The organism is Caulobacter sp. BE254, assembly GCF_031457295.1.
GTDB lineage: Bacteria > Pseudomonadota > Alphaproteobacteria > Caulobacterales > Caulobacteraceae > Caulobacter.
The window spans coordinates 215,840-272,123 of sequence record NZ_JAVDWJ010000007.1 but is presented as its reverse complement, the minus strand read 5'-3'; the positions used below and the strand labels follow the sequence as shown (position 1 = coordinate 272,123).

Sequence of the window (56,284 nt, the reverse complement as noted above, 5' to 3'; positions counted from 1 at the left end):
TAGGCCGCGTGGCGGTCGCGCGGGATCACCTGGGTCGAGACCGGCTCGACCACCAGGCCCATCTTGTCGGCCACGTGCTGCTCGACGCGCGGATCGACATTGGCGAAGGTGCCCACCGCGCCCGAGATCGCGCAGGTGGCGATCTCGAACTTCGCCATCGCCAGGCGCTCCTTGGCGCGCTGGAACTCGGCATAATAGCCGGCCATTTTCAGGCCGAAGGTGATCGGTTCGGCGTGGATGCCGTGGCTGCGGCCCACGCACACCGTCATCTTGTGTTCCAGGGCCCGGCGCTTCAGGGCCGCCAGCAGCAGGTCGACGTCTTCGATCAGCAGGTCGGTGGCCTTGCTAAGCTGCACGGCGAAGCAGGTGTCCAGCACGTCGCTGCTGGTCATGCCCTGGTGCAGGAAGCGGGCTTCGGGGCCGACGATCTCCGACACGTGGGTCAGGAAGGCGATGACGTCGTGCTTGGTGACGCGCTCGATCTCGTCGATCCGGTCGCTGTCCCAGACCGCGTCGCGGCCCTTTTCCCAGATCGTCTGCGCGGCGAGCTTGGGGATCACCCCCAACTCGGCCATGGCGTCGGCGGCGTGGGCCTCGATCTCGAACCAGATCTTGTACTTGGTCTGGCTGGACCAGATGGCGGCGGCTTCGGGGCGGGAATAGCGGCTGATCATGAGGCGGGCGTTTGGTCCCGTCCGCCGGGGGAGTCAAGGGAAGGGGATTATTACTTGGGGTGAAGGCCCGAGCGTTTCCGCAAACGATCTTCCCTCCCCCTTGCGGGGAGGGTGGCCCGCGAAGCGGGTCGGGTGGGGAGCGGTGCAGGGTGTTGAGTGGGTTTGCTGGCTGACTCAGCAGGCCCCACCCGACCCTGGCGCTGCCAGGGCCACCCTCCCCACGAGGGGGAGGGAAGGAACTTGTGCTCGGCGTTCAGGAAGCAAAACTCCACGATTTCAACGCCCTGAACTTTCTCGACCCGATTTGATCCCCACCCTTCCAGACCGGCCGTATCCTGATCTCACCTGAAGGCACGGGAAGGGCGTCCGGCCGGCGACCGATGCGGCTTTCGGGGGTGGTCGAGCGGGAAGCGTTTGTCGGTGGTCTTCAGTGACAACCTTTCGCGACGGTCCTGGGCAGGTTCCCTGAAACATCGGGACGAAACCCAGGCGGCGAGGGATCGGCAAGCGCAACAGGCATGGGCTGAAATCGCCCATGCGATCCAGGGAACGCCAATTCCCTGCCCGTCGGGGGCCTCCATCGGAGCGGGTTAAAAATCCGCGACCCGAAGGCTTCCGGATAACGGTTCCACGCGAAGCGCCTGAACTTCGTCGAAACGGTACAAAACATCAAAGCTACTCCGGGCGAGGCCCGGGCGCTTCGCACCCTTCCCATCAGCTCAGCGGGCTTTCCGCGTGAGATCACACCCACTTGCCCCCACCTGACCGCTTCGCGGTCTGTCCGCCCCCATAGGGGGCGGAGCCGCACGGCGTCGACCTCAGGGCTCTTCCCCCTTTGGGGGAAGACGGTCGCGAAGCGACCCGTAGGGGGCAAGTGGACGTCTCAGGCCTGCGCCGCCGCTCGCTCCCGCATGTGCTTGACCATGCCGATCGCCGCCAGGGCGTAGTGCAGGGCGGCCCAGGCGTAGAAGCACAGCGAGACGATGATGCCCTGTTGGGTCGCCCGGGCCATGGCGCCGTGGCAGGCCTTGGCCAGGTCGGCGGGCGAGCCCTTGGGGGCCAGGCCGCCGGGGCACTGGGCGGTGAAGCTGGCCGCGCCGGGATCGGTGAACGAGCCGCCCAGGGCGTGGAAGATCGAGGAGGCTTCCGGATGGTTGAAATGGAACCGCGCCAGGTGGTCGATCAGCCAGCCGGTGAACACCGGCCCGCCGCCCAGGGCGATCAAATTGAGGAAGAAGAACAGCAGGGCCGTGGCCGTGGCCCGGCGGCGCGGCTCGACCGAGTTCTGGACCACGCCGAAGGTCGGGGCCAGGTAGGTATAGTGGAAGATGCCCGGGACCAGCAGGATCAGGGCGGTGGTCTGCCAGTGGGTCTGCAGATAGGCGGTGATGTAGATCGGGGTGCAGATCAGCAGGCCGATGGCCGGCACCAGGGCGTACCACTTGGCGCTGCGCTTGCCCGACCAGTCGGTCAGGAAGCCGCCGACCAGGGTGCCGACCCCGGCCGAGAAGCCGCCGATCAGGCCGACGATCAGGCCCACCTGGGCCAAGCCCAGCCCGTAGGTGCGGACGAAGTAGGGCGGTACGAACGCTCCGGAGCCGTACGAGCCGAACGAGGCGATGGTCACGCCCAGCATCATGTGCAGCACCGGCCACTTGCCGAACAGCACGGCCATGACGGCGCCCAGTTCCTTGAACTCGTTGACCAGCGAGAAGGGCGGCTTGGCCGGCTCGATGACCACATCCTCGGCCTCCAGCGGCCGTTCCTTGACCTCCGAATGGCCGCGCGGCGGCTCCTTGACGATCAGCTTGACCAGCACCGCCAGCAGGATGCCGGGCAGGCCGACGATCACGAATGCCACGCGCCAGCTGAACTCCTGGGCCAGCCAGCCGCCGGCCACCGCCCCGAACATCGTGCCCAGGGGAATGCCAAACGAATAGATCGACAGGGCCGAGGCGCGCTGCTTGGGCGCGTAATAGTCGCTGATCAGCGAGTGGCTGGGCGGCGAGCAGCCGGCCTCGCCGACCCCGACGCCGAAGCGGTAGAGGGCCAGCTGGGCGAAGCTGGCGGCGCTGCCGCACAGGGCCGTGAAGCCCGACCAGATGACCAGCGAGATCGAGATGATCGTCACCCGGTTCCAGCGCTCGGCCATCCGGGCGATGGGGATGCCCAGCAGCGTGTAGAGCAGGGCGAAGTACAGGCCGCCCAGCAGGCCCAGCTGGGTGTCGGTCAGCTTGAGGTCGACCTTGATGGCCTGGCCGATGGTGGCGATGATTGTGCGGTCGATGAAGTTGAAGGTGTAGGTGGCCAGCAGCAGCCCCAGCACCGCGGCCTTGTAGCCCTTCGAATACAGCGGCTGTGCGCCGGCTTGCGACAATGGCGGCTTCGCGCCGGCTTGCGAAACTGGCGGCATCGCGCCGCCCGGCGTCTTCGCCTGCGCCATCCTGGGCCTCTCCCTTCAAACATTTGTTCTAATCGTTGGGCCGACTGTAGACGTAACGGAAGCGCCAAGGCCAGAGGGGAAATCGCGGCGGTTTGGCGGCGCGTTGATGAACGCTGGACAACGAGGGCGCCCAGGTCCGTTCAGGCGCGAAGGTCTTCAATGGACCCATGGCCGCGACAGACGGTCTTGCAGGAGGTCCGCCATGCACGCCTTGCCCCGCCCACGTCCCGCGCCGGTCGCCCGGTCCGCCGAGATCGTTCCGTTCGAGGAGCTGAACCGCGCCCGAACGCTCCGCGCCCTGGGCCGCGACCCCGGCCCGCCCGCCGAACCGCACCCTTGGGCCTATGTCTTTCCGCGACCGCCGGTCGGCTAAAGCGACCCCGCGGCGATCCCTGGCGTTGTCGCGGGCGAGCGGTCGGGCTAAGCCCTGGCCAACGCTCGCTCGCCCAATGGCCGCTCGCCAAGGAGATTCGCCATGGAACTCGTCGTCGGCACCAAGAAGTGGTCCACCTGGTCGCTGCGTCCCTGGCTGGCGCTGAAGCGCACCGGGCAGCCGTTCAAGGAGACCGTGGTCGAGTTGCGCCAGGCCGGGACCTCCGAGACCGAGATCGCCAGGCATTCGCCCAGCCATTTGGTGCCGGTGCTCAAGGACGGCGACCTGGCGATCTGGGATTCCCTGGCGATCTGCGAATACCTGGCCGAGACGTTCCCGGCCGCCAAGCTGTGGCCCGACGACGCCGCCTTGCGGGCCCTGGGCCGGTCGGCGGCGGCCGAGATGCATTCGGGCTTCACCTCGCTGCGCGGCGAATGCCCGATGGCGCTGGAGGAAACGCCGCGGGTCGTGGCGATCTCCGAGGCCACCCAGAAGGACGTGCGCAAGATCGTCGAGCGCTGGAATCAGCTGCTCAAGCGCTCCGGCGGACCGTTCCTGCTGGGCGACTGGTCGATCGCCGACGCCTTCTACACCCCGGTGGCGACCCGGTTCCGCACCTATGGCGTCCACCTGTCGGACTACGGCGACACCGGTCCGGCCGGCGCCTATGCCGAGCGCCTGCTGGAAACGCCGGAGTTCCTGGCCTGGGAAGCCGACAGTCTAGCCTGAACTCAGTCCTGCGCCGGGAACATCGCGAAATAGGGCTCGGCCTCCTGCAGCACCCGCGCGAACGACGGGCGGGCCAGCAGGCGGTCGAGATAGGCCGAGACGACGGGATGGGCCTCGCCCAGCGGCGCCACCTTGTTGGCGTAGAACAGGGCCGGGGCCGCCGCGCAGTCGGCCAGGCTGAACGCCTCGCCCGTCGCCCAGGTCCGCCCCGCCAGCTGGGTCTCCAGCAGGTCGTAGGCCATGGCCAGCTGCGAGCGGGCGTGGGCGACACCGTGCGGGTCCTTGGCGTCGGCCGGCCGGATCCGGTCGCCGACGATCTTCTGCATCGACTCCTGGACATAGTTGTCGAACAGGCGGTCCAGCAGCCGCACCCGCAGGGCGGCCTCCGGTTCGTCCGGGATGAACCGAACCGGACCGGGATAGGCCGCCTGCAGATATTCGATGATGATCGAGGTTTCCGGAACCGCGCGGTCGCGAGCCTTGTCGACCAGCAGCGGCATCTTGGCCGTCGGCCAAAGCGCCTTGAACGCGGCGACCACCGCGGGGTCGCTCAGGTCGACCAGATGGGCCTCGAACGGCGTGTCGTTCTCGTAGAGGGCGATCAGCACCTTCCAGCAGTACGAGGCCAGCGGGTGCATGTGCAGCGTCAGGGACATGGGATCTCCGGGGATCGGGTCGGGGACACGCCCTTGGACGTGCCCCCGGTCATTGGCGCGGGTGGGGCGTCAGGCGTCTTCGCCCTGGCGCTCCAGCTCGGCCGCCAGCTTTTCGTACAGGTCGCGGCACCCGGCCTCGCGCTGGGCGGGGATGTCGTAGCCGTCCAGGAACGCGCCCTGTTCGGTGTAGGTCAGGCGCGTGCCCTTGCCCTCGGGCTTCAGCTCGATCGTGGCGACCGACACCGAGATGCGGTTTCCGTCGATGTCCATGGCGTAGGCGCTGATGATCCGCTGGTCCGGGACGATGTCCCAGTAGGTGGTCTCGTTGAGGATGGTCATCTTGCCGTCGGGGCTGAAGCGACCGTGCTCCTGGCCGCCGACCCGGAAGTCGTAGGTATATTCGGCCACCGGCCAGCCCTCGGACTTCACGAACCAGCGGTCGCGCGCCTCGGAATTGGAGAACGCCTTGAACACCCGGGCCGGCGAGGCGTCATAGACTCGGTTGATGACGAAGGTGGCGTGGACGACGGAGCGTTCGGTCATGGTCGTATCCTCTTGCGTGTGTTGAAGGTCAGTCTTCTTCGTCGCCGGTCGTGGCGCGCAGATACTCCCCCAGGCGGTCGAGCTTGCGTTCCATGAGCACGCGGCGTTCGTTGATCCAGGTCTCGGCGGCGCTGAGCGCCTCCGGTTCCAGGCGGCAGGTCCGCACCCGTCCGACCTTCTCCGAGCGGATCAGGCCGCTGCCCTCCAGCAGCTGCAGGTGCTGCATCACCGAGGGCAGGGACATGGCCAGGGGCTGGGCCAGTTCGCTGACCGAGGCCGGGCCGGCGCAGAGCCGCTCGACGATGCTGCGTCGGCTGGGATCGGCCAGCGCCTGGAACATCAGGTCGAGCGAGGGTTGTTGGTTAGTCATGTGCCTAAGTATCGTCAGGCCGTGCCCGCGTCAACGGATAGTTTGGCATTTGCCTAAGTATTCTGGTCCACCCGACGAAAAACGCCCCGGACGCAAGGTCCGGGGCGTTCGACGCGAGCCTAGCCCGCCAACCGACAGGGGAGGGATCGGGACGGCGGGCCGCTCGACCCTAGAACCGCGTGGACAGGGTGACGAACCCTTGGCGCGGCGGGATCGGGAAGGTCGAGTAGCTGCCGGCCGGCTGCGAGACGGTGACGTTCAGGTCGCCCTTCTTCTGGCCGAGATTGGTGATGTTGGCGCTGAGCTTCAGGTTGTCGATCGGCCAGTTGGCCGGCGTCTGGAAGTCGTAGCTGACCTGCAGGCTCAGCAACATGTAGCTGTCGACCTTCAGGTCGTTGGTGTAGGTCGCGAAGCGCTCGCCGACATAGTCGCCGATCAGCTGGGCCTCGAACGCGCCGAAATTGGCGCTGGCCACGAACTTGTTCATCCATTCGGGGCTGCCGGGAACCTTCTTGCCGGCGATGTGTACGACCGTCGGGGTCACCACGCCGCCGACCGTGGTCGAGCCGCTGGTATAGTCGTCCTGATAGACCGAGCGGTTGTAGGAGACCGCGTCGTAGAACGAGAAGTGGTCGCCCAGCTGCAGGGTCAGGGCCAGGTCGACGCCATCGGTCTTCACCGCGCCGACGTTCTGGACGATGGCCGCGCCGCCGATGATCGAGATCGCCGCCGCCGATGGGGCCACGCCCAGCAGGCGGTTGCTGAAGTCGGTGTGATAGACGCTCAGCTGGCCGTCGATCCCGGTGATCGGGCCCAGGGCGATCTCGCGCTTGCCCCGCACCCCGGCCTCGTAGGTCCAGGCGGTTTCAGGTTCGGCGGTCCGCTTGAACTGATCGAAGGCCGCCTGGCTGCCCAGGCTGAACGGCGACAGGCCGCCGCCGCCATAGGTCTGGAAGTGGCGCAGGTTCTTCTGGACGTTGACGAAGGCTTCCACGCCGCCGTCCAGGGTCCAGACCGCGCCCAGCTGCGGCAGGAACCAATCCTTGGTCTTGATATTGCCCACCGGCAGGCCGGTGGAGTTGACCAGAGAGCCGACGATCGGCTGCACCGGCACCGCGCCCGTGGCGTCCTGCACGCTGCTCTTGAAGCCGCCCTGCAGCACCAGGTTCTCGCGGATGCGCCACTGGTCCTGGACGTAGAACTGGTAGACCTTGTTGTCGATCTCGCTGCCGTACTGGGTGATCAGCCAGCCGGTCGGCACGTCGTAGGGCGTGGTCGGGTGGTTGATGTCGAACGGGTACCAGCGGCGATAGGCCGACGACTTGTTGTGCTCGTACCAGAAGCCGGCCTCGATCTGGTGGTCGCCGACCGTGGCGTTCAGGGTCGAGATCCCGCCCAGGCGGTCGATCTGGTACTCGGTGGTGCGGGTGGCGTAGCCCGAATTGCCGAACACCTTCTTCAGGTCCTGGCCCGGGAAGTAGAAGTTGAACAAGGCCGGAAGGCCGGCGACCCGGATCGGGCCGGCGACGATGCCGCGGCCATGGTCGTCGTGATAATAGACCTGGTTGGACCAGGTGACGTTGTCGGACAGCTTGGCGTCGTACTTCAGGTAACTCAGATAGTCGGTGCGCTGGGCGGCGCTGAAATAGTTGCGGTAGTTCTCGCCTTCCGAGGCGGGGTAGTTGCCGGCGGCGTCCAGATAGTCCAGCGCCGCGTGGAAATCGGGATAGAAGAACGGCCGAGTGTAGGGCTGGTAGCTGTCATAGGGTTTGCCGGCGCGGCCCGGGATATAGCGGGTGGTGCCGTCCTCGTTCGGCTCGATCTTGTCGGAATAGGACAGGTAGAAGGTCAGCTTGCCGGCCTCGCCGTCGCGCACATATTTCAGGTTGGCCTGGTCGCCGCCCTGGTGGCCGCGGAAGTCCCAGGCCCGGGCGTCCTGGTGGGCGTAGGCGAAGTAGGCGGTATTGTTGCCGCCGAACGTGCCGGTGTCGACGCGTAGGAAGGTGCGGGTGGTGGCGTAGCTGCCGACCGTCTCGTTCAGTTGGCCGCCGAACTGGGCGCGCGGGTCGCTGGTGAAGGTCTCGACGGCGCCGCCGAGATTGCTGGTCGAGGCGGTGCCCAGCGAGCCGGCGCCGGACGACAGGATGACCTTGCCGACCGCTTCGCTGATCACCGCGCGCTGTGGCGACAGGCCGTTGTAGTTGCCGTAGCTCTGGTCGCCCAGCGGCACGCCGTCCAGGGTGTAGCCCAGCTGCTGGCCGTTGAAGCCGTGGATGAACAGCGAAGTGTTCTGCTCGTTGTTGCCCCACGGATCGGCGGTGACGTACAGCACGCCCGGCAGGGTCTGGATGGCTTTCAGCGGCGACAGGCCGGGCAGGATCTTCTGCATTTCCGAACCGCTGAGCTGCACGGCCGAGCGGGTGGTCGACAGGCTGGTGACCAGCAGCTGGTCGACGGCGTCGGCGGGTTCGGCGGCCGGCTCGACCGCGGCTGGGGGCGGGGCGTCCGCCGCCTGGGCGACCGAAGCGATCGCCAGCACGCCGAGCGCGCTCGCCGCCAGCAGGACGTGGCGAGCAGATTTGATGAGCATGGAACCCTCCGACCTCCGCCCTTGGCGGGCGTTTCAAGGTCCGGGGTGTTAGGGCAAGCCTGCGACGCTTCGGCGAGGGTTTGGCGACGGGTTCGTGACGGCGCCTCAGCGCGCCGCCGGATGGGCCTTTTTCCAGACGGCGTAGGCGTCCAGCGCCTTTTTTGGGCTGGTGTTGAACCAGGCGTAGCCATTTCGGCGCTCCAGGCTCAGCTCGTTGACGTCGTCATGGAGGGTCTTGTCGCGGTCGCCGAACACCGGGGTGTTGGTGGCCCGGGCGTAGTAGCGGGCCCAGAGCGGGCCGGCTCCGGGCTTCGGCGTCAGGCGGCGGCCGCCCTCGGTGTCGCGGCCGCCGGTCCAGGCCTGGTTGTAGAGGGCGTGGGCGGCCAGGTAGTCGGCGCCGGCGCGCACCGCCGCCACCAGGTCCGGCGACGGGTTCGGCAGGCTCATCAGATAGAGCAGCAGGTCGGCGCTTTCCTCGGTCGAGAGTTCGGCCGGTTCGAAGTTGCGGCCCGCGACCGGCTTCAGGGTCAGGGCGTCGTGCTGCTGGGCCCAGATCGTGCGCTTGCCGTCGACGACGACCTGGGTGGCCAGGACGCAGGCCACCGCGCGGTCGGCCGCCGAGGCGGCCTGCCTGCGCAGGTCGGCCGGGGCGAAGGCGTAGTCGCCCTGGCCGTTGGCCACGTCGGTCAGCAGCTCGGCGGCTTCGGTGACGGCGTCGTCGTTATAGGTGATGGCGTCGTGATAGCCGCCCTCCAACGGCCAGACCTGAGGCCAGCCGCCGTTCGGAAACTGGGCCGCCAGCAGGTAGCGCACGCCGCGCAGGAAGCTGGCTCGCCAAGCCTCGCCCGCCGGACCCGGCGTCTGTCCGGCGACCCGGGCCAGGAAGCGCAGCTCGGTGATGGTGGCGTCGTTGTCCAGCGTGCCGACATAGTTCCAGCGCGGGTCGCGCGGCGTGTCGAAGTCGCCTTCGCCCAGGTGCTTGGAGACGTTGTCGGCGGCGTAGGGCTGCCCCGGCTGGCGCAGGGCGCCGGTGCGCGGCTGGTTCTTGCTCCAGCCGCCGGCCGGGGTCTGGAAGCTGACGATGACGTCGGCGATGTGGCGGGCCTCCGGCGTGGCGTACCAGGCCGCGTCGCGGTCAAGCGGCATGGCCTTGCGACCGCCGGGACCTTCCGCGGGCGGCGGCGGCGCGGGCTGGCCCGGCTTCAGCTCGGCGGCCAGGGCGGCGCGGTCGGCCAGGTTCTGCCTTTCGGAGCGCGTCAGATAGGCTTTCCAGACGGCGCGTTCCTGCACGGGCAGGGCGTCGATCCGCGCGGCGGTGATCGCCTGGGCGGGCGTGTTGGTCCCGATCACGGCGGCGTGGCTGGCGCCGCACAGCAGGACGACGCCGAGGACGAGGGTGGCGGGAAAGGGGCGGAAGGTCATGCGCGGCGTCCGATATTCGGCCGAGCTCGACCGTATGCGGAACGTCCGTCCAAAGGCGCCGGAACGCACCCCATTTTTCGGTCCAGCGACAGTCGAGTTTACGGATGGCCCCGAACCGGCTTTCATCGGACCGCATGGGAGGGACGCAATGGCTGCGCCAGACGCGACGACGCTCTTGGCCGATGATTTCGCCGATCCGCTGGTCGCTCGGATCGCCGCGTTTTTGCGTTCGATCGGGATCCCGGTCGAGGGCGCCACGCTGGAGGACGGGACCTTCCTGCCAGGCATAGCGGTGGTGGACGGCGGCTTGCGGGTCGACGCCTCCCGCCTGGACTGGCCCGGCGACCTGCTGCATGAGGCCGGGCATGTCGCCTGCGGTGATCCCGCGCGCCGGGAGGGCGTGTCCGACGATCCCGGCGAGGAGATGGCGGCCCTGGCCTGGTCCTTCGCCGCCGCGACCCACCTGGGTTTGGACCCGTCAGTGCCGTTCCACGAGGGCGGCTATCGCGGCGAAGGCGCGTCGCTGGCCGAGACTTTCAGCCGAGGCGGCTATGTCGGGGTCCCGATGCTGGCGATGTGGGGCCTGACCCATGAACCGCATCGGGCCAAGGCGGCAGGCGCGCCGCCCTATCCGCATATGCTGGCCTGGCGACGAACCTAGGGTAGGTGCGGGGTGACCCGGGCCTTGAGCAGGATCACCAACGCCGGATCCATGAAGGCGTAGTCATCGGGGATGTTCAGGCAGATCACCCGGCCCTTGATGTGCCGCTTGAAGCGCTTGGACAGCTTGTTGCGATGGGCGCGCTCCATCACGAAGATCAGGTCCGCCCATTCGACGAGTTCCCCGGTCAGGGGCTCTTCCGCGTCGTGGTTGGTTCCGGCCGAGGTCGCCTCGATCCCGGGCCAGGTCGAAAAGACCTGTTCGGCGGTGGGGCTGCGCAGCTTGTTCTGGCTGCAGACGAACAGCACCTTCTTCACGCGAAGGTCAGGCCGCCGCGAAGTCGCGCAGGGAGGTCAGGCCGCTCTGGTTGATCGGCAGGACGAAGCTGACCGTGGTGCCTTCGCCCGGGGAGGAGGTCATCTCCAGCGCGCCGTCATGCATCTCGACCAGCGACTTGGTCAGGGCCAGGCCCAGGCCCGTGCCTTGGGTGGTCTTGGCGTGCTGGCTCTCGACCTGCTCGAACGGCTTGGCCAGGCGGGCCAGATCCTCGGCGGCGATGCCGATGCCGGTGTCGGTGACCGAGACCCGCACGCGCTCGCCCAGCGGATCGCGGCGCACCTCGGCGCGGACGGTCACCCGGCCGGCGCGCGGGGTGAACTTGATGGCGTTGGACAGCAGGTTCAGCAGCACCTGCTTGACGGCGCGATAGTCGGCCTCGACCTCGGGCAGGACGGGGAAGTCGATCTCCAGCTTCAGGCCGGCGGCCTCGGCGCGGTTGCGCACCAGGCGCACGGCGTCCTCGGTGACATCTTCCAGATTCAGCGGCTCGAACTTCAGGTTCATCTTGCCGGCCTCGATCTTGGACATGTCGAGGATGTCGTTGATCAGGGCCAGCAGGTGCTGGCCGGAATTGTGGATGTCGAGGCTGTAGCCCTTGTAGCGCTGGTCGCCGAGCGGCCCGAACATCTCGTTCATCATGATCTCGGAGAAGCCGTTGATGGCGTTCAGCGGCGTGCGCAGCTCGTGCGACATATTGGCCAGGAACTCGCTCTTCGCCTTGTTGGCGCCCTCGGCCTTGACCTTCTCCATCTCGTACTTGCGGGCCAGCTCGGCCAGCTGCTCCTGCGAGCGCTCCAGGCCGGCGACGGCGTATTGCAGCTGCTCCTCGTTGAGGCGGCGGGCCTCTTCCTGGTTCTTGATGGCGGTGATGTCGGCGGCGGTCATCACCAGGCCGCCCTCGGCCGTGCGCCGCTCGCTGATCTGGATCCAGCGGCCGTCGTTCAACTCGGCCTCGCGCACGCCCTTGGCGCCGTCGGGGGCGGGTTGGTCCTGCTTGATCGCCAGGGCCGCGAACCGATTGACCTCGTTGCGCGGCGCGCCGGGCTTGAGCAGCTTGGGCTCGAGGTTGAAGACGTTGCGGTAGTTGCGGTTGCACATCAACAACCGGCCCTGGCGGTCCCAGAGCACGAAGGCCTCGGACACGCTTTCGATGGCGTCGCGCAGGCGGTTCTCGGCGGCCTGGGCGCGGGCCTGGGCCAGGCGTTCCTCGGTGACGTCCAGCGCCACGCCGATGATCCGCGAATAGCCGTCCTCGCCGGGCTTGCCGAAGCCCTGGCCGCGGGCGTCGATCCAGATGGCGCGCCCGCCGTCGCGGGCCGGCACCCGGAACGAAACGTCGAAGGCCCCGTAGGTCGCGGCGTTGGCCAGGGCTTGGCGGACCTTGTCGCGATGGTCGACCGAGACGCGGTCCAGCAGTTCCTGGCCGGGCACCACGCCGCCCCCGCCCCAGCCGAACATCGCGCCGGTGACATCGGACATGAATACCTGGTCGGCGCCCAGCTCCCATTCCCAGATGCCGCAGCGGGCGGCCTCGACGGCGAGGCGGAAGCGCTGCTCGCTGTCGACGAACTCCTTCTGGGCGGTCTCGACCCGGCGGCTCTGCAGCATCAGCATCAGGGCCAGGGCGATGCCGACGGCCAAGGGGGCCAGCAGCGAGAACGTGCCTTCCATGATCTGGCGATCGATATTGGCCACGGTGCGCGGCCGGGCGCCGGCGGCGGCCAGCAGGTCGCCCTGGGCCAGCGGCTGGATCGCCACGTCGAGGGTCTGGCCGTCGACCGACTGGCCGCGCAGGGCCGATGGGCCCGGCCCCAGATCGTCGAGGGACAGCGAGAAGGCTTCGCGCAGATTGGTCGCGCCCTGGATCGACCGACCGCTGGAGGCCAGGATCCGGCCGTCAGCCAGCATCAGCGCGCTGACCGCGCCCTTGGCCGGTTCGGCGACCAGGCGAACAGGATCGCTGGAGGCGATGACGAAGCCGCGGCCGCCGGCCACCGGCGTGGCCATGACGACGTAGAGGCGGCCGGTGGTCCCGCCGCCGATCCACAGGCTGCGGCCCGAGGCGCCGGCCGCTCGGGCTGCGGCCTTCCAGTCGGCGGAAGGGTCGCGGCCGGCGACCGCCAGCACGTCCGTGGGGCTGACCACCGCCACGGCCATGGCCTCGCCGCCGGCGGCGCGCAGGGCGGTCTCGGCCGCGTCGATGGGCGCGCTGGCGTCGCGCTGCAGCAGGTCGGAAGCGGCCGAAAGACCGGCCCGCTGGGCCGCCAGGTTGGTTTCGGCGGCGGCGGCGACCAGCTTGGCCTGGGCGGACAGACCCGCGCCGCCAGGTGGCGCATTGGCCTCGTCCTTGAGCCGGCTGATCCCGAAGGCGGTGTAGACGGCCAGCAGCAGCAGGGCGGCCAGGATCGCCAGGCGCACATAGGCCTGGGATGGCGACCGCGCGGCGCGCGAGCGGGCCGCGCCCGCCGCCGAAAGACCGGCCCCCGCCAGCCTCCCGGTTCTCGCCCCGCCACGCTCCAACGCCCAATACTCCCGAGAAACGCTCGGCGAGTCACTTCGCCGACATGGTGAATCTACCGCACGCCAAAGGGCCGCGTCACCGCCGAACCGTGGTTTTGGCCGGAGATGAGCCCTTTAGTCGCAACTGTGGCGCCGAAGAATCATCCCAAGCTCGGCGCCAGCGGGAGCCGGATCATCAATCCAAGGCGCGGGAAACCAGCTCCAAGACGTTCTTCGACAGACCGGCATGGCCGCGGATGCGCTCCAGTTGCTCTTGCATCAGGGCGCCCAGGTCGGGCACGTAGCGCCGCCAGGCGCCCAGCGGTTCGACGAGCCGAGCGGCGGTCATCGGGTTGAAGCCGTCGACCGCCAGGATCTGGTCGGCCAGGAAGCGATAGCCGGCCCCGGTCTCGTCGTGGAAGCGGGCAGGATTGCCGCTGGAGAAGCCCTGGACCAGGGCCCGCAGGCGGTTGGGGTTGCCGGCGTCGAAGTCGGGATGGGCGGTCAGGGCCAGGATCCGACCGATCGCGCCCTCGCCCGGGTCGCGGGCCTGGACGGCGAACCACTTGTCCAGCACCAGCGGCTCGTGCCGCCACTGGGCGTGGAAGGCGGCCAGGGCCTTCTCAGCCGGCGCGCCGCCGATCGCCACCAGGGCCGACAGGCCGCCCATGGCGTCGGTCATGTTAGCCGCGCTCTCGAAGTGGCCGACGACCCGCTCGACATTGACCGCGTGCGGGTCGGCCGCCAGCAGGTCGCAGCAGGCGTTGCGCAGGGCGCGCTTGCCCGCGGCTCGGGCGTCGGCCGAGAACTCGCCGCCGCTCTGCAGGTCGCCGTGCAGCCGCCGCAGCAGGTCGCCCAGGTGGACGGCGATGACGGTCTTCAGGTGGCCGCGGGCCGCGTGGATCGCGGCGGGGTCGACCGGATCCACGGCCAGGCTGAGGTCGCCCTCGGTGGGCAGGGCCAGCAACAGCGCCTTGAAGGCTGGATCCGAGGCCTCGTCGACCAGGGCCTTGCCCAGGGCGTCGGCATAGCGCTCCTCGCCCACCTCGTTGGGCGCGTCGGCGGCCCGGCCCAGAATCAGCTCCCGGGCCAGGGTCTGGCCGGCCTCCCAGCGGTTGAACAGATCCGGGTCGGCGGCGAACTGCACGTAGCGGTCGACGGGGCGGGTGTCGGTGGTCAGGTTGACCGGCGCCGAGAAGCCGCGCAGGGCCGAGATCACGGGCGCGCGTTCCACGCCCTCCCAGCGAACGGTCGTGGCGGGCGTGTCCAGAAGGACCACCTCGCTGTCACGCAGCACCTCGCCCTCGCCGTCGAGCAGGCCGATGGTCACGGGCACGGGCAGGGCGCGCTTTGTCGGCTGGCCGTTGGTCGGCGCGGTCGATTGCGTCAGGGTGATCTCCAGCGCCTTGGCCGTCTCGTCATAGGCGTGGGTCAGCGACACCGCCGGAGTGCCGGCCTGTTCGTACCAGGCGAAGAAGTCGCTCATGTCGCGGCCCGAGGCGTCGGCGAAGCAGGCGATGAAGGCCTCGACCGTGGTCGCCTCGCCGTCGTGGCGCTCGAAATAGAGATCCAGGCTCTTGCGGAAGGTCTCGGCGCCCAGGATCGTCTTGAGCATCCGGATCAGTTCGGCGCCCTTCTCGTAGATCGTCGCGGTGTAGAAGTTGTCGATCTTCAGGTAGCTCGACGGCCGCACGGGGTGGGCCAGGGGACCGGCGTCCTCGGCGAACTGGCGGGCGCGCAGGGCCTTGACGTCCTTGATCCGCTGGACGGCCTCGCCGCGCATGTCGGCGGAAAAGCTCTGGTCGCGGAAGACCGTCAGGCCTTCCTTCAGGCACAGCTGGAACCAGTCGCGGCAGGTGATGCGATTGCCGGTCCAGTTGTGAAAATATTCGTGGGCCACGACGCTTTCGATGCGTTCGTAGTCCATGTCGGTGGCGGTTTCGGGCGCGGCCAGCAGCAGGGAGCTGTTGAAGATGTTCAGCCCCTTGTTCTCCATGGCCCCGAAGTTGAAGTCGCGCACGGCGACGATCATGAACAGGTCCAGGTCGTACTCGCGGCCGAACGCCTCCTCGTCCCACTTCATCGAGCGTTTGAGAGCGTCCAGGGCGTAGGCGGCGCGCGGGGCCTGGCCGGGATCCACGAACACCCTCAGCGCCACGGTGCGGCCGCTCATGGTGACAAAGCTGTCCTCCAGCACGTCCAGCTCGCCGGCCACCAGGGCGAACAGATAGGCGGGCTTGGGGAAGGGGTCGTTCCAGACGGCGTAGTGGCGACCGTCCGGCTGGCTGGAGTCCACCTCGCCGCCTTCCCACAGGTTGCCGTTGCTCAGCAGGTAGGGGAACGCCGCATCGGCTTCGATCCGCACGGTGAAGCGGCTCAGCACGTCGGGGCGGTCCGGGAAGAAGGTGATGGTCCGGAAGCCCTCGGCTTCGCACTGGGTGCAGAACCGGCCGCCGGACATGTAGAGGCCCATCAGGGCCTTGTTGGCCGACGGATCGATCTCGACTTCGGTGGTCAGGTCGAAGGCGTCGGGAACCTGGTGGATCGTCAGGCCTTCGGTGTCGAGGCTGTATTGGTTGGCGCTCAACGCCTGGCCGTCGATGGCCACCGAGATCAGCTTCAGACGCTCGCCGTTCAGGAACAGCGGCTCGTCGGTCCCGCCGTTTCGTTTGACGCCCAGGGTCGCCTTGACCCGCGTCGCGGCGGGCTCCAGCTGGAACTCCAGGCTGGTCGTCTCGATCAGGAACGGAAACGGGCGGTAGTCCGAGAGCCGGACCGGCTGGGGCGTGTCTGTGCGCATGGTCGCAATGTAGGCAAGGACGGGGAGCGGGGCGAGGGCGCACTTGACCCGATCGTCGATTTGTCCGGACGGGCGGGCGGTCACCTAAACTGTTCGTCACTTGAACCCCGGCGCGAACCCGCCAAAGGTCGGCCTGCGTTCTGGGATCCGGTTCATGTCGCGTACGGAAGTTTCACCAACGGCGGTCGGCCTGGACATCGGCTCGCGCCGTTTCCTGCATCCGGGTCCGTTGCGCTGGCTGCGGGCGCTGGGCTGGGGCGGGCTGCTGTTCGTGGTCTTCATGGTTTTCTACGCCGTGGCCAGCCGTGCCGGGGAGCCGGCCCAAGGCGAAAGCGCCACGCCGCTCAGCTTCGTCCTGGTCGCGGTGCTCAGCGCCGTGGGGCTGGGGCTGTACGCCGTGGCGGTGAAGCTGGCCGAGGGGCGGTGGCCTGGCGAACTGGACCTGAAGCGGGCCACGCCCGAATTGGTGATCGGCGTCGTGATCGGCGCGGCGATGCTCAGCGCCGTGGTCGCGGCCTTGCTGCTGCTCGGCCTCTACGACATCTCGGGACCGGGGGCGTCCTCGCCGCTGGCGATGATCAATGTCGGCCTCGCCTCGGGGATCTTTGAGGAGCTGATCTTCCGGGCGATCATCCTGCGGCTGCTGATGCGGGCTTTTGGGGCCTGGCCGGCGCTGGCTCTGTCGGCGGCCCTGTTCGGCGCCCTGCACCTGGCCAATCCCAACGCCACGCCCGTGGCCGCGATCGCCATCGCGGTGGAGGCGGGCCTGATGCTGGCCTCGTTCTACCTGCTGACCGGCCGCCTGTGGGTGTCGATTGGCGCGCACGCGGCCTGGAACTTCACCCAGGGCTGGATCTGGGGCGCGCGAGTCTCGGGCATCCCGGTGCAGGAGAGTCTTTATCTGAGCACGCCCAAGGCCGGCGCGCCCAATTGGCTCAGCGGCGGGACCTTCGGCCCGGAGGCGTCAGTCCCGGCCATGGTGATCGGCACGAGCGTGGCGGTGGCGGTGCTCTATCGCGCCTGGAAGAAGGGGAATTTCAAGACGCGTTCGGAGTCAGGCCCGCTGGTCGCCGACGTCTTCGACTAAGGGGTCAGCCGGCCTCGACCAAGCCGGGCGCGGCGTCGGCGGCCGGCACTTCGTGCAGGCTTCGCTCGATCGCCGAGGCGCGCTGGGCCAGGGCGACCAGGGCCGGCGGCGCGTCCTCGGGATGGTCGGCGGCCAGCTCGACCAACTGGCGGGCCAGGGCGTGAAATTGCGGCGCGGCGGCGATCAGCCGGGCCTGGAACTCGATCTTGCGCGGATCGCGGTCGTATTCGGCCCCCGGAGTCCGCCAGCCGCCCCAGTCGTTGGGATCGGTGACCACGACCGGATAGGTGCCGGGATAGGGGTGGTGCAGGCAGTCGCTCTCCTGCTGCCACTTGTTGCGGGCCCGCAGGATGCGCCAGTTCGCCGTCGCCGTATCGGTGTCGCCGTCGACGCGGTCTTCCGCCCTAAGCTCGTGGGCCTGGAACTCGCGCCCCAGCCCGACGTCATAGGTGACGCGCACCGGCTCGTCGAAGCCCTTGGCCCAGATCGGCACGATCTTCTCGATCGTCGCCCAGGCGCCGACGCTCTCGACCCACACCTTCTGGTTCCGCTGGAAGACGGTCTTGGCCACGCACGCGTTCTCACTGAGTTCGGGACGGCCATAAGAACCTGAAATCCTTGACGCGAGGTCAATCTTTCCCTCGGGCGAACGATCGTTCATCGTGCCTGCGACGTCGCCACCAGAGCGGCCAGGGAGGAAGCCCAGGTGGATTTCGACTATTCCGACGACCAGAAGTTCCTGAAGGACGAGGCGCGCAAGTTCCTCGCCGCCCGCTGCCCGTCCTCCGTGGTGCGCGGCGTGCTCGACGACCCGGCCCGCAGCTACGACGCCGGGCTGTGGCGCGCCGTGGCCGAGCAGGGCTGGCTGGGCGCGGCGATCCCTGAAGAGCACGGCGGGCTTGGCCTGGGTCGCGTGGAGCTGTGCGCCATCGCCGAGGAGCTGGGCCGGGCCGTCGCGCCGATCCCATTCGCCTCCACGGTCTATGTCCTGGCCGAGGCGGTGATGGCCCACGGAACCGACACCCAGAAGGCCGCCATCCTGCCGCGCGTCGCGGCGGGCGAGCTGATCGGCTGTTTGGCGGTGTCAGAAGGGCCGGGGACGATCACGCCGTCGGCGCTTTCGGCCAAGGTCGAGGGCGGCAAGCTGACGGGCGTCAAGATCCCGGTCACCGACGGCGACGCGGCCGGCCTGGCCGTCGTGCTGGCCGGCGAGGGCGGGCGGCCCGGCCTGTTCCTGGTCGACCTCACGGCCAGCGGCGTCCATGTGGAGACGCTGGAGAGTTTGGACCCCACCCGCGGCGTGGCGCGCCTGACCTTCGACGGCGCGGCGGCCGAACGGCTGGGCGAGGCGGGCCGGGGCTTCGAGCTGGTGCAGGCGATCCTCGACCGCGCCGCGGTGCTGCTGGCCTTCGAGCAACTGGGCGGCGCCGACCGCTGCCTGGAGATGGCCCGCGAATACGCCCTGGGCCGCTACGCCTTCGGCCGCGTGATCGCCGGCTACCAGGCCATGAAGCACAAGATGGCCGACATGTACGTCAAGAACGAGGTCGCCCGTTCCAACGCCTATTATGGAGCCTGGGCCTTGAACGTCGACGCGCCGGAACTGCCGACCGCCGCGGCCGCCGCCCGCATCGCCGCCTCCGACGCCTTCTGGTTCGCCAGCAAGGAGAGCGTCCAGGTTCACGGCGGCATGGGCTTCACCTGGGACGTCGACTGCCATCTCTATTACCGCCGCTCGCGGCAGCTGAGCCTGGTGGCCGGATCGCCCAAGCTCTGGAAGGAGCGGCTGGTGAGCGAGCTCGAGAAAAAGAACGCGGCCTAGGCGGTGCGCGAAATCCTCGTCCTTCGACAGGCTCAGGATGAGGATTTCGAATGCGATCGCCGAGCCTGCCGCAGCCCTCATCCTGAGCTTGTCGAAGGACGAGGGCGGTCCCACGGAAGAAGACGCAAGATGGACTTCAACGACTCCCCCGAGGAAGCCGCCTATCGCGAGAACGCCCGCGCCTGGCTCGCCGAGAACGCCGCCGCTCATCGCGCCGAGCATGGCGAGCCCAAGCAGACCACGCCCGAGCACATGGCCGCGGCCAAGGCCTGGCAGGCGCGCAAGGCTGCGGCCGCCTATGCCTGCATCACCTGGCCCGCGGCCGTCGGCGGGGGCGGGGGCACGCCGATCCAGTCGGTGATCTTCGGCCAGGAGGAGGCCAAGGCCGGGGTCTCGTACGGCTATTTCACCATCGGCCTGGGCATGTGCGTGCCTACGGTGATGGCCTTCGCCGACGAGGCCACCAAGCAGCGCTTCGTCTCGCCCGCCGTGAAGGGCGAGGAAATCTGGTGCCAGCTGTTCTCCGAGCCGGCCGGCGGCTCCGACGTGGCGGCCCTGCGCACCCGGGCCGTCAGGGACGGCGACGACTGGGTGATCAACGGCCAGAAGGTCTGGACCACCGGCGCCCACTATTGCGACTACGGCATCGTCCTGGTCCGCACCGATCCCGACGCGCCCAAACACAAGGGCCTGACCATGTTCTGGATCGACATGCGCGACCCGGCGGTCGAGTGCCGGCCGATCCACCAGATGTCGGGCGGCCGCGAGTTCAACGAGGTCTATTTCACCGACCTGCGGGTCAAGGACAGCCAGCGGCTGGGCGCGGTGGGCGAGGGCTGGAAGGTGGCCCTGGTCACCCTGATGAACGAGCGCCTGGCGGTCGGCGGCTCGGCCGGCCCGGACTATCGCCAGGTGATGGAGCTGGCCCGCGGCCTGTCGGGCGCCAACGGCCCGGCCCTGAAGGACGCCGCCTTCCGCGAGAAGCTGGCCGACTGGTACGTCAACTCCCAGGGGCTGAAGTTCACCCGCTTCCGGACGATGACCGCCCTGTCGCGCGGCCAGACGCCGGGGCCGGAAAGCTCGATCGGCAAGATCATCGCCGCCAACCAGCTGCAGGACCTGGCCAACACCGCCGTCGAGGCCCAGGGCGAGTACGGCATCCTGACCGACCCGTCCCTGGCCCCGATGGAGGCGGCGTTCCAGCAGAGCCTGATGTGGGCCCCGGGCCTGCGGATCGCCGGCGGCACCGACGAGATTCTCAAGAACATCATCGCCGAACGCGTTCTGGGCCTGCCTGGGGACGTACGGGTCGACAAGGACGTGGCGTTCAAGGACATGCCGACCGGGCGGTGAGCAGGCGGGGTGGAGTTGGGGACAGGCCCATGGGCCTGTCCCCGTCCGGCGCACGGCGCGACGGGGCAAGCCTCAGCTCCCCTTCACGTCCTTGGTCGCCCGGGTCAGTTGCACGAACTCGGCCCGCAGGCCGTAGGGGTCCTCGCCGCGCGCGCCCTGGGCCAGGTCGGTGACCGCGCTCCAGTCGAAGCCGGCGTCGATCCAGGGATCGCCGCGCAGCTTCTGGCCGTAGGCGGCCACGGCCACGGCGAAGCGGGTGGATTCCGGCGCGGCGGCCAGGCTGGCGCGCAGGTCGCCCGCCCCGATCGGGCGCTCGATCAGCTTGGAGGTCGCGCCGCCTGGCAGCTTGTAGCGGATCTTCAGGAAGGCCAGCTCGCGCCCGCCCGTCGCCGGCGCGGGCTTGGCGCCGTAGCGGAGCGGGTCGGACGACGGCCTGGCCCCGACCGGGGTGATCTCGTAGATCGCCGTCACCGCCGCGCCCGAACCGACCTCGCCGGCGTCCACCTGGTCGTTGTTGAAGTCCTCGCGATTGAGCAGCCGGGTCTCGTAGCCGATCAGCCGGTATTCGCTGACCTGGGCCGGGTTGAACTCGACCTGGATCTTCACGTCGTCGGCGATCGGGAAGAGGGCGCTGTCGAAGTCGTCGCGCAGCAGCTTGCGGGCCTCCTGGAGGCTGTCGACATAGGCCGCCGTCCCGTTGCCGTTCTGGGCCAGGGCCTGCATCATCGTGTCGTTGTAGTTGCCGCGGCCGAAGCCGTAGACCGACAGATAGACGCCGCTCTTGCGCTGGTCGGACACGAAATCCTTCAGCCGCGCCGGCTCGGCGATGCCGACATTGAAGTCGCCGTCGGTCATCAGGATCACCCGGTTGACGGCCTTGGGGTCGAAGTTCTGCCGGGCCAGGTCGTAGGCCAGCTTCAGCCCCTGACCGCCGGCGGTCGAGCCGCCCGAGTGCAGGGCGGTCAGGGCGCAGCGCATCTTCAGCTTCGAGCGTCCGTCGGTGGGCGACAGCACCGCCCCGGCCGAACCGGCATAGGCCACGATCGCCACCCGGTCCTGTGCCCGTAGCTGGTCGATCAGCACGTTCAGCGCCTTCTGGGCCAGGGGCAGGCGGTCGGGTCCGGACATCGAGCCGGAGGTGTCGACCAGGAAGACCAGGTTCAGCGGCGGCTGGCCGGCGCGCGGCGCGGCGTAGCCCTGGACGCCGATGTGCAGCAGCTGGCGGTCCTTGGACCAGGGGGAGGGCACGACCGCCACGGTCGGCTTGAACGGCGGCTCCTGGGCGGTCGGGCGGGCGTAGCCGTAGTCGAAATAGTTGACCAGCTCCTCAACCCGCACGGCGTCGCGCGGCGGGGCGGCGCCCTCGTTGAGGAAGCGGCGGACATTGGCGTAGGCGGCGGTGTCGACATCGATCGAGAAGGTCGACACCGGCTCGTCCGCGACGCGCTTGACGGGATTGGCGACGGCGTTCGGATAGCGCTCGGTATCCCGGTCGCCGGGGATCGGAGGCAGGCCGGAGATCACCGGCGACGCCATTTGGTAGGCCACGCTAGGCGGTGGCGGTGGCGGTGGCGGTGGCGGCGGTGGGGGCGGGCTTTCGAAGCGTTCGCGGACTGGCGGGATCGGCAGGGGCGGCGGCGCCGTCATGTTGGCCGGCGGCATGAAGGCCGGACGGGGCTGGACGCTGGCGGTCGGGGTGCGTCGCTTGGCCGAGACCGTCAGCTGCTCCTGGGTCGGGGCGCTGAAGCCGAGGGCCGCGCAGGCTTCGGGGGTGACCGGCCCGTCCTGCGGCGCGGCGGCCAGGCCCGGGGTGGCGGCGGGGGCGGCGACGGCCAGGGCCAGCAGGCTGACCCCGGCGGCGCGAAGGAGGCGTGTGACCATGATCTTGTTCCTCTCCCGATGACGAGGAATGATTACACGTGTAAAACAATCGCACCAGTGATCGCCGAAGCCCAATCGTCGTTTCGCAGGCCCCGTGTCTATGGCGCCACCGTCGGCAGGAACTTCGGCTCGACTCGCCGATGGGTGGCCTGCTCGTAGGCGTAGCCCAGGTTCAGCAGTCGCGCCTCGCTCCAGGCCGGGCCGATGAAGCTCAGGCCCACCGGCAGGCCGCCGACCTGGCCCATCGGCACGGTCAGGTGCGGATAACCGGCCACGGCGGGCAGGGTGGTGGACGAGCCGCCGTAGTGGTCGCCGTTCAGCGGGTCGATGGTCCAGGCCGGGCCGGTGGTCGGGGCGACGATGGCCACCGCGCCCGTCTCCTTCAGGATCCTGTCGATCCCCTCGGGCCCGGCCAGGCGTTTGCCGTCGGCCACGGCCTTGATGTATTCCGGATCGTCATAGCCTTTGGTGGCTTCCGCCTTCTCGAAGCTCTCCTGGCCGAACCATTCCAGTTCCTTAGGGGTGGCCTTGTTGAAGGCGATCAGGTCCGCCAGGGTGCGGGTCTTGACCTTGGCGGGGTCGGTCGAGGCCAGATAGGCGTTCAGGTCGACCTTCAGCTCGGTATAGAGCACCACGCCCTCGGCCTTGCCGATCGGGCCCTCGTCGAAGGTCTTGACCTCGACCAGGGTCGCGCCCTGGGCCTTCAGGTCGGTCAGCGCCTGTTCGAACACCGCGTCCGTGCCGGGCGAATAGCCGGTGTAGAAGCGGGCGACGGCCAGGGTCACGCCCTTCAGGGCGTCCTTGGACAGGCCCTTGGCGTAGTCGGTCTTGCGGGCGTCGGCCTCGCGGGTGGCTGGGTCGGCGGGGTCGGAGCCGGCGATGGCGGTCAGGATCAGGGCCGCGTCGGTGACCGTGCGAGTCATCGGCCCGGCGGTGTCCTGGCTGTGGCTGATCGGCACGATGTGGGTGCGCGACACCAGGCCGACCGTGGGCTTGAGGCCGACCAGGCCGTTGATCGCCGCCGGGCAGGTGATCGAGCCGTCGGTCTCGGTACCGATCGCCGCCGGGGCCAGGCCCGCCGCCACCGCCGCGCCCGAACCACTGGACGAGCCGCAGGCGCTGCGGTCCAGCACATAGGGGTTGCGCACAGTGCCGCCCACGGCGCTCCAGCCGCTGATCGAGTGGCTGGAACGGATGTTGGCCCATTCCGACAGGTTGGTCTTGCCCAGGATCACCATGCCGGCGTCGGTCAGGCGCTTGACCAGCGGGGCGTCGCGGCCGGTGACATTGTCCTTCAGCGCCAGGGAGCCGGCGGTGGTGGCCGTGTCGTCGGCGCTCTCGATATTGTCCTTCAGCAGGATCGGCACGCCATGCAGCGGACCCCGGACCTTGCCGGCCTTGCGCTCGGCGTCCAGGGCCCGGGCGTCGGCCAGGGCGTGGGGGTTCAGGGCGATGACGGCGTGGAGCTGGGGGTTGACGCGTTCGATGAACTTCAACCGCACGCCGGTCTCGAACGCCGACGACATGGTCTTCGGATCACCCCAGAGCTGGCTGGGCGGCGGTGGCCCGCCGGTCATGCCGGTGACGACGATACTCTCCACTCGCGGTTCCGAGTTCGTCTTGGGCTTGGCCTTCTGGGCCAGCGTCGGCTGGGCGCCCGCCAGCGTGAAGCACACCGCCGCGCCGCCGAGCAGCAAGGTCTTCCGGATCACGCGTCTTCCCCCAACTTGACCAGTCCTCAGATGAACACCGCCACGTTCTGGCGCGCAACGATCAACGGCGTTCCGGCCCGGTCCCAGATCGCCATGTCCTGGGCGGAGTAGCCTTCGCGCACGGTGTCGGCCCGGCTTTTCATCAGGCGCCAGCCGTCGTCGCTGGGAACTGGCTCGGCCAGCACGTCCAGCGACCAGGTCATGGTCGAGATCGGGGCGCGTTCGGGGAACAGGGTCATGGCCGGCGGCGGCAGGGCGTCGGCCAGGGCGACCAGGGCGGCCAGGGAGCGGGCGGCCGGGTCCCTGTGGCGGATCCAGACCAGGAAATCGGGCGGGCCGGGGCGGCCGATGGGCGTGCCGCCGGCGGTCTTGAACTCGAACTGCTGGGTGAAGTTGGGACCCCGTCCCTCCGGGAAGAAGTCGGGCGCGGCGTCCGGGGCGATCGTGGCCGGCATGGGCAGGTCCAGGTGATCCAGCCGCGACTCGCGCGCCGCGCCGAAGGTCAGGATCGCCCGGGTGGCCAGGCCCTGCTCGCCGACCAGGTCGACGCCCATGAACAGGGTCGACTTGCCGCGCCGCAGGATCTCGGCGCGGATCGCCAGTTCGCCGGCCGCCGGGCCGATGAAGGCGAACTGACCCGAGCGCAGCGGCGGGGCGTCGGGAACCGCCCGCAGCGCCGCCTCCAGGCACAGGGCCGCCGACAGGCCGCCATAGGTGGTGCGGCCCTGGCGCCAGTCGTCGGGAACGTGGGCGGTGAAGCCGGCCTCGGTCCGGTCCATGGCGGCGATCAGGTCGGTGTAGGAGGTCACGCTGGGGCTTTCGGTTGTTTCGTGCGCGGAGGTTCGTCTTCTTTCGCTACGGAAGTCAAACGCCGCTTGCCCCCTCCGGCCCTCCGGGCCACCTCCCCCACAGGGGGAGGATCTAGTCGCGCCAGTTGCTCCCCCTCTGGGGGAGCTGTCGCGGAGCGACTGAGGGGGTCTTTGGCACGCTCTCTCGTCCTCACGCGATCTCTCGCTGAGCATATGGAAAGGGGCGCGGAGCGCCGGACATCGTCCGGAGTGTTTGAGTAGTAACCGTTTTCGACGAAGCCCGATCGCTCCGCGCGGTCGTTGTCCGGAAGCCCGCGGCGCTGAGCCCTGTTGGGGCCTCGCCGCCTTGAAGCCTCCGACGGGCGGGCCAGGTCAACGAACCCCGGTCCCGGACCGCGAGCGCGTCACCGCCCGCCTGTTGCTCAATCAGCCCTCGCGCCACGTCGTTTTTGTGTTCCAGGCCCGACCGGCTCCAGAGACGCGAGGTTTGGTCCCAAGGGACCGCCGACGGAGCTTCCCGCTCGATCGCCCCCCGCCGCCGCATCGGTCGCTGGCCATGCGCCCTTTCCCTGCGACGAGGTGAGACCAGGATAAGGGCGGTCTGGAAGGGTGAGGATCAAAACGGGTCGAGAAAGTTCAGGGCGTTGGAATCGTGGGGCTTTGCTGGCTGAACGCCGAGCATAAGCCGGGGACGTGCACTCACGGCAAGGCCTCGCGGATCGATCCACCGCCTCAGGGTGAGTGCATGTCCCCAACGCCACCCACGGCGCCATGCGACTTCGACACCAAACTCGGCGGATCCGTTGGGGACACGCACTCACAGCCAACGCCCTGCGAACCGGCGGGCGTCTTGCCGTGAGTGCGCGTCCCCGTAATGTCCCTCCGCAATTCGAGGCTTTCGAACTTGGACCGTTTCGTCGTGATCTCCGGCTGCTCCGGCGGCGGCAAGTCCACTCTGCTGGCCGAACTGGCGCCGCGCGGCTGGACCGTGGTTGAAGAGCCCGGCCGGCGGATCGTGCGGGAGGAACAGGCGGGTGAGGGCGCGGCCTTGCCGTGGATCGACGCGGCGGCCTTCGCCCGGCGGGCCATCGCCATGGCGCTGGCCGACCGCGAGGCGGCCGGACGCGGGGAGGGCTGGGTGCTCTTCGACCGGGGGCTGGTCGACGCGGCCGCGGCGCTCGAGCACGCCACGGGCGAGGCGGCGCTGGCGACGCTCGGTCGGGTCCACCGCTACCATCGGCGGGTGTTCCTGGCCCCGCCGTGGCCGGAGATCTTCGTCAACGACCCCGAGCGGCCGCATGGCTTCGAGGCGGCGCGGGCCGAGTACGAACGGCTGGTCGAGGCCTATGCGGCGCTGGACTACGCGGTGACGATCCTGCCGAAGGTGGGCGTCGCCGCGCGGGCCGACTTCGTGCTGGACGCGCTGGGTCCCCTCCCAGTGGAACGATAGCCAAAACGATTGTCATCCCGGACGAGCGCGTAGCGCGAAGATCCGGGACCGACGCGTGAACGCAAGCGCTTCCGGCGGTCCCGGATCGGCGGCCCTCCGGGCCTTGTCCGGGATGACAGCCTTGTTCAGGTTCAGAGCGACGGACGACGCCGCCGATCACCGACCCTTCAACTGCCGGTCGAAGAACTCCAGGTGGGTCTTCAGCACGTGCAGGCCCTTGGTCTTGCTGCCGGGCGCGCTGTGGCGCTCGCCGGGGTAGAGCATCATCTCGAACGGGATGGCGTCCTTCTGCAGCGCCGCGATCAGGCGGGTGCTGTTCTCGAAGATGACGTTGTCGTCGGCCATGCCGTGCAGCAGCAGGAGGCTGTTGGGCTTGAGGTTTTTCAGGCGGTCGAGCACGTCGGACTGGGCGTAGCCGTCCTTGTTCTCGTCCGGCTTGCCCATGAACTGCTCGGTATAGTGGGTGTCGTAGAGGCCCCATTCGGTGGGCGGCGCGCCGGCCGCCCCGGCCTTGAACGGGGTGTCCGGGGTGGTCATCAGCATCAGGGTCATGAAGCCGCCGTACGACCAGCCCATGACGCCCAGCTTGTCGGCGTCGACATAGGGCAGGCCGGCCAGGAACCTGGCGCCGGCCAGTTGGTCCTCGACCTCGACCGTGCCCATGCGGCGGTCCAAGGCCCGCTTGAACTTGGCCGAGCGGTTGGTGCTGCCGCGATTGTCCAGCTTGAAGATGACGTAGCCGTCCTCGAGATAGGGCCGCTCGCCGACCTTCTGCCAGGACCGGCTGACGGTCTGGGCGTGCGGGCCGCCATAGACCGAGACGATGGCCGGGTATTTCTTGGCCGGGTCAAAGCCGACCGGCTTGAGGATCTCGTAGTGCAGCACCTCGCCGTCGGCCGCCGTCAGCGTCCCGAACTCGGGAACGGGCAGGGTGGCGGCGTAGGGCCAGTAGGGATGGCCGGCGTCGAGCTTGTTCTCCTCGATCCAGCGCACCCGCTTGCCGGTCGCGTCGTAGAGCGCCATCTGCGGCGGGGTCTTGGGATCGCTGTAGCCGGCGGTGAAGGCGCCGCCGGTCTCGGCGACCTTGGCGGTCCACCAGCCACCCGCCGGGGTCAGGGCCTTGGGCCTGCCCGGTTTTGTGTAGGAGACCTCGTAGATCCGCCGCTCCAGCGGGGTGTCGATCGAGGCCGAGAAGATGGCGACCTTGCGGGCCTCGTCGACGCCTTCCAGGTCGGCGACGGGCCACTCGCCCTGGGTGACCTGGGCGATCAGCTTGCCGTCGGCGGCGTAGCGGTAGAGGTGCTTGTAGCCGGACTTCTCCGATGACCACAGGAACGTGCCGTCCTTCAGCGGATGGAAATCGTCGCTGAGCTCGATCCAGTGGGCGTCGGTGTCGGTGACGATCGTCTTGCCCTGTCCCGTGGCCGGGTCGTAGGCGATCAGCTCGAGCGTCTTCTGGTCGCGGGTCTGGCGCTGGACGTACAGGGTCTTGCCGTCGGCCGACCAGTCGACGCGGGCGACATAGATGTCCTTGTTCGGACCCAGGTCGATCTGGACGATCTTGCCCGTCGCCAGGTTCTGGACGAACAGGTCGACCACGGCGTTGGGGCGGCCGGCCCGCGGGTAGCGCTGCTCGACCACGGTCGCGCCGCCCGGGCCGATGTCGGCGCGGGGGATCACGTCGACGCCGCTCTCGTCCACGCGGGTGTAGGCGATGCTGGTCTCGCCGGGGTTCCACCAGTAGCCGGTGAAGCGGTCCATCTCTTCCTGGGCCACGAACTCGGCCGTGCCGAACGACAGGGCGTCCTTGCCTTGCGTCGTCAGGGCCTTCTCGGCTCCGCCGGCCACCGGCTTGATGTAGAGGTTCTGGTCGCGGACATAGGAGACGAAGGCGCCCTTGGGCGAGACCTTGGCGTCGACCTCGTCGCCGGGGGTCTCGGTCAGGCGCGTGACCTTGCCATCGGCGACGCTGTCCAGATAGAGGTCGCCGTCCAGCGGCACCAGGATGAACCGACCTTCCTCGTCCCAGCTGTATTCGACGATGCCGCGGGCCGAGACGCGGGCCCGTTCGCGGCGGGCCTTCTCGGCTTCGGACAGCTCCTTGCCGCTCGACGACAGCGCCGCCGAGTCGATCAGGCGGTAGGGCTCGCCGCCCTTGACGTCGGCCGCCCACAGGTCCTGGACGTTGGCCGCCTCGGGCTTGCCCTTCAGGTAGGTGACGCGCTTGCCGTCCGGCGACAGGGCCACGCCCTTGGCCGTGGGGCCGCCCAGGGCCGGGTCGGCGAAGATCCGTTCGGGGGTGAGTTTTTCCGCCAGGACCGGCGACGCCATCAAGGGAGAGGAAAGCGCGAGGCAGGCCGTGATGGCCAGGAGCGAGGGTCTGATCATGGCGCGGGACGCTAGAGGCGAGCGTCGCCGTTGTCAGCAGGGAAGTTCCGGCCCGCTCCGATGTGCGCGAGGTGCGTCAGCTCGCCGCGCTGGGCAGGAAACGCTTGCCATGACGCATCTGTTAGCGCTAACAGGATCCCGTGAGGCGCCGAGCGCCTCTGCCCTTCCTGGGCGTTTCCTCCCTAATAACTTTCAGCCCGGTCTTTTGGCCGGGCTTTCTTTTTGCGCGCGACGCCGAAGCGTCACGGGGGGAGCGCCCCCGCGCCCGGCGGAAAAACAAAAGGGCCGGAGGTTGCCCTCCGACCCTTTCGTCCTGGTGGCGATGTCGCCGTCCTAGAACTGCTTCTTGACGGTCACGAACGCCTGGCGAGGCGCGCCGGCCAGCAGCGTCTGGTTGTCGCCCGAATTGCCGAACCCGTTCGAACCGATGGTCGAGACATAGTCCTCGTCCGTCAGGTTGGTGATGTTGGCCTGAACCTCCAGGCCCTTGGTCCAGCCCTCGCCCTGGAAGCGATAGCCGGCCGTCAGGTCGACCAGGGTGTAGGACGGCACGCTCTGGTCGTTGGTGTAGGTGAAGAACCGCTTGTCGGTGTAGTTGGCCGAGACCTTGGCGAAGAAGCCGGCGTGCTCGTACGACAGCTCGGTCTTCAGCAGGGTCTTGGGCGTGTCGACCGTGTTCTTGCCGGCGGTGCGGGCCACCAGGGCGCCGGCGCCGTTGAACACGTCGTCGCTGTAGGTCGAGTCGTTATAGGCGTAGGAGACGAACAGCGACCAGTCGGGCAGGAAGCGCCACGTGCCGGCGACCTCGAAGCCCTGGCTCTCGACGCTGCCGACATTGGCCAGGACCGACGGGTTGCCGACGATGCCCGCGCCGGCCTGGGTGGCCAGCAGACGGTTCTCGAAGTCGACATGGTAGACGTCGACCACGGCCTGCAGCGTCTCGTTGTGGAAGCGCCAGCCCAGTTCGACGGTCTTGGACGATTCCGGCTTCAGGGTGCCTCGGATGGCGTTGAACCCGGCCTGGGTGGTCGAGAACGGTCCGCTGGTGGCCGCGGCGACGAAGGCGCGGATGTTCTCGGAATAGGAGCCGAAGAACTCGTGGTTGTCGTTCATCCGCCAGGTCGCGCCCACCTGCGGCAGGAAGCTGTCCTTGGAGACGATGGAGCCTGTGATCGCCCCGCTGGCGGGGGCGACGCTGGTGGTGGCCGCGTTCTTGACCCGCAGCGACTTGAAGCCGGCGTTGATCGTGAAGGCGTCGGTCACCGACCAGGTGTCCTGCAGGTGGAACTGGCTGGTCAGGGTCTGGAACCGGTAGGCCCATTGGGTGGCGAACGGGTTGGACTGGAACTCCAGGCTGTCGCGTTGCGGGGCGGCGCGGTCCAGGCCGTAGAAGCGGCGGGCCTGGTTGAAGTCGTTGTCCTCGTACCACCAGCCGCCTTCGACCTTGTGGCCGCCCAGGGTCAGGGTCGCCGCGCCGATCAGGCCCGCGCGGTTGATGTCGTACTCGGTGGTGCGGACCGAGATCGGCGCGTTGTTGGTGGTGGCGCCGGGCGTGTAGGCGTTGGGCGAGGGGACGTAGGGCGTGTACCACAGGCCCTGGCCGTTGTTGCTGTGGCCGTAGGCCGTGCCCGACAGGCTCAGGTGTTCGTTGACGTCGGCGTCGACGGTCACCGCGCCGATCACGTCGTCCCGCAGGCCGGCGGCGTCAAAATAGGCGTCGTCCAGGGTGGCGATCGGCGACGGATAGGCCGTACCGGCCGCCGGGTTGGTCGGCGGAGCGCCGGAGTCGCCGCGGTTGTTGCCGACGTCGGCGACCCGCACCGCCTTGGCCCAGTCTCCCGAGATGTTGTCCCAGCCGTAGCCGAGCCGCTTGATCATGCCCAGCGACAGGTCCTGGTAGTCGTTCTCGCGACGCTTGGAGCCGTTGGCCCAGGCGGTGATCGTCAGCGGGCCGGCCGGCTGGACGATCTTGAAATTGACCTGCTCTTGGTTCTGCTGGCCCTCGCCTTTCCACTTGTCGCCTTCCTGCTTGGAATAGCTGAGATAGGCGGTGGCTCCGCTGGGCAGGACGCCGGTGTCCAGGCGCACGAAGCCGCGCCAGGTGTTGTCGGACCCGCCGGTGGCCGCGGCCAGGACGCCGAACGTCTCCGACGGCTTGCGCGAGGTGAACTTCAGCGCCCCGCCAAGGTTCGAGGTCGAGGCGGTGTCGAGCGCGCCCGACCCCTGGGCCAGTTCGACCGTGCCGATGTTCTCCGACCCGATGGCGCGGCTGATGTGCAGGCCGTTGTAGTTGCCGTAGCTCATGTCGCCCAGCGGCACGCCGTCCAGGGTGAAGCCCAGCTGGTTCTGGTTGAAGCTGCGGATCGAGATGCGGGTCGACCACTCGTAGGCGCCGAAGGCGTCGGCCGACTGGAAGTTGACGCCGGGCAGCTTGGCGACGGCCTTGATCGGGCTGGTCCCGGCCGCTTCCAGCGACAGGGCCTGCGAGCTCAGCATCTGGACCGAGCGGCTCTGGCCCTGGCCCAGCACGACGACGGCGTCGACTTCGGTGGCGTCGGCGCCAGCGGCGTCGGCGGTAGCCGCGACGGCGGCGGGTTCGGCGGCCAGGGCCAGGTGCGGCGCGGCCAGCAGCAAGGCGCAGAAGGCCCCGCCCAGCATCAGGTGTCGTTTCATGCTTGTATCCCCATGCCGACGCTCAAGGGGAGCGGCGCCGGCTTGGGGAGGTGCGGTAACAGCGCTCGACGACAGCGCGCCGACAGTTCCGTGTCGGGTTTCCGACGGAACGGCGACGGTGTGGTGACGGCGGCCGTGCGTCCTTCGAGGCCCGCTTTCGCAGGCGCCTCAGGATGAGGAGCCTTGCTGCTTCTGACTTCCTCATCCTGAGGTGCGAGGCGGAGCCGAGCCTCGAAGGACGTAAGGCGCTCGCCGAAACCCGCCGGGAACATTGCGGAATCCCGCCCCGGACGCTATCTGAGCGCCCGACCCCCCGATCCCGGATACCGAAGAGGCCGACGCCCCCCATGGCTCAGCAATATATTTTCCAGATGCAAGGCCTGACCAAGGCCTATCCCGGCGGCAAGAAGGTCTTCGAGAACATCTGGCTGTCGTTCTATTCCGACGCCAAGATCGGCGTCGTGGGCGTCAACGGCTCGGGCAAGTCGACCCTGCTGAAGGTGATGGCCGGGATCGATAAGGAGTTCTCGGGCGAGGCCAAGGCCGCCGAGGGCATCCGCCGCGGCTACCTCCCGCAGGAGCCGGTGCTGGACCCGACGCTGGACGTCTGGGGCAACGTCATCGCCGATTGCGAGGACAAGCAGATCTTCGACCGCTACAACGCGGCCGCCAACAAGCTCGGCGAGGAATATTCCGACGAGCTGATGGAGGAAATGACCAAGCTCCAGGAGATCATCGACGCCCGCGACCTGTGGGACATCGACTCCAAGGTCGAGATGGCCATCGACGCCCTGCGCTGCCCGCCCAACGACGCCAATATCGAAAACCTGTCGGGCGGCGAGAAGCGCCGCATCGCCCTGGCCCGCCTGCTGCTCAGCAAGCCCGACATCATGCTGCTGGACGAACCGACCAACCACCTGGACGCCGAGTCGGTGGCCTGGCTGCAGCATCACCTGGAAAACTTCCCGGGCTGCGTGATCCTGGTCACCCACGATCGCTACTTCCTGGACCAGGTCACCAAGTGGACGCTGGAGCTCGATCGCGGCAAGGGCATCCCCTACGAGGGCAACTACTCTGGCTGGCTGGAGCAGAAGACCAAGCGCGTCGTGCAGGAGCAGTCGGAGTCCGACAGCCGCCAACGCGCGCTGACCCGCGAACTGGAATGGGTGCGCAGCTCGCCCAAGGCCCGCCAGTCCAAGTCTAAGGCCCGCCTGGCGAGCTACGAGGAAATGGTCTCGGCGCAGGAGAACGCCCGCGCCGCCCAGACCCAGGCGCACATCCAGATCCCGCCCGGCCCGCGCCTGGGCAACCTGGTGCTGGAAGTCACCGGCCTGGAGAAGGAATACGGCGACAAGGTGCTGTTCAAGGACCTGTCGTTCAAGCTGCCGCCCAACGGCATCGTCGGCGTTATCGGTCCGAACGGCGCCGGCAAGTCGACGCTGTTCAAGCTGATCACCGGCCGCGAACAGCCCGACCAGGGCACGGTCAAGGTCGGCGAGACGGTCAAGCTGTCCTACGTCGACCAGAGCCGCGACGCCCTGGATCCGAACAAGACCATCTGGCAGGAAGTTTCGGGCGGCACCGACGTGATGGTTGTCGGCAAGCGCGAGATCAATTCCAGAGCCTATGTCGGCAGCTTCAACTTCAAGGGCGCCGACCAGCAGAAGAAGGTCGGCCTGCTGTCGGGCGGTGAGCGCAACCGCGTCCACCTGGCCAAGACCCTGGCCACCGGCGGCAACCTGCTGCTGCTCGACGAACCGACCAACGACCTGGACATCGAGACCTTGCAGGCCCTGGAAGAGGCGCTGGAAGAGTTCGCCGGCTGCGCCGTGGTCATCAGCCACGATCGCTGGTTCCTGGACCGTCTGGCCACCCACATCCTGGCCTTCGAGGGCGACAGCCACGTCGAATGGTTCGAGGGCAATTTCGAGATGTACGAGGAAGACAAGAAGCGCCGCCTGGGCGCCGACAGCCTGATCCCCAAGCGCATCAAGTTCCAGAAGTTCGCGCGATAAGGCGAACGGATCGTCTAACGCGCAACGGGGCGGCCTGCGAGGGCCGCCCCGTCGTCGTTCGGGCCCAAGCCTATTTCGGTTCGGTCGGCGCGCCGGGCGTCGTGGTCGAGGGAAGGTTCGAACCCGGGGCCGGGGTCGAGGCGTCCGGCATGGTCGGCGGGGTGGCCGGCATGCTGGTCGAGGAGTCCGACGGCATGGTCGATGAGGTCGGCGGGTTCACCGAGCCGTCGGGGGTCGTCGAGGTCGAGCTCGACGTCGAGGCCGAGGTGTCGGTAGCGGGCGCCGTGGCCGAGGTGTCGGTCGACATGCCGGTCGAGGCCGAGCCGCTCCACCAGTCCTTGCTGGCCCGGACCTTGGGCGAGGCCTTCAGATAGGCGTCCAACTGGCTGTAGGGGATCGGCTGCGGGGGACTGGCCGCGGCGGTCGAGCCCTTGGACTGGGGCGCGGCCGAGGCGGCTCCGGCGACGAGCACGGCCAGCGCGACGCCGGCGGCGAGGGTTCTGATCATCATGGGGAGGTTCTCCAGAACTGGCGCGTCCACGGGATCGCGTCGCTCAACAAAACCCCTGAGCGTGACCGCAGTTCACAGCTTGACCTTTGCGACCGTCGGAACCTGGGTCCATGCGAGGGGGTTTTGAGAGGCCGATTCCCCGCCCGGCCCGGAGACAAGATGATCAAGGCGTTCGTCGAGGGGCGGCATGAAGCCTTGCGTGATCACTATTCCGGGACCTGGCGGCCAATAGCGTTCGCCAGGAACTGGAGTAGCTTGATCTGGCGAAACTGATCCCGATCTTTCAGGAACAGATCGCGGAGGCGCGGCCCGTGTTGGTCGCGCGCGTTATCCGGGATGGAGAACAGCATGCCCCAAACGCCCGCCGAGAAGCCCCACATCGTCCTCTCGCACGAGATGCTGATGCCGCTGCAGCCGCTGCTCGAGGGGGCTTACCAGGTGCACAGGCTTTGGGACTATCCCGACCACCTGGCGTTCCTGGATGGGCCGGGGCGACAGGTGCGAGCCATCGTCCACGCCGGCGAGCTGGTGCTGGCCAAGGACCTGCTGTCGGAGATGCCGCGACTGGGCCTGATCGCCTGCGTTAGCGTCGGCTATGACGGCGTCGACGTGCCGTGGTGCAAGCAGCACGGCATCGCCGTCACCCACTCGACGGGCCTCAACGCCGCCGACGTCGCCGACCACGCCGTGGGCCTGGTCCTGGCCGCCTGGCGCGGCATCGTCGAGGGCGACCAGAAGCTGCGCAGCGGCCACTGGACCAGCATGGAGCGGATGAGCCCTCGCCACGGCCTGCGCGGCCGCAAGGCGGGCATCGTCGGCCTGGGCCATATCGGCGAGGCCGTCGCCCGGCGGCTGGATGCGTTCGAGCTGAAGGTCTCGTGGTGGGCGCCGCGTCCGAAGGACACTGACCGCCCGCGCGCCAAAAGCCTGCTGGACCTGGCCCGCGACAGCGACATCCTGGTGGTCTGCGCCCGGCCGGACGCCAACAACCGTCACCTGATCAACCAGGCGGTCATCGAGGCCCTGGGGCCGCAGGGCCTGCTGGTCAACGTGGCGCGCGGCTCGCTGGTCGACGAGGACGCCCTGATCGCCGCGCTGAAGGACGGTCGGCTGGGCATGGCGGGGCTGGACGTGTTCGATCACGAACCGACCCCGGCCTCGCGCTGGGCCGGCGTGCCGCACACGGTGCTGACCCCCCACACCGCCGGGGCGACCCTGGACAGCATCCCGGCCATGGTCGGCTTGACGGTCGAGAACCTGCGGCGGTTCTTCAAGGGCGAGGCCCTGGCCTCGCCGGTGGACGGCTAGGGCTTCGGAGACCGAAAACCTCGTCCTTCGACAAGCTCAGGATGAGGTTTTCTACTGCTCGGGCATGTAATTGGTCCTCATCCTGAGCTTGTCGAAGGACGAGGACCACGCACGGCCTTGATGTCGATCCGACCTAGTCACACACTTGGGCCAAGGATTGCGCGCGCGGGATATCCGCAACGCCGAGGAGGTCCGGATGGCCAAGGTGCTGGGGTTGGGCGGGGTGTTCTTCAAGGCCGAGGACCCGGCCGCGGTCCGCGACTGGTACGCCCGGGTGCTGGGGTTCGAGGTGCAGGACTGGGGCGGGGTCATGTTCAAGTCTCTCAAGACCGGCTTCGCCAACTGGTCGCCGTTCGCCGCCGACACCCGCTATTTCGAACCGTCCCAGGCGCCGTTCATGATCAACTTCATCGTCGACGACCTGGACGGCGTGCTGGCCAAGGCGGCCGTCGAGGGCGTGGAGCCGACGGGGCGGCAGGACGAGGACATGGGGAAGTTCGCCTGGTTGATCGACCCGGCCGGGGTGAAGATTGAGCTTTGGGAGCCGTCGAAGCCGTCTCCAGAGGCATAGTTTGCCGCGCCGGGCCGCCGGGATTTCGGTCGTGGCGGTCGCGGCCTGGTCGGATTTCGCTTGCCAAACGGGACATAAAGATATCTTTATATCCCCATGAAGACGTCGGCCGAACAGGTTGTGGATTTGCTGCGCGCGGCAGGGGAATCGACCCGCCTGCGAGTGCTGGCCCTGCTGGCGACCGAGGAGCTGTCGGTGCTGGAGCTGTGCCGCATCCTCGACCAGAGCCAGCCGCGGGTGTCGCGGCATCTGAAGCTGCTGGCCGAGGCCGGGCTGGTCGAGCGTTTCCCCGACGGCGCCTGGGTCTTCTACCGCCTGGCGCTGAAGTCGCCGGGCCGCGTGCTGATCGACCAGGCGCTGAGCCTGATCGACGCCGACGACGCGACAGTCCGGGCCGACGCCGAAAAGCTGACCCTGGTGCGGGCCGAGCGCACCGCCGGCGCCCAGGCCTATTTCGCCCGCAACGCCGCCCGCTGGAACGAGATCCGCTCGCTCTATGTCGACGAGGCCGAGGTTGAGGACGCCATCCTGAAGGCGGCCGGCGAGGGGCCTTTCGACGAGATGGTCGATCTGGGCGCGGGCTCGGGCCGCATGCTGACGCTGTTCGGCCGGCGGGCCGGCGCGGCCCTGGGCCTGGACCTGTCGCAGCAGATGCTCAACATCGCCCGCGACGAGGTGGCCAAGGCCGGCCTGGCGCGCTGCGAGCTGCGCCACGGCGACATCTTCGCCACCGGCCTGCCGGGCGGTTGCGCCGACCTGGTGACCGTGCACCAGGTGCTGCACTATCTGGGCGATCCCGCCGCGGCGGTGGCCGAGGCCGCGCGCCTGGTGGCCGCCGGCGGCCTGCTGCTGATCGCCGATTTCGCGCCGCACGAGCACGAGTTCCTGCGCGAGGTCCACCAGCACCGCCGCCTGGGCTTCGCCGACGTCGAGATCCTGCCGTGGATCGAGGCCGCGGGCCTGGTCCCGGACAGCAACATCGCCCTGCCGCCGACCTCGGCCGAGGGGCTTACCGTCAAGATCTGGACGGCCCGCCGTCCCGCCGTGAAATCCGCCGAGAGAAGCGCCGCATGACCCCGCCCGCCAGCCCGTCCGCCAGCCCGTCTCACGCCCGCCGCGTCATCGGCCCGGTCGCTCGCGCGGGCGAGCGCACCGACCGCCCGCGCGTCTCGTTCGAGTTCTTCCCGCCCAAGACCGAGCAGATGGAGCAGAACCTGTGGGCGGCGATCAACCGCCTGGCCCCGCTGGACCCGGCCTTCGTCTCGGTCACCTACGGGGCCGGCGGCTCGACGCGCGAGCGCACCCACCGCACGGTCAAGCGCATCCTGGACGAGACCAGCCTCAAGCCCGCCGCCCACCTGACCTGCGTCGGCGCCAGCCGCGCCGAGGTCGACGAGGTGATCCGCGAATACTGGGAGACCGGCGTGCGCCACGTGGTGTCGCTGCGCGGCGACCCGCCTCCCGGCGAGGGCGGCATCGGCGGCGTCTACGCGCCCCGCGAGGACGGCTACAGGAACGCCACCGAGCTGACGGCGGCCCTGAGGGCCATCGCCCCGTTCGAGGTGATGGTCGGGGTCTATCCGGAAAAGCACCCCGAAAGCCCGTCGATCGCGCACGACATCGAGGTGCTGAAGGCCAAGGTCGACGCCGGCGCCACCCTGGCCATCAGCCAGTTCTTCTTCGACACCGACGCCTTCCTGCGCTTCGTCGACAAGGTGCGAGCGGCCGGGATCACCATCCCGATCGTGCCGGGCGTCATGCCGGTGACCAATTTCAAGGGCCTGGTGAAGATGTCGGCCGCCTGCCAGACGGCGGTGCCCGGCTGGCTGGCCAATCTGTTCGACGGCCTGGACGAGGACGCCGACACCCGCCGGCTGATCGCCTGCTCGGTGGCCTCGGAGATGTGCGCCAAGCTGCAGGAGCAGGGCTTTTCCGACTTCCACTTCTACACCCTGAACCGGGCTGACCTGGTCTATGCGATCTGCCGCGTGCTGGGCGTGCGCGAGGTCGCGCCGGCGCCGTCCCCGATCTCGGCGGAGGCCGCGGCGTGAAACGCGCGGCGTCGATCCTGCTGGCGGTCGTCGCCCTGGCGGTCTTCGCGCCGGGCGCGACGGCGTTCGCCGCCGATCCGGCCAACTGGTCCAAGCCCATCCGCCCCTACCGGGTGGTCGGCAACATCTATTATGTCGGGTCCGAAGGACTGTCGGCCTGGCTGATCTCGTCGTCGGAAGGCCACGTGCTGCTGGACAGCGGGCCGTCGCCGGCGGGCGCCAAGCTGATCGAGGCCAACATCCAGGCCCTGGGCTTCAAGCTCTCGGACGTGAAGGTCCTGATCAACTCCCACGCCCATTTCGACCACGCCGGCGGGCTGGCCCAGCTGAAGGCCGACACCGGCGCCAAGGTCTGGGCCTCGCGGCCGGACGAGCCGGCCCTGAAGAAGGGCCAGCACTTCGGCGACAACGACAATGGGCTGACGCCGTTCGCGCCGGTCAAGGTCGACAAGGGGTTCGGCGACGGCCAGAAGCTGAAGCTGGGCGAGACCACCCTGATCGCCCACTTGACGCCGGGCCATACGATCGGCTGCACCACCTGGACCACCCAGGTGGTCGACCGGGGCCGGCCGCTGAACGTCACCTTCCCCTGTTCAGCCTCGGTGGCCGGCAACGTGCTGGTGGGCAACAAGACCTACAGGACCATCGTCGCCGACTATCGCGCCACCTTCGCCACGCTGAAGGCGCTGCCGACCGACGTGATGCTGCCCAGCCACGAGGAGCAGGGCGGTCTGTTGGCCAAGCGCAGGAAGATGCTGGCCGGCGACGTCAACGCCTTCATCGACCCGACCGAGCTGGCGCGCTATGCGGCGACCTCGGAAGAGGCGTTCGACAAGGAGCTGGCCCGCCAGCAGGCCGCCCGCAAGCCGTGACACGTGCGCGAAGGCGCGAAATTGAGTCCCGCTTCCTCGCGAAGCGCTAGAAAGACCCGAACGGCCGGAGCCCCACCTTCCGGCAGGAGCCGACCATGACCGATCTCACCACCCGGGCCGGACGCATCGCCGCCCTCAAGGCCGCCGCCAAGGAACGCATCCTGATCCTCGACGGCTCGTGGGGCGTGATGTTCCAGAAGAAGAAGCTGACCGAGGCCGACTATCGCGCCGAGCGCTTCGCCGACTACGACGGCCAGATGAAGGGCAACAACGACATCCTGTGCCTGACGCGGCCCGACCTGGTGGCCGAGCTGCACGACGCCTATTTCGCCGCCGGCGCCGACATCTCCGAGACCAACACCTTCTCGGGCACCACCATCGCCCAGGCCGACTACGGCCTGGACGCGGCCGTCGTGCGTGACATCAACTACGAAGGGGCCCGCATCGGCCGCCAGGTCGCCGACCGCTGGCTGGCCGAGCATCCGGACAAGCCGCGCTTCATCGCCGGCTCGATCGGGCCGCTGAACGTCATGCTGTCGATGTCGTCGGACGTGAACGATCCGGGCGCGCGCAAGGTGACCTTCGACCAGGTCTATCAGGCTTATCGCGAGCAGGTGGCGGCGCTGTACGAGGGCGGGGTCGACCTGTTCCTGATCGAGACCATCACCGACACCCTCAACTGCAAGGCCGCGATCAAGGCGATCCTGGACCTGCGCGACGAGGGCCACGAGGAGCTGCCGATCTGGATCAGCGGCACCATCACCGACCGCTCGGGCCGCACCCTGTCGGGCCAGACGGCCGAGGCGTTCTGGAACTCGATCAAGCACTGCAAGCCGTTCGCGGTGGGCTTCAACTGCGCCCTGGGCGCCGACCTGATGCGACCGCACATCGCCGAGATGGCCCGCATCGCCGACACCCTGGTCGCCGCCTATCCCAACGCCGGCCTGCCCAACGCCATGGGCGAGTATGACGAAGAACCGCATCAGACCGGCCACCAACTGCATGAGTGGGCCAAGGACGGCATCGTCAACATCCTGGGCGGCTGCTGCGGCACCACCCCCGACCACATCCGGCATGTGGCCGACGAGGTGCGCGGCCTGACGCCCCGCGCCATCCCCGAGCGCCCCAAGGCCATGCGCCTGGCGGGTCTGGAACCGTTCGAGCTGGCTTGAGACCTTTCACGATGCGCACGACGATCCTCTTTGGCGGCATGAGCCGCGAGCGCCTGGTCTCGGTGGCCAGCGCCAAGGCCTTGGCCAAGGCCTTGCCGGACGCCGACCTGTGGTTCTGGGCGCCCGACGACCAGGTCTATGTCGCCAGCGACGCGGTGCTGCAGGCCCACGAGCGGCCGTTCGAGATCGACCTGCCGACCGAAGGCGCGCCGATCGGCGGGATCGAAGCCGCGCTCGACAAGGCCAAGGCCGAGGACCGCGTGCTGGTGCTGGGCATGCACGGCGGCGCGGCCGAGAACGGCGACCTGGCGGCTCTGTGCGAGGCGCGCGTCGTGGCCTTCACCGGTTCGGACTCGGCCTCCAGCCGCCTGGCCTTCGACAAGATCGCCACCAAGGCCGCCGTGGCCAAGGCCGGCGTCGTCGCGCCCTCGACGGTGGCCCTGGCCGACGCCCCGGCGGCGCTGGCGAAGTACGGCAAGCTGGTCGCCAAACCGGTGGCCGACGGCTCCAGTTACGGCCTGATCTTCGTCAACGAAGCCGCCGATCTTGAAAAGCTCAAGGCCGCCGCCGCCCGCGAGGCCTACGTCATCGAGCCGTTCGTGGCCGGGGCCGAGGCCACCTGCGGGGTGCTGGAGCAGGACGGCCAGGTCTTCGCCCTGCCGCCGGTCGAGATCCGCCCCGCCGACGGCGCGTTCGACTATGTCGGCAAGTACCTGGCCAAGACGACGGAAGAGATCTGCCCGGCCACCTTCGCGCCGCAGGTCAACGCCGCCATGCAGGAGGCCGCCCTGAAGGCCCACAAGACCGTGGGGGCGGGCGGCTATTCACGCAGCGACTTCATCGTCACGCTGGACGGCCCGATCTTCCTGGAGATCAACACCCTGCCGGGCATGACGGCGGCCTCGCTGTATCCAAAGTCGCTGAAGGCCCAGGGGATCGCGTTCAAGGATTTCCTGGACGGTCAGATCGCCCTGGCGGTCGCCCGCGCCGGACGCGTCAGCGAGGGGGCGGCCTGATCATGGAAGCCTGGGCCAACGGACCTTTCGACAACGACGACGCCTTGGACTTCATCGACGACCTGGCCGAGGCGCCGGAGTGGCGCACCGTCGTGCAGGCGCTCGACTACGTCACCAAGACGGCGGGCTATCTGGAAGCGCCGGAGGGCTCGATCGCCGTGGCGGCCGCCGCCATCGTCGCGGCGTCGGTCGGCGACGTGGCGATCCTGCCCGACAACCATCGCGAGCTGAAAGCCGCCCTCGGCGCGCCGCCAGAAGGCGCGGTCGCCCTGGCCCGATCCGCCCTGGCGCGCGTTGTCGCTCCAGCCTCCGAACTCGACGAACTCTGGCAGGAGGGGGACGACCACGACGCGTGGCTCGCCCAGATCGCCGCCCTGCAAACGACCTTGAGTACACGCCCATGAGACCCGTCTTCGTCAACATCGGTGAGCGCACCAACGTCACCGGATCGGCCAAGTTCAAGAAGCTGGTCGTCGAGGGCGACTATTCGGCCGCGCTGTCGGTGGCCCGCCAGCAGGTCGAGGCCGGCGCCCAGGTCATCGACGTCAACATGGACGAGGGCCTGCTGGACTCCAAGCAGGCCATGGTCACCTTCCTGAACCTGATGGCCGCCGAGCCCGACATCGCCCGGGTGCCGGTGATGATCGACAGCTCCAAGTGGGAGGTGATCGAGGCCGGCCTGAAGTGCGTGCAGGGCAAGGCCATCGTCAACTCGATCTCGATGAAGGAAGGCGAGGCCAAGTTCATCGAGCAGGCCCAGCTGTGCCTGCGCTACGGTGCGGCCGTGGTGGTCATGGCCTTCGACGAGGTCGGCCAGGCCGACACCGCCGCCCGCAAGATCGAGATCTGCGAGAAGGCCTACACCATCCTGGTCGACAAGGTGGGCTTCCCGCCGGAAGACATCATCTTCGACCCCAACATCTTCGCGGTGGCGACGGGGATCGAGGAGCACGACAACTACGCCGTCGACTTCATCGAGGGCACGCGCGAGATCAAGAAGCGCTGCCCCTACGCCCGAATCTCGGGCGGGGTGTCGAACGTCTCATTCAGCTTCCGCGGCAACGAGCCGGTGCGGCGGGCCATCCACTCGGTGTTCCTGTACCACGCCATTGCGGCGGGCATGGACATGGGCATCGTCAACGCCGGCGACCTGCCGGTCTATGACGCCCTGGATCCGGAGCTGCGCGAGGCCGTCGAGGACGTGATCCTCAACCGCCCGCAGCGCACCAACGTCTCCAACACCGAGCGCCTGGTCGACATGGCCCCGCGCTACAAGGGCGACAAGAGCCAGGCTCAGACCGCCAATCTGGAATGGCGCAAGGGCACGGTGAACGAGCGCATCACCCACGCCCTGGTCAACGGCATTACCGAGTTCATCAACGAGGACACCGAGGAAGCCCGCCTGTCCGTCGAGCGGCCGCTGCACGTCATCGAAGGCCACCTGATGGACGGCATGAACGTCGTCGGCGACCTGTTCGGCTCGGGCAAGATGTTCCTGCCGCAGGTGGTCAAGTCGGCCCGCGTCATGAAGCAGGCCGTGGCCTGGCTGGAGCCGTTCATGGAGGCCGAGAAGGCCGGCAAGCCGCGCGAGCAGGCCGGCCGCATCCTGATGGCCACGGTCAAGGGCGACGTCCACGACATCGGCAAGAACATCGTCGGCGTCGTGCTGCAATGTAACAACTACGAGGTCATCGACCTCGGCGTGATGGTGCCGGCCGACCGCATCCTCGACGAAGCGCGCAAGCACAATGTCGACATGATCGGCCTGTCGGGCCTGATCACCCCGTCGCTGGACGAGATGGTGTTCGTGGCCTCGGAGATGGAGCGCCAGGGGTTCACCATGCCGCTGCTGATCGGCGGGGCCACCACCAGCCGCACCCACACGGCGGTCAAGATCGAGCCGGCCTATCGCAACGGCTCGACGACCTATGTGCTGGACGCCAGCCGGGCGGTGGGCGTGGTCTCGGGGCTGCTGTCGGCGAGCGAGCGCGACCGCCTGCAGGCCGAGACGCGGGCCGAATATGTCCGCATCCGCGAGCAGTACGCCCGCGGCCAGACGGCCAAGGCGCGCACCAAGATCAGCGACGCCCGCAAGCGCAAGTTCGCCATCGACTGGGAAGGCTATACGCCGCCCAAGCCGACCTTCATCGGCGCGCGGACCTTCGAGCCGTCGTTGGAAGAGCTGGTCCCGTTCATCGACTGGTCGCCGTTCTTCGCCAGCTGGGAGCTGATCGGCCGCTTCCCGCAGATCCTGGAGGACGACGTGGTCGGCCAGGCGGCCACCGACCTCTATCGCGACGCCCGCGCCATGCTCGACAAGGTGGTGGCCGAGAAGTGGTTCGGGGCCAAGGGCGTGGTCGGCTTCTGGCCGGCCCAGGCCGACGGCGACGACATCGTCCTCTACACGGACGAAAGCCGCTCGACCCAGCTGGCCCGCCTGTTCACCCTGCGCCAGCAGATGGACAAGTCCGAGGGCAAGGCCAACCTGGCCCTGGCCGATTTCGTCGCGCCGATCGGGCAAGGCCCCGACTACATGGGCGGTTTCGCCGTCACCGCCGGCCACGGCGAGGATGAGATCGTCAAGCGCTTCAAGGACGCCGGCGACGACTACAGCGCCATCATGGCCTCAGCCCTGGCCGACCGCCTGGCCGAGGCCTTCGCCGAGTGGCTGCACTACAAGGCCCGCGTCGAGCTGTGGGGCTATGCGCCGGACGAGTCGCGCGACGTCGACGTGATGATCGCCGAGAAGTACCAGGGCATCCGCCCGGCCCCCGGCTATCCGGCCCAGCCCGACCACACCGAGAAGGGCACGCTGTTCAAGCTGCTGGACGCCGAGGCGGCCACCGGCATGATCCTGACGGAAAGCTACGCCATGAGTCCCGGCGCGGCCGTGTCGGGCTTCTATTTCAGCCACCCGCAGTCGCACTATTTCGGGGTCGGCAAGGTCGATCTCGACCAGGTCGAGGACTATGCCCGCCGAAAAGGCTGGGATGTGGCCATGGCCGAGAAATGGCTGTCGCCGATCCTCAACTACGACCCGGGCGCGAGGGCGCGGGGCGAGGCGGCTTAGGGCCATAAAACGGAGGCTAGCCGCGGGTGGGTGCTGGGCGGGCGACGCCACGCGACCTCCGCGTGTCCTATGCCTCACTTTGCGGTAACATCAGCGCCATGGCTGAACAGCGCGCTCCTCGCCTTGCCGTGCTCATCGACGCGGACAATGCGTCTCCCCGCATCGCGCCGGGGCTGTTCCAGGAAATCGCCAAGATCGGGGAAGCCAGCCTCCGACGGATCTATGGCGACTTCTCGACCCCGCGCCTGAAGGGATGGACGGACGTGCTGTCCGTCCACGCGATCATGCCCTACCAGAACTTCGCCCATACACCGGGCAAGAACGCGTCGGACATCGCCCTGGTGATCGACGCCATGGACCTGCTGCACGCGGGCCGCTTCGACGGATTCTGTCTGGTGTCGTCAGACAGCGATTTCACCAGGCTGGCGGCTCGCATTCGCGAGCAGGGCGTCGATGTCTACGGCTTTGGGGAACGCAAGACCCCGGAGAGCTTCCGGCAGGCCTGCAGCCGGTTCGTCTATACCGAGAACCTGCTGCCCGAGGCTTTGGCCCCGATATCGCCCGACCACGTGCCCACCACCCTCGTTTCGGCGCGTCAGCCGCCGACCGCGGCGGTCCCCCTGATCCGAACGGCCCTGGCCCAGCTGGATGTGGACGAAGGGGGCGGCTGGATACCCTTGGGCCGGGTCGGCCAGCAACTTGCGATCCTCGCGCCCGATTTCGATCCACGAACCTACGGTCAGGCCAAACTAAGCGACCTCGTGACCAAGGTCGGCCTTTTCGAAATCCGAAGCTCGGAGGCCGGCGCGGTTCAGATCAGGACGAAGCCCACCCAGGGGGTGCGTGTCCGCAAGGCGTGAGGTCGGGGGGCGAGGTTCCGGGGGCTTGGGCCTGCCCTGTCGGGGGCCTTGAAGCTCGACGAGCTTAGTCCAGCAAGCTGGCCAACCTTATTGCCAGTTCCGGCGCCAGCAACGCCGCCACCTCCATGTCAGCCTCGAACGACCGAACCGATCGATAGCCCTCGTCCGTTGGATCGCGATGGACGATCACCCGCCGCGCTTCGACATCCACCACCCAATAGTCGCGCACGCCATGGTCGGCGTAGATCGCCGCCTTCAGGCCCAGGTCGCGCGACAGGCTGTCGTCGCTGACCTCGATCAACAAGGTGACATCGCCGCCCGACAGTTCCTGCGGCTTGAAGGCGCGCGGATAGAGCATCAGGTCGGGTTCTACGAACAGCATTTCTGCCAGGTAGAGCGTGGTCTCGACGCCGAGGATCAGGTTGTCGGAGGCCTTGCGCGCCAGCCAGCGGAGCAGGGCGCTCTTGGCAATTTCGTGGTCGTTCCTCTTGGCGGCCATGACCACGAGCTCCCCCCCGATCAGCTCGACATTCTCGTCCTCCTGCATCACGCCGGCCTCGACCATGCGGAACACGTCCTGCGTGGTGAACAGCCGGCGGGGCAGGTCAGCGGAGGGGCGAACGGGCGCGTTCATGGGGCGAGATTAACACGGTGGACCAGGCCGCGCACCCAGCGCTCATACCTGAGGCGGACACCGTTCCGCCGTCTCCTTCAGCCGCTCGATCAGCCAACGTCCCGCCGGTCCGGGCGGGGCGTCGGGGCGGTGGGCGGCGTACCAGGGCATGATGAAGCCCGCGGCGGGCGCGTCGCTCAGCTTGATCTCCACCAGAGCGCCCGACTTCAGGTCGGCTTCGACTCGATCCGACGGCATGCCGCCCCAGCCCAGGCCGGCCAGCAGGAAGGCGTGCTTGGCGCCCAGGTCGGCCAGGCGCCAGGTGCGGGGCGAGAACACCCCATACTCGCGGCCCTGGGTCAGAGACGAGCGATCGGTCAACACCAACTGCACGTGGCGCGCCAGTTCCTCGGTCGGAACCGGGCCCTTGAAGGCGGCCAACGGATGGTCCGAGGCGGCGACATGGATCAGGCGCAACGATTGGAGCTGCTCGCGCACCAGGGTGACGGGCATGTCGGGCAGGGCGCTCATCACAGCGAAGGCGCAGCGGCCGTCCAGGACGGGCTGCATCACCGCGCCCAAGGCCTCGACGTGCACGCGCAGCGCCGTGTCGGGGAAGTGGGCCTGGAAGTCGCCGATCGCGTGGGTCAGGACGTGCATCGGGAACATCACGTCGACGACGATCGAGACCTCCGGCTCCAGTCCGCCTGCGAGGCTGGCGGCGCGGGCCTTGAAGGCGTCCATGCGGCCCGCCACTTCGCGGGCCTCGACGACCAGGGCCCGGCCGGCTTCGGTCAGCACCGGCAGGCGGGCGGCCCGGTCGAACAGGCGCACGCCCAGCTGGCCTTCCAGATTGGCGAGGGTCTGGCTGACCACCGACTGGGCGCGCCCCAGCCGGCGGCCGGCCGCCGAGAAGCTGCCCTCGTCGGCGGCGGCGAGGAAGGTGCGCATCTGATCGAGCGTGACGCCGTCCAGCATGTATCTGTCCTGACGATGGATATTATCTAATCATATAGGCTGCCGCGCTGGTTGGGGAAGGCCTAGATCGTTCGTCGCGCCAGAGGGCGCTTCGGAGTTCCAAGGTCATGAAACTGCTTCACATCGATTCCAGCATCCTGGGCGCAGGCTCGGTGAGCCGCACGCTGTCGGCCGCGATCGTCGCCGCCCAGACCGCACAGCATCCCGGCCTGGAGATCGTCCGCCGGGACCTGGCCGCCCAGCCGCTGGACCACCTGACGGGCGCCCATCTGGCCGCCGGCCAAGGCGCGACGCCGGAGAACGCCGCCCTGGCCGCCGACATCGCCTCGGGCCAGGCCGCTCTCGACGAGTTCCTGGCCGCCGACATCGTGGTGATCGGCGCGCCGATGTACAACTTCTCGATCTCCACCCAGCTGAAGGCCTGGATCGATCGCGTCGCCGTCGCCGGCCGCACCTTCCGCTACACCGAGAACGGCCCCGAGGGCTTGGCCGGCGACAAGACGGTGATCATCGCCTCGTCGCGGGGAGGCCACTACGGCGAGGGCGCGCCCGCCGCCGGCCTGGACCACCAGGAGACCTACCTGAAAGGCCTGTTCGGCTTCCTGGGGGTCACCGACCTGCGTTTCATCCGCGCCGAGGGCGTGGCCCTGGGCGAAGAAGCCCGCGGCAAGTCGCTGGAGGCGGCCCAGGGCGAGATCCTGAAGCTGGCGGCCTGACCCACGGCGCCCAACGCGTGGCGCGATCCGGCCAGGGCGGGAAGGCTCGTGCGCCTTTCCGCCCGTCGGCGTCGCGGGCCAGAGCTTGACCTGAAGTTGCGATGCCCCCACTGCTTTGTCCCGCGCACAGTGGCGCTTTAGGACCTACGGGGGAATTTGATGACCGACGCGACCGCGCCCACCTCGGGCGAGACGCTGACGTTTGGCCAGACGCTGAAGTCGTCGGACTTCGTCGGGCTGGGGATCAAGAACGGCCTGCTGAACATGGTGACGCTCGGCGTCTACAGCTTCTGGGCCAAGACCGCGACGCGGCGAAGCATCTGGGAGAAGGTCAGCCTGAACGGCGAGGCCTTCAGCTACACCGGCAAGGGGCTGGAACTGTTCCTGGGCTTCCTGTTGGGCATGGCGATCCTGTTCGTGCCTTACGTGGCGCTGGTCATCCTGACCGTGGTCAACCCACTGTTCATGCTGTTGATCATCCCGTTCTACGTCGCCCTGATCGTGGCGCTGGGCGCGGCGACGTTCATGGCGTTCCGCTATGTCGCCGGTCGCACCGTCTGGCGAGGCACGCGGTTCCAGCTGGCGGGCTCGCCGGCCAAGTTCGGCTGGTCCTATCTGGGCTATTTCCTGCTGTTCTGCGTGACGCTGGGCTGGTTCTCGCCGGCCATGACCATGCGGCTGTCGGGCAAGCTGTGGGGCGGTCTGGCGTTCGGCGACAAGAAGCTGGATTGGCGGCGTTCGGACAAGGAAGGCCTCTATGGCCCGTTCACCCTGGCCTGGCTGGTCGGCTTCTTCGGCTATATCGGCTTCATCGCCCTGATGGCGCCGGCGATGATGGCCAACGCCCAGGCCGGCGGCGCGCCGGACGTGGCTCTGGTCGGCAAGCTCTACGCCTATCTGCTGGTCTATATCCTCGTCGTCGTGGTGGCTTCCGCCGCCTATCACGCGGCGCTGATGCGGGCCGTGATCACGGCGATCCGCGTCGACGAGGTGCAGTTCTCCATCGCGGTGAAGGCCGTCGACCTGATCGTCCTCAGCCTGACCAACGTGCTGATCCTGATCTTCTCGCTGGGTTTCCTGCTGCCAGTGGTCGAGGCGCGTTCGGCGCGCTTCGTGCTGTCGCGTCTGTCCAGCACGGGCACGGTCGACCTCTCGAACGTCCGGCAGGCGCCGGCCAGCTCCGGCGCCGACGAGGGCCTGGCGGACGCCTTCGGCATCAGCACGTTCTGATCCGACGGACTCGGCGCGAGGGCGTGGGCGTCCCCGGCGAACTCGGCTAGGTTTCCCGGCGAATCCGGGAGGCCAGCGTGAGCCAGTTCAATCGACGTGACGTCCTGGCGCTGAGCGCCGCGACACTGGCCGTGGCGACGGCTGGCAAGGCCGCGGCGGCCGCCGCGCCCGGCGACGCCGCCGCCGAGGCGCTGCTGGCCCAGGTCGCTGAGGACCTGATGCGGGAATATCCCGAGAACGCCTCGGCCCTGGGTCTGGACAAGGGCGAGCGCGCGGCCCTGAAGTCCAGCCTGACCGACCGCTCGCTGGAGGGCCGGAGCAAGCTGGCGGCCGCCGCCAGGGCCCGCGTGGCCCGGATGAAGGCGGTCGACCGCAAGGGCCTGAGCCCCGCCGCCGCCCTCGACCTCGGCGTCGTCCAGACGGCCCACGAACTGGCCATCGAAGGCTTCGACTTCCCCTATGGCGACGCGATCGGCCTGTCGTCGCAATGGTCCTATCGCAACGCGCCCTATGTGGTGGCCCAGAACACCGGGGCCTTCGTCGAGACGCCGGACTTCCTGGACAGCCTGCACGGCGTGGCCAATGCGGCGGACGTCGAGGCCTATTTGCATCGCCTGGAGCTCTACGCCGCGCAGCTGGACGGCGAGACGGCGCGGCTGAAGCACGACGGCGCGATGGGGGTGATCGCCCCCGACTTCCTGCTGGACAAGACCCTGAAGCAGCAGAAGGGCGCCCGCGCCCAGCCCGTCGCCGACCGGGGCCTGGTCACCTCGCTGGCCCGCAAGGCCAAGGATCTTCCGGGCGACCACGCGCGCCGCGCCGCCGCCATCGTCGAGGGCAAGATCGCCCCGGCCATGGACCGCCAGATCGCCGAACTGACCGCCCACCGGGCCAAGGCGACCTCAGACGCCGGCGCCTGGAAGCTGCCGAACGGCGAGGCCTATTACGCCTGGGCGCTGCGGGCCGGCACCACCAGCCGCCTGACGCCCGACGAGGTCCACCGGATGGGCGAGGAGCAGCTGAAGGCGTTGTTCGCGCGCATGGACACGCTGCTGAAGGCCCAGGGCCTGACCCAGGGCAGCGTCGGCGCACGGATGAAGGCGCTGGGCGAGGACCCCAGGAACCTGTTCCCCAACACCGATGAAGGCCGAACCCAGATCCTGGCTTATCTGAACGGCCGGGTGGCCGACATCCGCACCCGCCTGCCGCGCGCCTTCGCCACGCTGGTTCCGGGCAACCTGGTCATCAAGCGCGTGCCGGTCGAGATTCAGGACGGCGCGCCCGGCGGCTACGCGGCGGCCGGCTCGATCGACGGAACCGTGCCCGGCAACTACTACATCAACCTGCGCGACACGGGCATGTGGCCGCGCTACGGCCTGCCGACCCTGACCTATCACGAGGGCCTGCCGGGCCACATCTGGCAGGGGGAGTACACCTACAAGCTGCCGCTGGTCCGCTCGCTGCTGGCCTTCAACGCCTATTCGGAAGGCTGGGCCCTCTATGCGGAACAGCTGGCCGACGAGCTGGGCGCCTATGACGGCGATCCGCTGGGCCAGCTGGGCTATCTGCAGTCCATCGCCTTCCGCGCCTGCCGCCTGGTGGTCGACACCGGCATCCACGCCAAGCGCTGGACCCGCGATCAGGCGATCGACTGGTTCGTGGCCACCAACGGCTCGACCCGCCAGGAAGTGCAGGGCGAGGTCGACCGCTACTGCGCCTGGCCGGGCCAGGCCTGCGGCTACAAGGTCGGCCACAGCGAGATCGTCCGCCTGCGGGGCAAGGCCCAGGCCGCCCTGGGCGCCCGCTTCGACCTGCGCACCTTCGACGACGCGGTGGTGATGGGCGGCAACGTCCCGCTGACCGAGCTCGAAGGGGTGATCGACGCTTACATCGTCGGAAAACGGACTGCCTGAGTCCCCATAAGCCGCTCATCCCGGCGAATGCCGGGATCCAGATGGACTAGCTGTGGGGCTGACGCCAAAAAACGCTGAGTTCTTTCAATCCATCACACCGCCAAGGGATCTGGGGCCCAGCATTCGCCGGGATGAACGGAAGGTGGGGCGGGCCGAGCCCTCTAGCCAAAACTCGCGCTTTGCGTTCATCCTGACACGCACGGAGGCGCACGACCTCCGGTGGGGCAGGGGGCGAAGGTGAGCGACAACGGCATCAGCCGCAGGACGCTAGGCGCGCTGACGATCGGCGGAGCGGCTAGCCTGGGCCTGGGCGGCTGCGACCGCGTCGGACCGACCGAGGCGACGATCCGGTCGCGCCAGTTTCCGAAGGACTTCGTCTGGGGCGTGGCGACGGCGGCCTTCCAGACCGAGGGCTCGCCGGTCGCCGACGGTCGCGGCCCCAGCATCTGGGACACCTTTGAAAAGCAGCCGGGCCGAATCAAGGACGGCTCGAACGCCGACGTCGCCACCGACAGCTACCGCCGCTACGCCGAGGACGTCGACCTGATCGCCGGGGCGGGCCTGAAGGCCTTCCGCTTCTCGATCGCCTGGTCGCGGGTGCTGCCCACCGGTGCGGGGACGGTCAACGCCGCGGGCCTGGATCACTACGAGCGCCTGGTCGACGCGTGTCTGGCCAAGGGGATCACGCCCTACGCCACCCTGTTCCACTGGGACCTGCCCCAGGCCCTGCAGGACAAGGGCGGGTGGAGCGCGCGCGACACCGCCAAGAGTTTCGCCGACTACGCCGCCGCGGTGGCCGGCCGGCTCGGCGACCGGCTCAAGCATGTCATCACCTTGAACGAGCCGGCCGTGCACACGGTGTTCGGCCATGTGCTGGGCGAGCACGCGCCGGGGCTCAAGGACATCGCCCTGCTGGGGCCGACCACCCACCACATGAACCTGGGCCAAGGCCTGGCGATCCAGGCCCTGCGCGCGGCCCAGGGCGACCTGAAGATCGGCACGACCCAGGCCTTGCAGCCTTGCCGCGCCTCGGGCGGACCGCTGGCGTTCTGGAACCGGCCGGCGGCCGACGGCCTGGACGGCCTGTGGAACCGCGCCTGGCTCGATCCGCTGCTGAAGGGAACCTATCCGGCGCTGATGGACGACTTCCTCGACGGCCACGTCCGCGACGGGGATCTGGCGACCATCCGCCAGCCGATCGACTTCCTGGGGGTCAACTACTACGCCCCCGCCTATGTGAAGCTGGACCTGGCCAGTCCCAGCCACATCGCGATCGGGGCGCCGCCGAAGGGCGCCGAACTGGACGCCTTCGGCCGGCAGATCGATCCGTCCGGCCTGGCCGAGGTGCTGGCGATGGTCCGCCGCGACTATGGCAACCCGCCCGTGCTGATCACCGAGAACGGCTGCTCGGACCCCTTCGGCGACGGCCCGGCGGTGACCGACGACGCCTTCCGCTGCCAGTACCTGCGCCGCCACCTGGAGGCGGTGAAGAGCGCCATGGAAGCCGGCTCGCGGATCGGCGGCTACTTCACCTGGACCCTGATCGACAACTGGGAATGGGACATCGGCTATACGTCGAAGTTCGGCCTGGTGGCCATGGACCGCGCTACCGGCGTGCGGACGCCCAAGACGTCGTATGGGTGGTTCAAGGGCGTGGCGACGACGGGGTTGCTGCCGGCCTCCTAGCGCCCTCTCCCATGGGGAGAGGGAGGGGCCCAAGCGAAGCTTGGGAGGGTGAGGGGTTCTGCGCCCGACGGCGTGCCGGCAGGGCGCTTGAGTGAAATCGGTGAGGGTGTAACCCCTCGCCCTCCCACCGCTACGCGGCGGGCCCCGCCCTCTCCCGCTGGGAGAGGGTTCTTTGTCTCTAGTCCGCCTTGCAGATCAGCACGTTCTTGCCGCCGCGCTTGGCGGGGACCAGGCTGCCGGCGCAGGGCTTGGGATCGTTCGGGTCGATGATGATCTCGCCCTTGGCGGCGATCGGCATGGCGGCGGGCTTGGCGCCGATCGGCGGCAGGGCCGTGGCGGTCTTTCTGGCGGTAGACTGGACCTTGGGCTTCGCGGCGGCTGGCGTCTTCACCGGAGCCGGGGCCACGGGAGTCTCGGCCACGGGGGCCTCCGCCACCGGCGCGGGCGGCGGCGCCTCGGGTTCGGCCGCGGGCGCGGCGGTCTCGGCCGGGCTGGAGGCCGGCTCCGGCGTCGGGGTTTCCGTGGCCGGAACGGCGCTTTTCTTGACGTTGTAGTTCAGGGCCTGGCCGAACAGGTTGGACTTGGTCTCCAGCGCCTTGGCGCGCGTGTCGCAGTCGCCGGGCGGGCTCCAGCTCATCCACACCTGGGCTAGGCGGGCCTTGTCGATCTGGTCGGCTCCGGTCCAGACCGAATGGCCCTTCTTGATGGCCGCCGCGCCATATTCCGAGATCGGGCGGGGGCTGGCCTTTTCGGCCGCGACGATGGCCGAGCGGTAGACGGCGAGGTCCTTCTTGGCCTGGTCGCGCATCGCCGGATATTCCTTCATGGCCGCCTTGAAGCCGTCGGGGCCGGGGAAGGTCTTCTCGATGCGGGTCACCTCCGGCATCACCTTGTCGTACAGCTCGACATAGCCGCCCAGCGCGCCGTAGCACCAGCCGACATAGCCGTAGTCGTCGGTCGGGGCCGTGGCGACGGGCTGGGTGCGGGGCGGGGGAGCCGAAGCGGTCGGCGCGGTGGACACTGGAGCGTCCTGGGCCAGCAGGGCCAGGGCGAGAAGGAAGGCGGTCGCCATGCGGGCGGAGGTCCTCTTGTAGGGCGTCGCTCAGAGAGTCGGTCGCGTTCGAATAGAGCATTTCCGGCCCGTTTGAGACCAGAGCGTGGCGCCGGCGTGTTTTGCACCGCCGTCGACCAAGCGGCGCCATAACGGCTGAACGGGCCAAAACGCTCCCGTTCGCGGCAAAGATTCCTGTACGCAGCCGAGCGTTGCGTGAGTCGCCACAGCTTCTGCACGTTACAAAGTTTCAATGTGCGCCGCAGCAAGCAGCGGGTGGGGGCGTGACGTTTTTGTGCTAGAAGGCAAAACGGGAGCGTGATCCGTTGAGAGGCGGGGGACGTGTCCGCCGTCATCACTCCGCCACGCTTCTGGACTTTCGTCACGGCATGACCTTCTGGCGTAACATCGCAACCCTCGCCGCGCGCCGGCTGGACATGGCCGAGTGCCAGGAATGTCCGCCCGGGCTGCCCGGTCAGGATCCTGCCTTCTCGACGGCGGTCACGGCGCTGGGCGCGAAGCTGGCCAAGGCCGACGGCTCGGCCGACGGCGACGAATACGCCGCCTTCGCCGAGGTGTTCCACCCCGACCCCGAGTCGGAGAACAACATCCACCGCCTGTACGACCTGGCGCGCCAGACGACGCACGGCTTCGAGAGCTACGCCAAGCGGCTGGCCAAGCGCTATCGCACCTGCCCGCAGATCCTCGAGGACGTGCTGGACGGCCTGTTCCACATCGCCAAGGCCGACGGGGCGGTGACCCAGGACGAGCTGAGCTACCTGGAGCGGGTGGCCGACCTGTTCGGCATGTCGCCGCTGTCGTTCCGTCGCCTGACGGCGACCCACGTCGGCACGGGCCCGGACGACCCCTACCGCATCCTCGACGTGCCGGCCGACGCCGACGACGCGGTGGTGCACTCGGCCTGGCGCGCGGCGATGTCGGAAGCCCACCCCGACCGCGCCCGGGCCCGCGGCCTGCCGCTGGAGTTCATCGAGGTGGCCGAAGCCAAGTCGGCGGCCATCAACGCCGCCTTCAGCACGGTGATGCGCGAACGGCGCGAATTGGCCGGTCTCGGCGCGAACTAGGGCGTCGGGCGGTTCAACAAGGCCGCCAATTCGCCATGGTTAGCGCCGAATTCATTTTACGGAACGATCCGGCGGGTGTTCAGTTGATGTTCAGGACTGGCGCCCCATCTTGATTCATAGGGCGGAGCACGCCTGCGAGGACGACCATGGAGACAGGCAAGGCTACCGGTATCGCTTGGCGCAGCCTGGTGACGCTCGCCGGCGCCGTGGCGACCTCGATCGCCGTCGCCGCCGCCGCGGTGATCGCGGTGGTGTTCGCCGCCACCCTGGTGGTGATCGGCTTCATGGCCACCGCCCTGCTCGGCCTCGCCGCCTTCGCCTTCCGCGGCCGCACCGCGCCCGCCGCCGCGCCCAGCGGCGACCCCGGCCTGATCGAAGCCCGCCACATGGGCGGCCATTCGTGGGTGGCCTACGGCTGGAACGAGCGGCGCTAGCTGGCGCGGCTGTCGGAATCGCGGTTTCTGGACTTCAGATCTTCGCCACGACCCCGATCGCCCCGGCGAGAAGCGGTGCGGTCATCGTCAGCAGGGCTGCAATCTCGTCGTGTTTGAGCACATTATGTGTGAGGAAGTCTGGCGCATCGCCTTCAACCGCGACAAGCTTCAAGCGACGCGACAGGCTTAGGACGGCAGGGACGGCGACGGCCACGAGGGCAAGGGAATAACCCGCGCCGAAATACAGGCGAGCACCCTCGGCGAAGGCCTGAACCTGCTCGGCGCCGTTGGCCAGGGTCGCGGCGGATACGCTTTCCTTCGTGGCGGCCTTTGCGGCCAGGCCGATAAAGACCGCCGGCCATTTCAGCCACTGGCCCATGAAGGCGGTTGAGTGGGTCAGCAGGATCGAAGCTAGGACGAGCTGAATCTTCAGGTCGCGTCGCTTGGCGTTCAAGCTTTGAGCGTTGTCGAGACCCGGTGGGTAATGCCGACTCAATACCGACACGCCAGCCAACATGACGACGACCGTCACGGTCATGGTCAAGACGAACAACAGACGCGTCGTCACACTAGCCATGAACGCAAACTGCGTTCCATAGGCCGGGAGCGCTATGGCTTCGGTCAGCTTGAACAACACGGGCGCATCCTTCAGGGGGTCCGGTCGCCACCATGGGCTCGCAAACAGGGCGACGCCGGCGATCAGCCAAACCAACAGGGCGAACACGAAACCCGTCAGGGCGAGGTTACGGAACAGGACACGCAGGCTGACCAGAACGCAGGCGGGCGCCAAGGCCAAGCCGCCCAGCACCAGCGCCATCCATTCCAGACGTCCGCCCGCTAGCACGACAGGGATTGCGGCATTGGCCTGGTAGGTTGTCAGCAGGTTCGAAAGACGTTCGTGGTCGGCTTGGCCGCCGACGCCAAAGCGCCATAACACGAGCTGCGCGCCCATGATGGCGACCGCCGGGAGGATCAGACCGAAAAACCCCCAGCGTCGCCCAAATCTGGCGAGACCGTCACCCCGATCGTTGATCATCATCATGTTCCCCCAGTGATCCACGGGCTTCGGGGTTAGGTCGAAGCTTGACCCTAGAATACTCCGAGTTCAACTCTTAGTGTATTTATTGTGGTGTCACAACTTCTGTCTGAGCTTCCTTGAGGGGGAACCTAGCCCTTGCCCTCCGTCGCCGCTTCCCCGACACTGCCTTCAAACAACTGTTTGGCCGCCAAGGCCCCGGGAGGACGACATGATCGGCGTGGTGGCGGTGCTGAAGGTTCAGCCGGACAAGACGGCGGACTTCGAAAAGGTCTTCCTCGGCCTGCAAAACAGGGTGAAGGCCAACGAGCCGGGCTGCCTCGTCTATCAGCTGACCCGCAGCAAGGCCGAGGCCGGGACCTACAAGGTGCTGGAGCTCTACGCCTCGGAAGACGCCCTGAAGGCCCACGGTTCCAGCGACTACTTCAAGGCCGCCGGCGCGGCCATGGGGCCGTTCATGGCCGGCCGACCCGAGATCGAATATCTCGACGCGGTGGAGTAGGGACCGCCGGGATCGTCGATCGTGCAACGGCGCCCATCGATCGCCGCACGTTCGCCTTCCCACGCAGGACTCAGTTTTTCTCTATAGTCTTTAAACGCAACCCACCCTTATAACCGCTGCTGACCTAGCCCTCCCGCGGAGCTCCCATGGCCCTCGACGCCCTGTTCAAGCCGTTCGAATTCAAGTCGCTGAAGCTGCCGAACCGGGTGGTGATGGCGCCGATGACCCGGTCGTTCTCGCCCGGCGGCGTGGCCACCAACGACGTCGCCGCCTATTACCGCCGGCGCGCCGAGAACCAGGTCGGGCTGATCGTCACCGAG

Annotated in this window: 48 protein-coding genes and 3 pseudogenes (2 of these 51 cut by a window edge); 28 read left to right on the top strand and 23 right to left on the bottom strand. The window is 68.5% G+C overall.

Annotated elements, in window-relative coordinates; all coding sequences use genetic code 11:
• A protein-coding gene (gene purB, locus J2X41_RS15230) for an adenylosuccinate lyase (protein ID WP_310082854.1) crosses the window boundary here: on the bottom strand, positions 1–674 show its 5' portion. 637 nt of this gene lie to the left of the window's left edge; only the first 674 of its 1,311 coding nucleotides appear in the window; its start codon is at positions 672–674; its stop codon lies beyond the left edge, outside the window.
• Between the two features lie 883 nt (positions 675–1,557).
• Entirely contained in the window at positions 1,558–3,087 is a 1,530-nt protein-coding gene (locus tag J2X41_RS15225; RefSeq protein ID WP_310082874.1) for an MFS transporter, read from the bottom strand.
• A 232-nt stretch (positions 3,088–3,319) separates the two neighbouring features.
• Between J2X41_RS15225 and J2X41_RS15220 the strand changes: the two genes are divergently transcribed.
• The gene (locus J2X41_RS15220) at positions 3,320–3,490 is read left to right on the top strand and encodes a hypothetical protein (RefSeq protein ID WP_310082853.1); all 171 of its coding nucleotides are present in this window, start codon (positions 3,320–3,322) and stop codon (positions 3,488–3,490) included.
• Between the two features lie 102 nt (positions 3,491–3,592).
• The gene (locus tag J2X41_RS15215) at positions 3,593–4,219 is read left to right on the top strand and encodes a glutathione S-transferase family protein (protein ID WP_310082852.1); all 627 of its coding nucleotides are present in this window, start codon (positions 3,593–3,595) and stop codon (positions 4,217–4,219) included.
• Positions 4,220–4,221: 2 nt separating this feature from the next.
• Here the strand turns inward: J2X41_RS15215 and J2X41_RS15210 are convergent, their stop codons facing one another.
• From J2X41_RS15210 to pelA, 5 genes are all read right to left on the bottom strand, one after another.
• Entirely contained in the window at positions 4,222–4,875 is a 654-nt protein-coding gene (locus tag J2X41_RS15210; RefSeq protein ID WP_310082851.1) for a glutathione S-transferase family protein, read from the bottom strand.
• 69 nt (positions 4,876–4,944) lie between these two features.
• The gene (locus J2X41_RS15205) at positions 4,945–5,418 is read right to left on the bottom strand and encodes an SRPBCC family protein (protein WP_310082850.1); all 474 of its coding nucleotides are present in this window, start codon (positions 5,416–5,418) and stop codon (positions 4,945–4,947) included.
• Between the two features lie 28 nt (positions 5,419–5,446).
• On the bottom strand, positions 5,447–5,788 hold the full coding sequence (locus J2X41_RS15200; RefSeq protein ID WP_310082849.1) for a metalloregulator ArsR/SmtB family transcription factor: 342 nt from the start codon (positions 5,786–5,788) through the stop codon (positions 5,447–5,449).
• Between the two features lie 169 nt (positions 5,789–5,957).
• The gene (locus J2X41_RS15195; RefSeq protein WP_310082848.1) at positions 5,958–8,378 is read right to left on the bottom strand and encodes a TonB-dependent receptor domain-containing protein; all 2,421 of its coding nucleotides are present in this window, start codon (positions 8,376–8,378) and stop codon (positions 5,958–5,960) included.
• Positions 8,379–8,483: 105 nt separating this feature from the next.
• Positions 8,484–9,800, bottom strand: a complete 1,317-nt coding sequence (pelA, locus tag J2X41_RS15190) for a pectate lyase (RefSeq protein WP_310082847.1) — start codon at positions 9,798–9,800, stop codon at positions 8,484–8,486.
• 148 nt (positions 9,801–9,948) lie between these two features.
• Here pelA and J2X41_RS15185 point away from each other — a divergent pair, with 148 nt between their 5' ends.
• A complete protein-coding gene (locus tag J2X41_RS15185; RefSeq protein WP_310082846.1) occupies positions 9,949–10,461 on the top strand; it encodes a hypothetical protein in 513 nt (170 codons plus the stop codon).
• On the opposite strand, the gene J2X41_RS15180 is transcribed toward J2X41_RS15185, so the two are convergent.
• The 3 genes from J2X41_RS15180 to pepN form a co-directional block, all read right to left on the bottom strand.
• Positions 10,458–10,778 carry a low molecular weight protein tyrosine phosphatase family protein gene (locus J2X41_RS15180; protein WP_310082845.1) on the bottom strand — a complete coding sequence of 107 codons (321 nt, stop codon included), beginning with the start codon at positions 10,776–10,778 and terminating at the stop codon, positions 10,458–10,460. The genes J2X41_RS15185 and J2X41_RS15180 overlap by 4 nt on opposite strands.
• A gap of 7 nt (positions 10,779–10,785) precedes the next feature.
• The gene (locus tag J2X41_RS15175) at positions 10,786–13,320 is read right to left on the bottom strand and encodes an ATP-binding protein (protein WP_404979940.1); all 2,535 of its coding nucleotides are present in this window, start codon (positions 13,318–13,320) and stop codon (positions 10,786–10,788) included.
• Positions 13,321–13,495: 175 nt separating this feature from the next.
• Positions 13,496–16,099, bottom strand: a complete 2,604-nt coding sequence (gene pepN / locus J2X41_RS15170) for an aminopeptidase N (protein WP_310082843.1) — start codon at positions 16,097–16,099, stop codon at positions 13,496–13,498.
• Between the two features lie 154 nt (positions 16,100–16,253).
• Between pepN and J2X41_RS15165 the strand changes: the two genes are divergently transcribed.
• Positions 16,254–17,186 carry a type II CAAX endopeptidase family protein gene (locus J2X41_RS15165; RefSeq protein WP_310082842.1) on the top strand — a complete coding sequence of 311 codons (933 nt, stop codon included), beginning with the start codon at positions 16,254–16,256 and terminating at the stop codon, positions 17,184–17,186.
• 4 nt (positions 17,187–17,190) lie between these two features.
• Here J2X41_RS15165 and J2X41_RS15160 read toward each other — a convergent pair whose 3' ends face one another.
• The gene (locus tag J2X41_RS15160) at positions 17,191–17,757 is read right to left on the bottom strand and encodes a hypothetical protein (RefSeq protein ID WP_310082841.1); all 567 of its coding nucleotides are present in this window, start codon (positions 17,755–17,757) and stop codon (positions 17,191–17,193) included.
• A 135-nt stretch (positions 17,758–17,892) separates the two neighbouring features.
• On the opposite strand from J2X41_RS15160, the gene J2X41_RS15155 reads away from it, so the two are divergent.
• The 3 genes and pseudogenes from J2X41_RS15155 (at position 17,893) to J2X41_RS15145 (ending at position 20,361) form a co-directional block, all read left to right on the top strand.
• Positions 17,893–19,008 (top strand): acyl-CoA dehydrogenase family protein, encoded by a 1,116-nt coding sequence (locus J2X41_RS15155; RefSeq protein ID WP_310082840.1) that lies wholly within the window; start codon positions 17,893–17,895, stop codon positions 19,006–19,008.
• Positions 19,009–19,011: 3 nt separating this feature from the next.
• A pseudogene (locus J2X41_RS15150) lies at positions 19,012–19,116 on the top strand (hypothetical protein); the annotation flags it as partial.
• Between the two features lie 21 nt (positions 19,117–19,137).
• Positions 19,138–20,361: an acyl-CoA dehydrogenase family protein gene (locus tag J2X41_RS15145; protein ID WP_310082872.1), complete on the top strand. Its 1,224-nt coding sequence runs from the start codon at positions 19,138–19,140 to the stop codon at positions 20,359–20,361.
• A gap of 72 nt (positions 20,362–20,433) precedes the next feature.
• Here J2X41_RS15145 and J2X41_RS15140 read toward each other — a convergent pair whose 3' ends face one another.
• From J2X41_RS15140 to J2X41_RS15130, 3 genes are all read right to left on the bottom strand, one after another.
• Positions 20,434–22,242: a VWA domain-containing protein gene (locus tag J2X41_RS15140; RefSeq protein ID WP_310082839.1), complete on the bottom strand. Its 1,809-nt coding sequence runs from the start codon at positions 22,240–22,242 to the stop codon at positions 20,434–20,436.
• 98 nt (positions 22,243–22,340) lie between these two features.
• Positions 22,341–23,768 (bottom strand): amidase, encoded by a 1,428-nt coding sequence (locus tag J2X41_RS15135; RefSeq protein WP_310082871.1) that lies wholly within the window; start codon positions 23,766–23,768, stop codon positions 22,341–22,343.
• A gap of 212 nt (positions 23,769–23,980) precedes the next feature.
• Complete coding sequence (locus J2X41_RS15130; protein ID WP_310082838.1) at positions 23,981–24,763, bottom strand: thioesterase family protein; 783 nt, start codon at positions 24,761–24,763, stop codon at positions 23,981–23,983.
• 510 nt (positions 24,764–25,273) lie between these two features.
• On the opposite strand from J2X41_RS15130, the pseudogene J2X41_RS25315 reads away from it, so the two are divergent.
• Both J2X41_RS25315 and J2X41_RS15125 read left to right on the top strand, forming a co-directional pair.
• Positions 25,274–25,357: pseudogene (locus tag J2X41_RS25315) on the top strand (hypothetical protein); the annotation flags it as partial.
• 310 nt (positions 25,358–25,667) lie between these two features.
• Complete coding sequence (locus J2X41_RS15125) at positions 25,668–26,213, top strand: AAA family ATPase (protein ID WP_310082837.1); 546 nt, start codon at positions 25,668–25,670, stop codon at positions 26,211–26,213.
• Positions 26,214–26,369: 156 nt separating this feature from the next.
• On the opposite strand, the gene J2X41_RS15120 is transcribed toward J2X41_RS15125, so the two are convergent.
• The 3 genes and pseudogenes from J2X41_RS15120 to J2X41_RS15110 form a co-directional block, all read right to left on the bottom strand.
• Entirely contained in the window at positions 26,370–28,601 is a 2,232-nt protein-coding gene (locus J2X41_RS15120; protein ID WP_310082836.1) for a S9 family peptidase, read from the bottom strand.
• Between the two features lie 333 nt (positions 28,602–28,934).
• Positions 28,935–31,274, bottom strand: a complete 2,340-nt coding sequence (locus J2X41_RS15115; protein ID WP_310082835.1) for a TonB-dependent receptor domain-containing protein — start codon at positions 31,272–31,274, stop codon at positions 28,935–28,937.
• A gap of 136 nt (positions 31,275–31,410) precedes the next feature.
• Positions 31,411–31,546, bottom strand: a pseudogene (locus J2X41_RS15110) (hypothetical protein); the annotation flags it as partial.
• A 75-nt stretch (positions 31,547–31,621) separates the two neighbouring features.
• Here J2X41_RS15110 and ettA point away from each other — a divergent pair.
• Complete coding sequence (gene ettA, locus J2X41_RS15105; RefSeq protein ID WP_028039854.1) at positions 31,622–33,289, top strand: energy-dependent translational throttle protein EttA; 1,668 nt, start codon at positions 31,622–31,624, stop codon at positions 33,287–33,289.
• Positions 33,290–33,359: 70 nt separating this feature from the next.
• Here ettA and J2X41_RS15100 read toward each other — a convergent pair whose 3' ends face one another.
• A complete protein-coding gene (locus J2X41_RS15100; protein ID WP_310082834.1) occupies positions 33,360–33,800 on the bottom strand; it encodes a hypothetical protein in 441 nt (146 codons plus the stop codon).
• Positions 33,801–34,006: 206 nt separating this feature from the next.
• Positions 34,007–34,150, bottom strand: coding sequence for a hypothetical protein (locus tag J2X41_RS15095; protein WP_310082833.1), 144 nt, complete (start codon positions 34,148–34,150; stop codon positions 34,007–34,009).
• On the opposite strand from J2X41_RS15095, the gene J2X41_RS15090 reads away from it, so the two are divergent.
• The 10 genes from J2X41_RS15090 (at position 34,149) to J2X41_RS15045 (ending at position 44,720) form a co-directional block, all read left to right on the top strand.
• Positions 34,149–35,108: a 2-hydroxyacid dehydrogenase gene (locus J2X41_RS15090; RefSeq protein ID WP_310082832.1), complete on the top strand. Its 960-nt coding sequence runs from the start codon at positions 34,149–34,151 to the stop codon at positions 35,106–35,108. The genes J2X41_RS15095 and J2X41_RS15090 overlap by 2 nt on opposite strands.
• Positions 35,109–35,304: 196 nt before the next feature.
• Positions 35,305–35,679: a VOC family protein gene (locus J2X41_RS15085; RefSeq protein ID WP_310082831.1), complete on the top strand. Its 375-nt coding sequence runs from the start codon at positions 35,305–35,307 to the stop codon at positions 35,677–35,679.
• Positions 35,680–35,775: 96 nt separating this feature from the next.
• On the top strand, positions 35,776–36,753 hold the full coding sequence (locus tag J2X41_RS15080; protein WP_310082830.1) for a metalloregulator ArsR/SmtB family transcription factor: 978 nt from the start codon (positions 35,776–35,778) through the stop codon (positions 36,751–36,753).
• Positions 36,750–37,730 (top strand): methylenetetrahydrofolate reductase [NAD(P)H], encoded by a 981-nt coding sequence (metF, locus tag J2X41_RS15075; protein ID WP_310082829.1) that lies wholly within the window; start codon positions 36,750–36,752, stop codon positions 37,728–37,730. Before J2X41_RS15080 ends, metF begins: the two co-directional genes overlap by 4 nt.
• Entirely contained in the window at positions 37,727–38,602 is an 876-nt protein-coding gene (gene blaCAU / locus J2X41_RS15070) for a CAU/MBL1b family subclass B3 metallo-beta-lactamase (protein WP_310082828.1), read from the top strand. Before metF ends, blaCAU begins: the two co-directional genes overlap by 4 nt.
• A 95-nt stretch (positions 38,603–38,697) precedes the next feature.
• Positions 38,698–39,774 carry a homocysteine S-methyltransferase family protein gene (locus J2X41_RS15065; RefSeq protein ID WP_310082827.1) on the top strand — a complete coding sequence of 359 codons (1,077 nt, stop codon included), beginning with the start codon at positions 38,698–38,700 and terminating at the stop codon, positions 39,772–39,774.
• An 11-nt stretch (positions 39,775–39,785) separates the two neighbouring features.
• The gene (locus tag J2X41_RS15060; RefSeq protein WP_310082826.1) at positions 39,786–40,790 is read left to right on the top strand and encodes an ATP-grasp domain-containing protein; all 1,005 of its coding nucleotides are present in this window, start codon (positions 39,786–39,788) and stop codon (positions 40,788–40,790) included.
• Positions 40,791–40,792: 2 nt separating this feature from the next.
• Positions 40,793–41,194: a DUF4259 domain-containing protein gene (locus tag J2X41_RS15055; RefSeq protein WP_310082825.1), complete on the top strand. Its 402-nt coding sequence runs from the start codon at positions 40,793–40,795 to the stop codon at positions 41,192–41,194.
• Positions 41,191–43,860 (top strand): methionine synthase, encoded by a 2,670-nt coding sequence (gene metH / locus J2X41_RS15050; RefSeq protein WP_310082824.1) that lies wholly within the window; start codon positions 41,191–41,193, stop codon positions 43,858–43,860. Before J2X41_RS15055 ends, metH begins: the two co-directional genes overlap by 4 nt.
• 98 nt (positions 43,861–43,958) lie before the next feature.
• Positions 43,959–44,720 carry an NYN domain-containing protein gene (locus J2X41_RS15045; protein WP_310082823.1) on the top strand — a complete coding sequence of 254 codons (762 nt, stop codon included), beginning with the start codon at positions 43,959–43,961 and terminating at the stop codon, positions 44,718–44,720.
• Between the two features lie 64 nt (positions 44,721–44,784).
• On the opposite strand, the gene J2X41_RS15040 is transcribed toward J2X41_RS15045, so the two are convergent.
• Together J2X41_RS15040 and J2X41_RS15035 are read right to left on the bottom strand one after the other, a co-directional pair.
• Positions 44,785–45,354 (bottom strand): Uma2 family endonuclease, encoded by a 570-nt coding sequence (locus J2X41_RS15040; RefSeq protein ID WP_310082822.1) that lies wholly within the window; start codon positions 45,352–45,354, stop codon positions 44,785–44,787.
• A gap of 42 nt (positions 45,355–45,396) precedes the next feature.
• Positions 45,397–46,311 carry a LysR family transcriptional regulator gene (locus J2X41_RS15035; protein ID WP_310082821.1) on the bottom strand — a complete coding sequence of 305 codons (915 nt, stop codon included), beginning with the start codon at positions 46,309–46,311 and terminating at the stop codon, positions 45,397–45,399.
• Between the two features lie 107 nt (positions 46,312–46,418).
• Here J2X41_RS15035 and J2X41_RS15030 point away from each other — a divergent pair, with 107 nt between their 5' ends.
• The 4 genes from J2X41_RS15030 to J2X41_RS15015 all read left to right on the top strand — a co-directional run bounded on the left by J2X41_RS15030 (position 46,419) and on the right by J2X41_RS15015 (position 51,856).
• Positions 46,419–47,027 carry an FMN-dependent NADH-azoreductase gene (locus J2X41_RS15030; protein ID WP_310082820.1) on the top strand — a complete coding sequence of 203 codons (609 nt, stop codon included), beginning with the start codon at positions 46,419–46,421 and terminating at the stop codon, positions 47,025–47,027.
• Between the two features lie 159 nt (positions 47,028–47,186).
• Positions 47,187–48,257, top strand: a complete 1,071-nt coding sequence (locus tag J2X41_RS15025) for a DUF898 family protein (RefSeq protein ID WP_310082819.1) — start codon at positions 47,187–47,189, stop codon at positions 48,255–48,257.
• Positions 48,258–48,334: 77 nt separating this feature from the next.
• Positions 48,335–50,170, top strand: a complete 1,836-nt coding sequence (locus J2X41_RS15020) for a DUF885 family protein (RefSeq protein ID WP_310082818.1) — start codon at positions 48,335–48,337, stop codon at positions 50,168–50,170.
• Between the two features lie 237 nt (positions 50,171–50,407).
• The gene (locus J2X41_RS15015) at positions 50,408–51,856 is read left to right on the top strand and encodes a GH1 family beta-glucosidase (RefSeq protein ID WP_310082817.1); all 1,449 of its coding nucleotides are present in this window, start codon (positions 50,408–50,410) and stop codon (positions 51,854–51,856) included.
• 178 nt (positions 51,857–52,034) lie between these two features.
• Here J2X41_RS15015 and J2X41_RS15010 read toward each other — a convergent pair whose 3' ends face one another.
• The gene (locus J2X41_RS15010) at positions 52,035–52,928 is read right to left on the bottom strand and encodes a hypothetical protein (protein ID WP_310082816.1); all 894 of its coding nucleotides are present in this window, start codon (positions 52,926–52,928) and stop codon (positions 52,035–52,037) included.
• 368 nt (positions 52,929–53,296) lie between these two features.
• Between J2X41_RS15010 and J2X41_RS15005 the strand changes: the two genes are divergently transcribed.
• Together J2X41_RS15005 and J2X41_RS15000 are read left to right on the top strand one after the other, a co-directional pair.
• Positions 53,297–53,992, top strand: a complete 696-nt coding sequence (locus J2X41_RS15005) for a DnaJ family molecular chaperone (protein WP_310082815.1) — start codon at positions 53,297–53,299, stop codon at positions 53,990–53,992.
• A 146-nt stretch (positions 53,993–54,138) separates the two neighbouring features.
• Complete coding sequence (locus J2X41_RS15000; RefSeq protein WP_310082813.1) at positions 54,139–54,426, top strand: hypothetical protein; 288 nt, start codon at positions 54,139–54,141, stop codon at positions 54,424–54,426.
• A 34-nt stretch (positions 54,427–54,460) separates the two neighbouring features.
• Here J2X41_RS15000 and J2X41_RS14995 read toward each other — a convergent pair whose 3' ends face one another.
• Positions 54,461–55,468 (bottom strand): hypothetical protein, encoded by a 1,008-nt coding sequence (locus J2X41_RS14995; RefSeq protein WP_310082812.1) that lies wholly within the window; start codon positions 55,466–55,468, stop codon positions 54,461–54,463.
• 205 nt (positions 55,469–55,673) lie between these two features.
• Between J2X41_RS14995 and J2X41_RS14990 the strand changes: the two genes are divergently transcribed.
• On the top strand, positions 55,674–55,964 hold the full coding sequence (locus J2X41_RS14990; protein WP_310082811.1) for a putative quinol monooxygenase: 291 nt from the start codon (positions 55,674–55,676) through the stop codon (positions 55,962–55,964).
• 146 nt (positions 55,965–56,110) lie between these two features.
• Positions 56,111–56,284, top strand: partial view of an NADH:flavin oxidoreductase gene (locus J2X41_RS14985; RefSeq protein ID WP_310082810.1) — the beginning only. It continues 918 nt past the right edge of the window; the window shows 174 of its 1,092 coding nt (coding positions 1–174); its start codon is at positions 56,111–56,113; the stop codon falls past the right edge of the window.

Excerpts from the sequence above, each read along its gene's own strand:
- pelA (WP_310082847.1), bottom strand. The coding sequence starts at position 9,800 with ATGACCTTCCGCCCCTTTCCCGCCACCCTCGTCCTCGGCGTCGTCCTG.
- ettA (WP_028039854.1), top strand. The coding sequence starts at position 31,622 with ATGGCTCAGCAATATATTTTCCAGATGCAAGGCCTGACCAAGGCCTAT.
- J2X41_RS15100 (WP_310082834.1), bottom strand. The coding sequence starts at position 33,800 with ATGATGATCAGAACCCTCGCCGCCGGCGTCGCGCTGGCCGTGCTCGTC.
- J2X41_RS15095 (WP_310082833.1), bottom strand. The coding sequence starts at position 34,150 with ATGCTGTTCTCCATCCCGGATAACGCGCGCGACCAACACGGGCCGCGC.
- J2X41_RS15010 (WP_310082816.1), bottom strand. The coding sequence starts at position 52,928 with ATGGCGACCGCCTTCCTTCTCGCCCTGGCCCTGCTGGCCCAGGACGCT.
- J2X41_RS15115 (WP_310082835.1), bottom strand. The coding sequence starts at position 31,274 with ATGAAACGACACCTGATGCTGGGCGGGGCCTTCTGCGCCTTGCTGCTG.
- J2X41_RS15220 (WP_310082853.1), top strand. The coding sequence starts at position 3,320 with ATGCACGCCTTGCCCCGCCCACGTCCCGCGCCGGTCGCCCGGTCCGCC.
- J2X41_RS15035 (WP_310082821.1), bottom strand. The coding sequence starts at position 46,311 with ATGCTGGACGGCGTCACGCTCGATCAGATGCGCACCTTCCTCGCCGCC.
- J2X41_RS15225 (WP_310082874.1), bottom strand. The coding sequence starts at position 3,087 with ATGCCGCCAGTTTCGCAAGCCGGCGCGAAGCCGCCATTGTCGCAAGCC.
- J2X41_RS14995 (WP_310082812.1), bottom strand. The coding sequence starts at position 55,468 with ATGATGATGATCAACGATCGGGGTGACGGTCTCGCCAGATTTGGGCGA.
- J2X41_RS15120 (WP_310082836.1), bottom strand. The coding sequence starts at position 28,601 with ATGATCAGACCCTCGCTCCTGGCCATCACGGCCTGCCTCGCGCTTTCC.
- J2X41_RS15060 (WP_310082826.1), top strand. The coding sequence starts at position 39,786 with ATGCGCACGACGATCCTCTTTGGCGGCATGAGCCGCGAGCGCCTGGTC.
- J2X41_RS15055 (WP_310082825.1), top strand. The coding sequence starts at position 40,793 with ATGGAAGCCTGGGCCAACGGACCTTTCGACAACGACGACGCCTTGGAC.
- J2X41_RS15205 (WP_310082850.1), bottom strand. The coding sequence starts at position 5,418 with ATGACCGAACGCTCCGTCGTCCACGCCACCTTCGTCATCAACCGAGTC.
- J2X41_RS15185 (WP_310082846.1), top strand. The coding sequence starts at position 9,949 with ATGGCTGCGCCAGACGCGACGACGCTCTTGGCCGATGATTTCGCCGAT.
- pepN (WP_310082843.1), bottom strand. The coding sequence starts at position 16,099 with ATGCGCACAGACACGCCCCAGCCGGTCCGGCTCTCGGACTACCGCCCG.
- J2X41_RS15000 (WP_310082813.1), top strand. The coding sequence starts at position 54,139 with ATGGAGACAGGCAAGGCTACCGGTATCGCTTGGCGCAGCCTGGTGACG.
- J2X41_RS15135 (WP_310082871.1), bottom strand. The coding sequence starts at position 23,768 with ATGTCGTCGGCGTTCGAGACCGGCGTGCGGTTGAAGTTCATCGAACGC.
- J2X41_RS15040 (WP_310082822.1), bottom strand. The coding sequence starts at position 45,354 with ATGAACGCGCCCGTTCGCCCCTCCGCTGACCTGCCCCGCCGGCTGTTC.
- J2X41_RS14990 (WP_310082811.1), top strand. The coding sequence starts at position 55,674 with ATGATCGGCGTGGTGGCGGTGCTGAAGGTTCAGCCGGACAAGACGGCG.
- J2X41_RS15090 (WP_310082832.1), top strand. The coding sequence starts at position 34,149 with ATGCCCCAAACGCCCGCCGAGAAGCCCCACATCGTCCTCTCGCACGAG.
- J2X41_RS15195 (WP_310082848.1), bottom strand. The coding sequence starts at position 8,378 with ATGCTCATCAAATCTGCTCGCCACGTCCTGCTGGCGGCGAGCGCGCTC.
- J2X41_RS15085 (WP_310082831.1), top strand. The coding sequence starts at position 35,305 with ATGGCCAAGGTGCTGGGGTTGGGCGGGGTGTTCTTCAAGGCCGAGGAC.
- J2X41_RS15200 (WP_310082849.1), bottom strand. The coding sequence starts at position 5,788 with ATGACTAACCAACAACCCTCGCTCGACCTGATGTTCCAGGCGCTGGCC.
- J2X41_RS15030 (WP_310082820.1), top strand. The coding sequence starts at position 46,419 with ATGAAACTGCTTCACATCGATTCCAGCATCCTGGGCGCAGGCTCGGTG.
- J2X41_RS15165 (WP_310082842.1), top strand. The coding sequence starts at position 16,254 with ATGTCGCGTACGGAAGTTTCACCAACGGCGGTCGGCCTGGACATCGGC.
- J2X41_RS15210 (WP_310082851.1), bottom strand. The coding sequence starts at position 4,875 with ATGTCCCTGACGCTGCACATGCACCCGCTGGCCTCGTACTGCTGGAAG.
- J2X41_RS15215 (WP_310082852.1), top strand. The coding sequence starts at position 3,593 with ATGGAACTCGTCGTCGGCACCAAGAAGTGGTCCACCTGGTCGCTGCGT.
- J2X41_RS15080 (WP_310082830.1), top strand. The coding sequence starts at position 35,776 with ATGAAGACGTCGGCCGAACAGGTTGTGGATTTGCTGCGCGCGGCAGGG.
- J2X41_RS15045 (WP_310082823.1), top strand. The coding sequence starts at position 43,959 with ATGGCTGAACAGCGCGCTCCTCGCCTTGCCGTGCTCATCGACGCGGAC.
- J2X41_RS15145 (WP_310082872.1), top strand. The coding sequence starts at position 19,138 with ATGGACTTCAACGACTCCCCCGAGGAAGCCGCCTATCGCGAGAACGCC.
- metF (WP_310082829.1), top strand. The coding sequence starts at position 36,750 with ATGACCCCGCCCGCCAGCCCGTCCGCCAGCCCGTCTCACGCCCGCCGC.
- J2X41_RS15065 (WP_310082827.1), top strand. The coding sequence starts at position 38,698 with ATGACCGATCTCACCACCCGGGCCGGACGCATCGCCGCCCTCAAGGCC.
- J2X41_RS15005 (WP_310082815.1), top strand. The coding sequence starts at position 53,297 with ATGACCTTCTGGCGTAACATCGCAACCCTCGCCGCGCGCCGGCTGGAC.
- metH (WP_310082824.1), top strand. The coding sequence starts at position 41,191 with ATGAGACCCGTCTTCGTCAACATCGGTGAGCGCACCAACGTCACCGGA.
- J2X41_RS15140 (WP_310082839.1), bottom strand. The coding sequence starts at position 22,242 with ATGGTCACACGCCTCCTTCGCGCCGCCGGGGTCAGCCTGCTGGCCCTG.
- J2X41_RS15025 (WP_310082819.1), top strand. The coding sequence starts at position 47,187 with ATGACCGACGCGACCGCGCCCACCTCGGGCGAGACGCTGACGTTTGGC.